Source organism: Tardiphaga sp. OK245, from assembly GCF_900108575.1.
Lineage (GTDB): Bacteria > Pseudomonadota > Alphaproteobacteria > Rhizobiales > Xanthobacteraceae > Tardiphaga > Tardiphaga robiniae.
In genome coordinates, this window is the sequence record NZ_FNWZ01000002.1 from 1,141,541 (window position 1) to 1,199,211 (window position 57,671).

The 57,671-nt window shown below is 61.6% G+C and carries 47 protein-coding genes, 1 tRNA gene and 1 riboswitch (1 of these 49 cut by a window edge); of the genes, 20 read left to right on the top strand and 28 right to left on the bottom strand.

Features of this window, described 5'->3' with window-relative positions; genetic code table 11:
• Window positions 1-856, top strand: the 3' portion of a protein-coding gene (locus BLW80_RS12050; protein ID WP_089266767.1) for an Hsp33 family molecular chaperone. Its footprint begins 143 nt before the window's first position; the window shows 856 of its 999 coding nt (coding positions 144-999); its start codon lies off the left edge, out of view; its stop codon occupies window positions 854-856.
• A gap of 970 nt (window positions 857-1,826) precedes the next feature.
• Here BLW80_RS12050 and apaG read toward each other — a convergent pair.
• Window positions 1,827-2,219, bottom strand: a complete 393-nt coding sequence (gene apaG, locus BLW80_RS12060) for a Co2+/Mg2+ efflux facilitator ApaG/CorD (RefSeq protein ID WP_089266768.1) — start codon at window positions 2,217-2,219, stop codon at window positions 1,827-1,829.
• Window positions 2,220-2,461: 242 nt separating this feature from the next.
• On the opposite strand from apaG, the gene BLW80_RS12065 reads away from it, so the two are divergent.
• The 3 genes from BLW80_RS12065 to BLW80_RS12075 are packed head-to-tail and all read left to right on the top strand — an operon-like array spanning window position 2,462 to window position 5,444.
• Window positions 2,462-3,718, top strand: a complete 1,257-nt coding sequence (locus tag BLW80_RS12065) for an OpgC domain-containing protein (RefSeq protein WP_093758059.1) — start codon at window positions 2,462-2,464, stop codon at window positions 3,716-3,718.
• Window positions 3,715-4,473 carry an SGNH/GDSL hydrolase family protein gene (locus BLW80_RS12070; protein ID WP_093758060.1) on the top strand — a complete coding sequence of 253 codons (759 nt, stop codon included), beginning with the start codon at window positions 3,715-3,717 and terminating at the stop codon, window positions 4,471-4,473. Before BLW80_RS12065 ends, BLW80_RS12070 begins: the two co-directional genes overlap by 4 nt.
• Complete coding sequence (locus BLW80_RS12075; RefSeq protein WP_093758061.1) at window positions 4,473-5,444, top strand: SGNH/GDSL hydrolase family protein; 972 nt, start codon at window positions 4,473-4,475, stop codon at window positions 5,442-5,444. Before BLW80_RS12070 ends, BLW80_RS12075 begins: the two co-directional genes overlap by 1 nt.
• A 155-nt stretch (window positions 5,445-5,599) precedes the next feature.
• On the opposite strand, the gene BLW80_RS12080 is transcribed toward BLW80_RS12075, so the two are convergent.
• The gene (locus BLW80_RS12080; RefSeq protein WP_093758062.1) at window positions 5,600-6,781 is read right to left on the bottom strand and encodes an O-succinylhomoserine sulfhydrylase; all 1,182 of its coding nucleotides are present in this window, start codon (window positions 6,779-6,781) and stop codon (window positions 5,600-5,602) included.
• A gap of 83 nt (window positions 6,782-6,864) precedes the next feature.
• Window positions 6,865-6,944: riboswitch (SAM riboswitch) on the bottom strand.
• Window positions 6,945-7,051: 107 nt separating this feature from the next.
• Between BLW80_RS12080 and BLW80_RS12085 the strand changes: the two genes are divergently transcribed.
• Window positions 7,052-8,158, top strand: a complete 1,107-nt coding sequence (locus BLW80_RS12085; protein ID WP_068737579.1) for a 2'-deoxycytidine 5'-triphosphate deaminase — start codon at window positions 7,052-7,054, stop codon at window positions 8,156-8,158.
• A gap of 93 nt (window positions 8,159-8,251) precedes the next feature.
• Here the strand turns inward: BLW80_RS12085 and BLW80_RS12090 are convergent, their stop codons facing one another.
• Both BLW80_RS12090 and BLW80_RS12095 read right to left on the bottom strand, forming a co-directional pair.
• Window positions 8,252-8,914, bottom strand: coding sequence for an outer membrane protein (locus BLW80_RS12090; RefSeq protein ID WP_093758063.1), 663 nt, complete (start codon window positions 8,912-8,914; stop codon window positions 8,252-8,254).
• A 229-nt stretch (window positions 8,915-9,143) separates the two neighbouring features.
• Window positions 9,144-10,037, bottom strand: coding sequence for a LysR family transcriptional regulator (locus BLW80_RS12095; RefSeq protein ID WP_089266774.1), 894 nt, complete (start codon window positions 10,035-10,037; stop codon window positions 9,144-9,146).
• 139 nt (window positions 10,038-10,176) lie between these two features.
• On the opposite strand from BLW80_RS12095, the gene BLW80_RS12100 reads away from it, so the two are divergent.
• Window positions 10,177-11,169 carry an aldo/keto reductase gene (locus BLW80_RS12100; protein ID WP_093758064.1) on the top strand — a complete coding sequence of 331 codons (993 nt, stop codon included), beginning with the start codon at window positions 10,177-10,179 and terminating at the stop codon, window positions 11,167-11,169.
• 19 nt (window positions 11,170-11,188) lie between these two features.
• Here BLW80_RS12100 and BLW80_RS12105 read toward each other — a convergent pair whose 3' ends face one another.
• Window positions 11,189-12,031, bottom strand: coding sequence for an SDR family oxidoreductase (locus BLW80_RS12105; protein ID WP_093758243.1), 843 nt, complete (start codon window positions 12,029-12,031; stop codon window positions 11,189-11,191).
• A gap of 162 nt (window positions 12,032-12,193) precedes the next feature.
• On the opposite strand from BLW80_RS12105, the gene garD reads away from it, so the two are divergent.
• A complete protein-coding gene (gene garD / locus BLW80_RS12110; protein WP_093758244.1) occupies window positions 12,194-13,738 on the top strand; it encodes a galactarate dehydratase in 1,545 nt (514 codons plus the stop codon).
• Between the two features lie 169 nt (window positions 13,739-13,907).
• Here the strand turns inward: garD and BLW80_RS12115 are convergent, their stop codons facing one another.
• Entirely contained in the window at window positions 13,908-15,248 is a 1,341-nt protein-coding gene (locus tag BLW80_RS12115; RefSeq protein ID WP_093758065.1) for a PQQ-dependent sugar dehydrogenase, read from the bottom strand.
• A gap of 127 nt (window positions 15,249-15,375) precedes the next feature.
• On the opposite strand from BLW80_RS12115, the gene BLW80_RS12120 reads away from it, so the two are divergent.
• Together BLW80_RS12120 and BLW80_RS12125 are read left to right on the top strand one after the other, a co-directional pair.
• Entirely contained in the window at window positions 15,376-16,428 is a 1,053-nt protein-coding gene (locus BLW80_RS12120; protein ID WP_093758066.1) for a hypothetical protein, read from the top strand.
• 129 nt (window positions 16,429-16,557) lie between these two features.
• On the top strand, window positions 16,558-18,003 hold the full coding sequence (locus BLW80_RS12125) for an MATE family efflux transporter (protein WP_093758067.1): 1,446 nt from the start codon (window positions 16,558-16,560) through the stop codon (window positions 18,001-18,003).
• 7 nt (window positions 18,004-18,010) lie between these two features.
• Here the strand turns inward: BLW80_RS12125 and BLW80_RS12130 are convergent, their stop codons facing one another.
• The 4 genes from BLW80_RS12130 to BLW80_RS12145 are packed head-to-tail and all read right to left on the bottom strand — an operon-like array spanning window position 18,011 to window position 20,403.
• A complete protein-coding gene (locus BLW80_RS12130; RefSeq protein WP_093758068.1) occupies window positions 18,011-18,538 on the bottom strand; it encodes a hypothetical protein in 528 nt (175 codons plus the stop codon).
• Window positions 18,535-18,936, bottom strand: a complete 402-nt coding sequence (locus BLW80_RS12135) for an SRPBCC family protein (RefSeq protein ID WP_093758069.1) — start codon at window positions 18,934-18,936, stop codon at window positions 18,535-18,537. The genes BLW80_RS12130 and BLW80_RS12135 overlap by 4 nt, the downstream gene beginning before the upstream one ends.
• Window positions 18,937-18,972: 36 nt before the next feature.
• Complete coding sequence (locus BLW80_RS12140) at window positions 18,973-19,815, bottom strand: AraC family transcriptional regulator (protein ID WP_093758070.1); 843 nt, start codon at window positions 19,813-19,815, stop codon at window positions 18,973-18,975.
• A 9-nt stretch (window positions 19,816-19,824) separates the two neighbouring features.
• Window positions 19,825-20,403, bottom strand: a complete 579-nt coding sequence (locus tag BLW80_RS12145) for a methylated-DNA--[protein]-cysteine S-methyltransferase (RefSeq protein WP_093758071.1) — start codon at window positions 20,401-20,403, stop codon at window positions 19,825-19,827.
• A gap of 165 nt (window positions 20,404-20,568) precedes the next feature.
• On the opposite strand from BLW80_RS12145, the gene BLW80_RS12150 reads away from it, so the two are divergent.
• Window positions 20,569-20,642: transfer RNA gene (locus BLW80_RS12150), tRNA-Gly, on the top strand.
• A gap of 260 nt (window positions 20,643-20,902) precedes the next feature.
• Here BLW80_RS12150 and BLW80_RS12155 read toward each other — a convergent pair.
• The 14 genes from BLW80_RS12155 to BLW80_RS12230 all read right to left on the bottom strand — a co-directional run bounded on the left by BLW80_RS12155 (window position 20,903) and on the right by BLW80_RS12230 (window position 44,731).
• Window positions 20,903-21,274: a hypothetical protein gene (locus BLW80_RS12155; RefSeq protein ID WP_093758072.1), complete on the bottom strand. Its 372-nt coding sequence runs from the start codon at window positions 21,272-21,274 to the stop codon at window positions 20,903-20,905.
• A gap of 14 nt (window positions 21,275-21,288) precedes the next feature.
• Window positions 21,289-22,185: a hypothetical protein gene (locus BLW80_RS12160; protein WP_093758073.1), complete on the bottom strand. Its 897-nt coding sequence runs from the start codon at window positions 22,183-22,185 to the stop codon at window positions 21,289-21,291.
• Window positions 22,186-23,563: 1,378 nt separating this feature from the next.
• The gene (locus BLW80_RS12175) at window positions 23,564-23,950 is read right to left on the bottom strand and encodes a hypothetical protein (RefSeq protein ID WP_093758075.1); all 387 of its coding nucleotides are present in this window, start codon (window positions 23,948-23,950) and stop codon (window positions 23,564-23,566) included.
• A gap of 287 nt (window positions 23,951-24,237) precedes the next feature.
• Entirely contained in the window at window positions 24,238-30,216 is a 5,979-nt protein-coding gene (gene proA, locus BLW80_RS12180; RefSeq protein ID WP_244528114.1) for an anti-phage protein ProA, read from the bottom strand.
• A gap of 320 nt (window positions 30,217-30,536) precedes the next feature.
• Window positions 30,537-34,055 (bottom strand): AAA family ATPase, encoded by a 3,519-nt coding sequence (locus tag BLW80_RS12185; RefSeq protein WP_093758076.1) that lies wholly within the window; start codon window positions 34,053-34,055, stop codon window positions 30,537-30,539.
• The gene (locus tag BLW80_RS12190; protein WP_093758077.1) at window positions 34,052-35,341 is read right to left on the bottom strand and encodes a metallophosphoesterase family protein; all 1,290 of its coding nucleotides are present in this window, start codon (window positions 35,339-35,341) and stop codon (window positions 34,052-34,054) included. The genes BLW80_RS12185 and BLW80_RS12190 overlap by 4 nt, the downstream gene beginning before the upstream one ends.
• 116 nt (window positions 35,342-35,457) lie before the next feature.
• Window positions 35,458-35,979 (bottom strand): ubiquitination-like system serine protease family protein, encoded by a 522-nt coding sequence (locus BLW80_RS12195; protein WP_139285810.1) that lies wholly within the window; start codon window positions 35,977-35,979, stop codon window positions 35,458-35,460.
• Window positions 35,972-37,450 carry a phosphotransferase gene (locus tag BLW80_RS12200; RefSeq protein ID WP_093758079.1) on the bottom strand — a complete coding sequence of 493 codons (1,479 nt, stop codon included), beginning with the start codon at window positions 37,448-37,450 and terminating at the stop codon, window positions 35,972-35,974. The genes BLW80_RS12195 and BLW80_RS12200 overlap by 8 nt, the downstream gene beginning before the upstream one ends.
• The gene (locus BLW80_RS12205) at window positions 37,443-38,771 is read right to left on the bottom strand and encodes a ThiF family adenylyltransferase (RefSeq protein ID WP_170849639.1); all 1,329 of its coding nucleotides are present in this window, start codon (window positions 38,769-38,771) and stop codon (window positions 37,443-37,445) included. The genes BLW80_RS12200 and BLW80_RS12205 overlap by 8 nt, the downstream gene beginning before the upstream one ends.
• Before the next feature lie 11 nt (window positions 38,772-38,782).
• Entirely contained in the window at window positions 38,783-39,169 is a 387-nt protein-coding gene (locus BLW80_RS12210; RefSeq protein WP_093758081.1) for an E2/UBC family protein, read from the bottom strand.
• Complete coding sequence (locus tag BLW80_RS12215) at window positions 39,169-39,879, bottom strand: multiubiquitin domain-containing protein (protein WP_093758082.1); 711 nt, start codon at window positions 39,877-39,879, stop codon at window positions 39,169-39,171. The genes BLW80_RS12210 and BLW80_RS12215 overlap by 1 nt, the downstream gene beginning before the upstream one ends.
• 85 nt (window positions 39,880-39,964) lie before the next feature.
• Window positions 39,965-43,420, bottom strand: coding sequence for an ATP-dependent helicase (locus BLW80_RS12220; protein WP_244528116.1), 3,456 nt, complete (start codon window positions 43,418-43,420; stop codon window positions 39,965-39,967).
• Window positions 43,371-43,937 carry a hypothetical protein gene (locus BLW80_RS12225; RefSeq protein WP_093758084.1) on the bottom strand — a complete coding sequence of 189 codons (567 nt, stop codon included), beginning with the start codon at window positions 43,935-43,937 and terminating at the stop codon, window positions 43,371-43,373. The genes BLW80_RS12220 and BLW80_RS12225 overlap by 50 nt, the downstream gene beginning before the upstream one ends.
• Window positions 43,934-44,731, bottom strand: a complete 798-nt coding sequence (locus tag BLW80_RS12230; RefSeq protein WP_093758085.1) for a hypothetical protein — start codon at window positions 44,729-44,731, stop codon at window positions 43,934-43,936. Before BLW80_RS12230 ends, BLW80_RS12225 begins: the two co-directional genes overlap by 4 nt.
• A 454-nt stretch (window positions 44,732-45,185) precedes the next feature.
• On the opposite strand from BLW80_RS12230, the gene BLW80_RS12235 reads away from it, so the two are divergent.
• From BLW80_RS12235 to hxsC, 3 genes are all read left to right on the top strand, one after another.
• Window positions 45,186-45,488, top strand: coding sequence for an HxsD-related protein (locus tag BLW80_RS12235; RefSeq protein ID WP_093758086.1), 303 nt, complete (start codon window positions 45,186-45,188; stop codon window positions 45,486-45,488).
• 23 nt (window positions 45,489-45,511) lie between these two features.
• On the top strand, window positions 45,512-46,936 hold the full coding sequence (hxsB, locus tag BLW80_RS12240; RefSeq protein WP_283805491.1) for a His-Xaa-Ser system radical SAM maturase HxsB: 1,425 nt from the start codon (window positions 45,512-45,514) through the stop codon (window positions 46,934-46,936).
• A 134-nt stretch (window positions 46,937-47,070) separates the two neighbouring features.
• A complete protein-coding gene (gene hxsC, locus BLW80_RS12245) occupies window positions 47,071-48,102 on the top strand; it encodes a His-Xaa-Ser system radical SAM maturase HxsC (protein ID WP_244528120.1) in 1,032 nt (343 codons plus the stop codon).
• 295 nt (window positions 48,103-48,397) lie between these two features.
• Here the strand turns inward: hxsC and BLW80_RS30250 are convergent, their stop codons facing one another.
• Window positions 48,398-48,733 carry a hypothetical protein gene (locus BLW80_RS30250; protein WP_170849640.1) on the bottom strand — a complete coding sequence of 112 codons (336 nt, stop codon included), beginning with the start codon at window positions 48,731-48,733 and terminating at the stop codon, window positions 48,398-48,400.
• Between BLW80_RS30250 and BLW80_RS30255 the strand changes: the two genes are divergently transcribed.
• Complete coding sequence (locus BLW80_RS30255) at window positions 48,726-48,902, top strand: peptidoglycan-binding domain-containing protein (protein WP_170849641.1); 177 nt, start codon at window positions 48,726-48,728, stop codon at window positions 48,900-48,902. The genes BLW80_RS30250 and BLW80_RS30255 overlap by 8 nt on opposite strands.
• 392 nt (window positions 48,903-49,294) lie before the next feature.
• Here the strand turns inward: BLW80_RS30255 and BLW80_RS12255 are convergent, their stop codons facing one another.
• Window positions 49,295-49,831 (bottom strand): hypothetical protein, encoded by a 537-nt coding sequence (locus tag BLW80_RS12255; RefSeq protein WP_093758088.1) that lies wholly within the window; start codon window positions 49,829-49,831, stop codon window positions 49,295-49,297.
• 151 nt (window positions 49,832-49,982) lie between these two features.
• On the opposite strand from BLW80_RS12255, the gene BLW80_RS12260 reads away from it, so the two are divergent.
• On the top strand, window positions 49,983-50,246 hold the full coding sequence (locus tag BLW80_RS12260; protein ID WP_158550466.1) for a helix-turn-helix transcriptional regulator: 264 nt from the start codon (window positions 49,983-49,985) through the stop codon (window positions 50,244-50,246).
• A gap of 312 nt (window positions 50,247-50,558) precedes the next feature.
• The gene (locus BLW80_RS12265) at window positions 50,559-51,059 is read left to right on the top strand and encodes a hypothetical protein (RefSeq protein ID WP_093758090.1); all 501 of its coding nucleotides are present in this window, start codon (window positions 50,559-50,561) and stop codon (window positions 51,057-51,059) included.
• 165 nt (window positions 51,060-51,224) lie between these two features.
• On the opposite strand, the gene BLW80_RS12270 is transcribed toward BLW80_RS12265, so the two are convergent.
• Together BLW80_RS12270 and BLW80_RS12275 are read right to left on the bottom strand one after the other, a co-directional pair.
• Window positions 51,225-51,752 carry an MbcA/ParS/Xre antitoxin family protein gene (locus tag BLW80_RS12270; protein ID WP_093758091.1) on the bottom strand — a complete coding sequence of 176 codons (528 nt, stop codon included), beginning with the start codon at window positions 51,750-51,752 and terminating at the stop codon, window positions 51,225-51,227.
• 153 nt (window positions 51,753-51,905) lie between these two features.
• Window positions 51,906-52,166 carry a helix-turn-helix domain-containing protein gene (locus BLW80_RS12275; protein ID WP_093758092.1) on the bottom strand — a complete coding sequence of 87 codons (261 nt, stop codon included), beginning with the start codon at window positions 52,164-52,166 and terminating at the stop codon, window positions 51,906-51,908.
• A gap of 1,073 nt (window positions 52,167-53,239) precedes the next feature.
• Between BLW80_RS12275 and BLW80_RS12280 the strand changes: the two genes are divergently transcribed.
• The 4 genes from BLW80_RS12280 (at window position 53,240) to BLW80_RS12295 (ending at window position 57,550) form a co-directional block, all read left to right on the top strand.
• The gene (locus BLW80_RS12280) at window positions 53,240-53,578 is read left to right on the top strand and encodes an HNH endonuclease (RefSeq protein WP_093758093.1); all 339 of its coding nucleotides are present in this window, start codon (window positions 53,240-53,242) and stop codon (window positions 53,576-53,578) included.
• Complete coding sequence (locus BLW80_RS12285; RefSeq protein WP_093758094.1) at window positions 53,575-54,150, top strand: hypothetical protein; 576 nt, start codon at window positions 53,575-53,577, stop codon at window positions 54,148-54,150. Before BLW80_RS12280 ends, BLW80_RS12285 begins: the two co-directional genes overlap by 4 nt.
• A 206-nt stretch (window positions 54,151-54,356) precedes the next feature.
• The gene (locus BLW80_RS12290) at window positions 54,357-55,130 is read left to right on the top strand and encodes a metallophosphoesterase (protein ID WP_093758095.1); all 774 of its coding nucleotides are present in this window, start codon (window positions 54,357-54,359) and stop codon (window positions 55,128-55,130) included.
• Window positions 55,127-57,550, top strand: a complete 2,424-nt coding sequence (locus tag BLW80_RS12295) for an AAA family ATPase (protein ID WP_093758096.1) — start codon at window positions 55,127-55,129, stop codon at window positions 57,548-57,550. The genes BLW80_RS12290 and BLW80_RS12295 overlap by 4 nt, the downstream gene beginning before the upstream one ends.
• Window positions 57,551-57,671 lie beyond the last annotated feature (121 nt).

Sequence of the window (57,671 nt, forward strand, 5' to 3'; positions counted from 1 at the left end):
CGAGCTGCTCGCCAAGCATGATTATCCCGCGCCGGTGGCCAAGCTGCTCGGCGAGGCCATCGTGCTGACCACGCTGCTCGGCTCCTCGCTGAAATTCGACGGCCGCTTCATCCTGCAGACCCAGACCGATGGTCCGGTGTCGCTGATGATCGTCGACTTCCGCGCGCCGGATAAAATGCGCGCCTATGCGCGGTTCGATGCCGAGCGCCTTTTGCCCGGTCTCGGCACCGCGGCGCTGCTCGGCAAGGGCCATCTGGCGATGACCGTCGATCAGGGGGCGGATATGAGCCGCTATCAGGGGCTCGTCGCGCTTGACGGCGGTACGCTGGAAGATGCCGCACATGAATACTTCCTGCGCTCCGAACAGATTCCGACCAAGGTGCGCCTCGCCGTGGGCGAGGAATGGCGCAGCGGCGAGGAAGGTGGCCCGACACATCGCTGGCGCGCCGGTGGCATGCTGCTGCAGTTCCTGCCAAAGGCGCCGGAGCGCGTGCAGCGCGACCTCCATGCCGGCGATGCGCCGGAGGGCGCGGAGGTGGATGCTGTGCCGGAAGATGACGCCTGGGTCGAGGGCCAGTCGCTGATTGGCACCGTCGAGGATGTCGAGCTGATCGATCCCGATCTGTCCGGCGAGCGGCTGCTGTATCGCCTGTTCCACGAGCGCGGCGTCCGCGTCTTCGCCTCATCGCCGCTGCGCGCGGAGTGTTCCTGCTCGCGCGATGCCGTGTCCGGCATGCTCAAGAGCTTCGAGCCGCAGGACCGCGCCGACATGGTCAAGGACGACAAGGTCGTCGTGACCTGCGAGTTCTGTTCGTCGGTGTATGAGTTCACACCGCAGGAAGCGGGCGTGGAATAGGCATTCGCCCGCGTCACGCCCCGCTGTCATTCCCCGGCACACCAATTGGTGCGGCGAGGAAACTCAATCCACACTCGTCATTCCGGGGCGCACGAAAGCGGCGAAGCCGCTGAAGTGCGAACCCGGAATCCCAGAGTGTTTTGCACTGACTAGAGACTCCCATGCCGAGATTCCGGGTTCGCGTCCGGCAAGTGCCGGCCGCGCCCCGGAATAACAGTTGAGGCGAGGAAACATCCTCAAACATTTTTTCCTATCCTCGGTTGACAGCATCCCCGTCTGGTTTATATTCCCATTCGTCCGGCCCCGATGAGAGGGGCGATCGCGATCGTCACGTTCGCGGGGCTGGATGCGGTGGACGCCGGAGATGCGGCGTCACGCGGTTCATGGGGGACGTCTGTCTTCGGGCAGGACGGATCTGCGCCAGCACTGCCACTGGCAAGGAGACGGCCGACCTTCGGATGGAAGACCCCCTGGACAGTGTGACGGACGACCAACTCGAAACGCGTTCGGCCAAGTGCTTTGCGGCTACCCTGTCCCTCCGCCCTGGGACATTAATTTTGGTGATGGGACCGTTCGCCATGGCAGATGTGCAAGCAACCGAAAACACACCGCAGGCGGAACGTCGGGCACTTGCTCGGCGCCTCCGAAAGTCCTGATGCACACTACTCTGCGGAAGACCGCATCGCATCAGGCCCAAGGGTGCAACGGGCACCCGGCGTTCCGCACGCCCTCTCACCAGAGGGTGGGAATGCAAAGGACGACGGCGCCCCCGCGCCGCAAACAACAGGGGCGATGTCGCATGTCTGAAGGACAGTGGCTGTTTGACAGTTGAATCTGCGATGAGGCCGTAGGATGGGTAGAGCGCAGGCGCATCTTGCGCCGGAGCGAAACCCATCACCAACATCAACATACGGTGGTGATGATGGGTTTCGCGAAGACGCTCTACCCATCCTACATTTCTACGGCTCGCCTAATTCAGCACGCGCTTGCCGTCCGGTCCGTCCAGCGAAAACAGCGGCACGTCGATCTCGAACGGCTCGCCGGTATCGGTCACCATCTGATAGGTGCCTTCCATGAAGCCGGACGTCGTCGGCAGTGGCACGCGCGATGTGTATTCGAAACGTTCGCCGGGACCGAGCACGGGCTGCTCGCCGACGACGCCTTCACCGCGCACTTCCTGCATGCGGCCGGATGCATCGGTGATGATCCAGTGCCGGGTCTTCAACTGCACGGTCTCTTTGCCGGCATTGGTGATGACGACCGTATAGGACCAGAAGAACTGTCGCTTCTCCTGCGACGAGCTTTCAGGCATGAAATTCGGTTCGACGGTGACTTCGATCTGTCGTGTGATGGCGCGGTACATGGCGGTGTCATCGTTCAAAATGCGTCGCAAGCATAGCGAAAAACACGTTACCGGCCAAATCCAGGGAAAATCGGCGTGGAGTGCTGCGCGGAACGGCGGCAACCCATCGCGGTTTCAACATAGTTACCGCATAATCGATCCCTGATTTGGCTATGACGTGACGGATCGCCCCATGCAGATGGCCTGCGTGGTGTGGGGCGGTCGATTTTCATCATGCGACGATTTCCGTTGAGCGGTGCTGAATGACCTATGTTGCCGACCCGATTGCCGGCCATCCCCACGCAGATGCGTCCTCCCACGTGTCCGCGTCGCGCGCCTCGACGCGTGCCGATGCCGTGTCGTTTCCCGTCGCAGGCACCGAACGCGAATTGCGCCTCGATCTGTTTCGCGGGCTGGCGCTGTGGCTGATCTTCATCGATCACCTGCCGCCGAATATCCTGACCTGGCTGACGATCCGTAATTACGGTTTCAGCGACGCCACCGAGATCTTCATCTTCATCTCCGGCTATACCGCCGCTTTCGTATATGGCCGCGCGATGCAGGAGCAGGGCACGCTGGTGGCCAGCGCGCGCATCTTCAAGCGAGTCTGGCAGATCTATGTCGCCCACGTCTTCCTGTTCACGATCTTCCTCGCGGAAATCTCCTATGTTGCGACGCGGTTCGAGAACCCGCTTTATTCCGAGGAAATGGGGATTCTCGATTTTCTCAAACAGCCTGACGTGACCATCGTTCAGGCGCTGTTGCTGAAATTTCGCCCGGTAAACATGGACGTGTTGCCGCTCTATATCGTCCTCATGCTGTTCCTGCCGCCGATCCTCTGGCTGATGCGCCGCCGCGCCGATCTCACGCTGGCGCTGTCGGTCGGTCTTTATGCGCTGACCTGGGAATTCGACCTGCATCTGACGGCCTATCCGAATGGCGTCTGGGCCTTCAATCCGTTCGCCTGGCAATTGCTGTTCGTGTTCGGTGCCTGGTGCGCGCTGGGCGGCGCCGTCAGGATGTCGCGGATACTGTCATCCAACATCACGCTCTGGCTCTGCGTGGCCTATCTTCTGGCGGCGTTCTGGGTGACGCTGACCTGGTACATTCCGCAGATCCACCATCTGCTGCCGAAGGTCATCGAGCAGTGGATGTATCCCATCAACAAGACCGATCTCGACGTGCTGCGCTTCGCCCACTTCCTGGCGCTGGCGGCGCTCACGGTCCGTTTCCTGCCCAAGGAGTGGCCGGGGCTGAAATCGGTCTGGCTGCGGCCGATGGTGCTGTGCGGCCAGCACTCGCTCGAAATCTTCTGTATCGGGGTGTTCCTGGCCTTTGCCGGCCATTTCGTGCTGGCTGAGGTCGCCGGCGGAGCCGGCATGCATGCCTTGATCAGCTTCCTCGGCATAGTTGTTATGTCAACCGCCGCCTGGGTGTTTTCGTGGTACAAGGGCGTCACTGTCAAAGGCGGATCCCGCGCCAAACGATCCGACGCGGATCTCGCAGGAGGGGAAGCATGAAGGCCGTTCTGCGGCTCACGATGCTGGCTGGCCTGCTGGTGGCGGCTCCTGTCCGGGCCGAACCGCCCGCGCATACCTGTGAGGTTCCCGCCTACCTCCTGACCTCCGAAAGCACCCTGCCCAAGGTCGAGGCTGCGGCGAAACCGGGCGGAAAGCTCGATATTCTGGTCATTGGCAGCCGATCCTCGGTGATCGGGGTCTCCGACCATTCCGCAGCCTATCCGAACCGCCTGCAGGCCTATCTGAAGGAGAAGCTGCCGGGCGTCGAGGTGAACGTGGCACTGGAGCTGCAGGTCAAGAAGACCGCCGAGGAAATGGCCCCGACCCTGGAACAGCTGGTGACGGACAAGAAGCCGAACCTGGTGATCTGGCAGACCGGAACCGTGGATGCCATGAAACAGGCCGACGCCGAGGACTTCCGGAACGCCCTGGATGAGGGCGTTGCCGCCATGCAAAAGGCCGGAACTGACGTCATTTTAATGAATCTGCAGTACAGTCCGCGCACGGAGACGATGATTTCCGGCTCCGCCTACCTAGATAATATGCGTGTGGTGGCGCAGCAGCACGACGTCCCGCTGTTCGACCGTTTCGCCATCATGCGGCACTGGAATGAGAGCGGTGATTTTGACCTGTTCAGCGCGTCGCCCGGCATGGAGCTGGCGAAGCGGGTGCATGATTGTCTTGGCCGGGCGCTTTCGACCTTTGTCGTCGATGCGGCCAAGATCAAAGCAGCGGATTTGAGGATTCAGCGTTAATGAGTTTCGTCGGCCATTTGTCTCGCTTTGCTGTCGTCGCTGCCTTTGCCGCTTCCACGACCTTCGCGCTCCCGATCTCATCGTCCATCGCGCACGCCGAAGCGGCGCAGGCCGCCCCGGCTGACAGCAAGGGCGCCGACCAGGGCGTTGCGGCGAATGACCCCGCGGACGCCGCGAAGAGGGGCGTCGCTGCGAAAGCCATCGACAAGGTCAAGGAAGTCGCAAAGACCGCGACCGATATCTTGAGCCGCGTCCCCTGCCGTACACCGAAAGGCGGCATGAAGGCGATGGGCGCGCTGCCGCATGTGGCCAGCAAGCTCGTGGCCGGCAAGCCCGTGGTCATCGTTGCGTTCGGTTCGTCCTCCACCGAAGGCTACGGTTCGACGGCGCCGGAATTCACCTATCCGAACCGCCTTGCCGCGCAGCTGCATCGTGCTTACCCGTCGGCCAATATCACCGTGCTCAACCGCGGCAAGGGCGGCGAAGATGCGCCGGAAATGATGGCGCGGCTGCAGAGCGAAGTGATCAATTCGAAGCCTGATCTCGTGATCTGGCAAGTCGGCACCAATGCGGTGCTGCGCAATCTCGATCCCGGCGAAACCAGCAAGATGGTGGAAGACGGCGTCGCCCGCATTCAGGCGGCGGGTGCCGATCTGGTGCTGGTCGATCCGCAATATTCCCCGCTGGTGAATACGCGGCCGGAAGGTACCAGCAAGATGGTCTCGCTGCTGCACAAGGTGGCCGAACTACGCAAGGTCGGCATCTTCCCGCGCTTCGAAGTGATGAAGGAATGGCACGAAGGCCAGCAGATGTCGTTCGACAGCTTCGTCATTGCCGACGGCCTGCACATGAACGACTGGGGCTATGCCTGCTTCGCGCAGTTGCTTGGCGACAACATCATCAAGTCGGTCGGCCAGGTGAAGCTCGGCATCAACGAGCCGCAGATTCAGCAGGCGCAGAAGCCGCTGTAAGTTCGAAGAGGGGCGAATGCCTCTCAGCCGTCATTGCGAGCCCGCGAAATTCGCCTTCGGCGATTTTCGCTGAGCGAAGCAATCCAGTCTTGCTTGAAAGAAAGTCTGGATTGCTTCGTCGCAAGTGCTCCTCGCAATGACGATGGAGAGATTGGCTACGCCTTCGCCAGTGCCGCCTGAAGATCCTCGATCAGATCGTCGCGATGCTCGAGGCCGGCCGAGAAGCGGATGAAGCCTTCGGTGATCCCGAGTTCGAGTCGCGCCTCCAGCGGCAGACGCTGATGCGTCGTCGTCGCCGGATGCGTGACGAGGCTCTTCGCGTCGCCGAGATTGTTGGAGATGCGGGCCACTTTCAGCTCGTTGAGGACGCGGAACGCCGCTGTCTTGCCTCCCTTTACCTCGAAGCCGATCAGCGTCGAACCCGCACGCATCTGCTTCTTCACCGTTGCCGCCTGCGGATGATCCTCGCGGCCCGGATAGATCAGCCGCGAAATCTTCGGATGCTGGGCGAGCACATCCGCGATCGCCGCCGCCGTCTGCGTCTGCCGCTCGACGCGGATCGCCAGCGTCTCCAGCCCCTTTACCAGCGTCCATGCATTGAACGGTGAGATCGAGGGGCCTGTCTGGCGCAGATAGTTATGAATATGCTCGTCGATGAAGTCCTTCGACGACAGGATGATGCCACCGAGGCAACGTCCCTGACCGTCGATGTGCTTGGTCGCCGAATACACGACGACATCGGCGCCGAGCGCCAGCGGGCTCTGCCAGAGCGGCGTCGCGAACACGTTATCGACGATCAGCCGCGCACCGCCGGCATGGGCGATGTCAGCGATGGCTGATATGTCGAGCACGTCGAGCGTGGGATTGGTCGGGCTTTCCAGGAACAGCGACTTGGTGTTCGGGCGCATCGCCTTCTGCCACTGGTCGAGGTCGAGGCCGTCGACCAGGGTGAATTCGATGCCGTAGCGCGGCAGCAGCTCTTCGATGACGTAGCGACAGGAGCCGAACAGCGCCTTGGCGGCGACGACGTGATCGCCCATGCGCAGCGGCGCGAGAATGGCGGTGGTCACGGCGGCCATGCCGGTGGCCGTCGAGCGTGCAGCCTCCGCACCTTCGAGGTCGATCATGCGGCTCTCGAACATCGACGTATTCGGATTCGAAAAGCGCGAATAGATGAAACCGGGATCTTCGCCCTTAAACCGCGCCTCGCAGGCTTCTGCGGTCTCGTAGATGAAGCCCTGCGTGAGGAAGAGGGCTTCGGACGTCTCGTTGAATTGCGAGCGCAGTGCGCCGGAATGAACGAGCCGGGTTTCGGGGCGATAGGACTTCGTAGACATGTGACCTCCAACGTACCCGCGTAACACGGGCACAAAAAAACCGGCCTGGACGGACGTCCTCAGGCCGGGATCGCATGCTGGAAGGACATGTGTCCCCGGCCTGTTTAGCGACTTATTTTACGTGGCTGCAAGCCGGCCGGCTCAAATCACCACGGGATAACGATGTGCATATTCCCGCTTGCCCTTTTCGTCAAGGCGGGGCTGAGATAACCGGTAAAGTCGCTATTTTTCAGTGTATTCTCGCTGAAGGACGACCGAAGGACGAGACCTGTGCCGTTTACGCTTGCCCCCGATGCCGATGGAATTCTGCCCGACCGCATGATTGCGGCGATGGCCGATGCCGGCCTGATCCTGCCGGAATATCCCTTCGTCGAGAGCCAGATCCAGCCTGCCAGCCTCGATCTGCGGCTTGGCTCCATCGCCTATCGCGTGCGCGCCAGCTTCCTGCCGGGGCCGAATTCGACGGTCGCCGAGCGCATCGACGAATTGAAGCTGCACGAGATCGATCTGTCCGATGGCGCGGTGCTCGAAACCAACTGCGTCTACATCGTGCCGTTGATCGAGAGCCTGGCGCTGCCGCCGAACATCTTCGCGGCTGCCAATCCGAAGAGCTCCACGGGGCGCCTCGATGTGTTCACGCGGGTGATTGCTGATGGCACCAGACGGTTCGATGTGATCGGTGCGGGCTATCACGGGCCGCTTTATGCCGAGATCAGCCCGAAGACATTTCCGGTATTGCTGCGCGAAGGCTCGCGCCTGTCGCAGGTCCGTTTCCGGGTCGGCGATGCGGTGCTCGACACCGAGGCGCTGGAAGAACTCCACGCGCAGGAGCCGCTGGTCGACAGCGACACTGCCGACCTCAACAATGGCCTCGCGCTGTCTGTCGATCTCTCCGGCGAGAATGCCTCGGGCTTCGTCGGCTACCGCGCCAAGCGTCATACCGGTGTGGTCGATATCGATCGCCGCGGTGGCTACAGCGTCAATGAATTCTGGGAGCCGATCTCGGCGCGCAAGGACGGCACGCTGATCCTCGATCCCGGCGAGTTCTACATTCTCGCCTCCAAGGAGGCGGTGCAGGTGCCGCCGGACTACGCCGCCGAGATGGTGCCATTCGATCCGCTGGTCGGCGAATTCCGCGTCCACTATGCCGGCTTCTTCGATCCGGGCTTCGGTCATGACGGCGCTGGCGGCAAAGGCTCGCGCGCGGTGCTGGAAGTGCGCTCGCGCGAAGTGCCGTTCATTCTCGAACATGGCCAGATCGTCGGCCGTCTCGTCTATGAGCGCATGCTGGATCGTCCGGATGCCCTCTACGGCCAGCGTATAGGCTCGAATTATCAGGGCCAGAGCCTGAAGCTGTCGAAGCACTTCAAAGTCTGATTGCTCACCGCTCCGAGCAAGCAAGAAAAAAGGCCCGCATTGCTGCGGGCCTAAGTTTTTTCTGGAGACGAAGTAGACGATAGATCGTCAGGCTTACTGAACGAAGCCTGCGCCGAAGTTGCCCAGGTTGAAGCGGTAGTTCAGGCCGGCCTTGATCGTGTGCTCGTCGTTCTTGAACCCGCCAACGGCGAGGGTCGGCGTGATGAAGTTGACGTTGCCGAAGTCGTAATACTGGTATTCGACCTTGCCCGACCAGTTCTGGGTGAACAGATATTCGAGACCGCCGCCAACCGTGTAGCCATCGCGGCCGCCGTCGCCGGCAAAGCCGTTGGTGAAGCGCGAGTCAGCCCAGGCGTAACCGCCCTTTACGTAAAGCAGTGCTGGACCCCAGGTGTAACCAACACGACCGGTGACCGAACCGAGGCCGCGATTGTCGAAGTTGCTGCTGGTGGAGAGGAAGCTGTAATTGGCTTCAAGACCGAACACCCAGTTCGGGGCGAACTGGTAGTCGTAACCACCCTGCACACCGCCCATGAACGTGCCGTCATTGCTGCCGCCGAGCAGGTTGTTGTCGTTGCCCGGGAACGCGCCGCCGATGTGCCCGCCGATGTAGAAACCGGTCCAGTTGTAGATCGGAGCAGCCGGAGCATAGGCCGGAGCCTTGGTGTAAGGGCGCGCAGCCAGGTCAGCAGCGGACGCCGGAGCGGCCAAAGCGACGAGGGCCAGAGCAGCGGTAGACAGTAGAAGCTTCTTCATCAGGTGTTCCTTCTCAATCCCGACGGGGGATGACGAAAGGCAACCTAGACTATTGCGCAGTGATTGCTGTCACACGCGTGCAACAGCGCCTCAAACGAAAAAGGCAGCTTTGGCGACCACGTCGCGCTTAGGACACAGCATTGCCCAAATTGATTCAGGAACTTTTCACAATGTGTGATTTCGCTTCAATCACGTTCGGATTGAGGCGCTGGAACACGACAACCGTTGATCAGCCACGGTAACGCAACGCTTCAACCAGCGCCGCGAATGCGGATGTCGGTTGTCGGCGGCTCGGATAATAAAGGTGATAACCCGAGAACGGTTGGCACCAATCGTCAAGCACTTGAACAAGCCGGCCTGAGGCAATGTGATCGCGCACGCGATCCTCCGGCAAATAGGCCAGCCCCAGTCCATTCAGCACCGCCTTGTGGCGCAGCGACATGTTGTTGAACACGATCTGGCCATCGACACGCACTTTCAAGGCGCGCCCGCGCTTCTCAAACTCCCACGCATAGAGGCCGCCCATGGTCGGCAGACGGATATTGATGCAGTCATGCGCGGTGAGGTCTTGCGGGCGTTTCGGCAGCGGTCGTTTGGCGAAATAGGACGGCGCGCCGACCACGACCATGCGAAAGTCCGGTCCGATACGGACGGCGATCATGTCTTTTGCGACCTGTTCGCCCAGGCGAACGCCCGCGTCGTAGCGTTCCGCAACGATATCGATGAGGCCGTAATCGACGACGAGTTCGGCCTTGATGTCGGGATAGCGTGGCAGCAGCTTCGCGAGGGCGGGCCAGATGATCGTCTCGGCGGAATGCTCACCGGTGGTGATGCGGATGGTGCCGGCCGGCTTCTCGCGCAGCTCCGTGACAGCCGCGAGTTCGGCGTCGATCTCTTCCAGCTTGGGGCCGATCGTCCGGATCAGGCGTTCGCCAGCCTCGGTCGGCGCGACGCTGCGGGTCGTTCGGGTCAGGAGGCGCAGTCCAAGCCGCTCCTCAAGACCGCGAATGGTGTGGCTGAGCGCGGATTGCGAGACGCCAAGCTTGGCGGCTGCGCGCGTGAAGCTCGCCTCCTTCGCGACGGCAAAGAAGGCGAGGAGGTCGTCGATTGTCTGGCGGGCCATTCATGAATCCGGCTGATAAGTGCGTGCAGATTATATCATCTAGTCTCATGGGCGCACGATCTCCAGATGTCGCTGGTCGGCGGCAAAATCCCACCAGCGCGGGAGCCGCTCATTGGCCGGATGGCACAGGAGATTTGACATGAAGACACGCATACTCGGACGCAATGGACTGGAAGTCTCGGCCATCGGGCTCGGCTGTATGGGGATGAGCTTCGGCTACGGGCCTCCGGCCGACACAACGGAAATGACCGCACTGATCCGCGCGGCGGTCGAACGCGGTGTCACCTTCTTCGATACGGCTGAAGTCTACGGTCCGTTCACCAATGAAGAACTCGTCGGCGCGGCGCTCGCGCCGCTCCGCGATCAGGTCGTCATCGCCACCAAATTCGGCTTCAAGCTCGATCCCGTGACCGGTCAGCAGGTCGGTCACGACAGCCGCCCCGCACATATTCGCGAGGTCGCCGAAGCATCGCTCACGCGCTTGAAGATCGATGCCATCGATCTGTTTTATCAACACCGCGTCGATCCCGACGTGCCGATCGAGGATGTCGCCGGCGCGGTGAAGGACCTGATCACTGAGGGCAAGGTCAAACATTTCGGCCTGTCCGAGCCGGGCGTGACGACAATTCGCCGCGCTCATGCCGTGCAGCCGATTACTGCGATCCAGAGCGAGTATTCGTTATGGACGCGCAGCCCCGAAAAGGAAGTGCTGCCGACGCTCGAAGAACTCGGGATTGGCTTTGTCCCTTACAGCCCGCTCGGCAAGGGCTTCCTCACCGGTGCCATGAACGAGAGCACAACACTCGACAGCGGCGATTTCCGCAACATCCTCCCGCGCTTCACGCCCGAAGCGCGCAAGGCAAATCAGGCCCTTGTCGATCTGCTTGGCGAGATCGCGGCACGGAAGCAGGCGACGCCCGCGCAGATCGCGCTGGCATGGCTGCTGGCCAAGAAGCCGTGGATCGTGCCGATCCCGGGCACCACGAAACTGCATCGGCTTGAGGAAAATCTCGGTGCGGCGGCTATAGAGCTGACATCAGACGATCTGCGGGACATCGACAGCGCTGCTGCAAAAATCACCGTGCAGGGCAACCGATATCCGGACAGGTTGGAAGCGATGACCGGCCGGTAGTCCGCAGGTCACTCGCTGCTTAGATCTCGCGCCGCTGCCACAGCGCCGTGAGGCCTTCGCGATAGGTCGGAAACGCGAGCTTCACGCCAAGCTCGCGTTTCAACCGTGCATTCGAGATGCGATTGTTGCTGGCATAGAAGCTGCGCGCCATCGCGCTCATCTCGGCGGTTGCGAAGTCCTGCTCGGGGGGCGGCGCGATTCCCATCAGTGCTGCGGCATAGGTGACGACGTCCTGCGGCGGCGCCGGCTCGTCGTCGCAGAGATTGAAGATGCCGGTCTGCGCGTGATCGAATGCTGCGGCGACAGATGTTGCGATGTCGTCCACATGGATGCGGTTGAACACCTGGCCCGGCTTGACGATGCGATGGGCCTTGCCGGTTTTGAGATTTTCCAGCGCATTGCGGCCGGGACCGTAGATGCCGGCGATGCGCAGGATCGTCGTGCGATCGCCGGCCACGGCGCGCCATGCGTCTTCGGCATCGATACGTGCCTTGCGTCGGCCCTCGCCGGAGACCGGGGCGGTTTCGTCGATCCAGGCGCCCTGATGATCGCCGTAAACCCCGACGCTGGAGAGATAGACGATGCGCCGGATGCCGCTGGCCGCGATCACAGAGCCGAAGGTCTGCAGCACGGGATCGCCATCTGCGCCGGGCGGGACCGAGACGAGCAGCGCATTGGCGCTCGTGAGGCGATCGGCAATGCCGGGATCGGTGACATCCGGGTTGAAGACCAGCGTCTCGATATCCCGAGCAGCCGACTTGCCGGCCGTGCGGACGGTGCCGGCAATCCCGGTGAATTGACCGCCGTGCCGGGCGATGAACCGGTTTGCGCTGTAGCCGAGCCCGAATACGAAAAGACGCACGTTCATCCCATTTCTGCATGAATTCGGGCGCGCCGGCCCATTTCTAGGTCATCATTCGGGCTGCAGAGCGCGTCGGTCAAGTGCGCGACACCGTCATCTTTTGTGCTACTGCTCTGCTACGAGACCGGCGCGAATGCCGGCAGATTTGGGAAGGACAAGGCGATGGCCACCACGCTGGCAGCAGACGCATATGCGCCGCGCTACATCAAACTGAATGCGCGCGACAACGTCGCCATCATCGTCAATGATTTCGGCCTGCCCGCGGGCACCATGATGACCGGCGGCCTGGAGCTGCGTAACTTCGTGCCGCAGGGGCACAAGGTGGCGCTGGAAGATATCGCAAAGGATGCGCCGATCATCCGCTACGGCGAGATCATCGGCTATGCACTGGATATGATTTCGGCCGGCGAATGGGTCGAGGAGGCGCGCATCCATATGCCCGATGCGCCGGATCTCGACAGCCTTGAGATTGCCAATGCGGTTCCGCAACCGCAGCCGCCGCTGAACGATTACACATTCGAAGGTTTTCGCAATCGCGACGGCTCCGTCGGCGTGAAGAACATTCTCGCCATCAGCACGTCGGTGCAATGCGTCGCCGGCACGCTGGAATTTGCGCTGAAGCGCATCAAGGCGGAATTGCTGCCGCGTTATCCCAATGTCGATGACGTTGTCGCTGTCACCCATGGCTATGGATGTGGCGTCGCCATCAATGCGCCGGATGCCTATATTCCGATCCGCACACTGCAGAACATCGCGCGCAATCCCAATTTTGGCGGCGAGGTGATGGTGGTCGGCCTCGGCTGCGAGAAGTTGGCACCGGAGCGTTTGCTGCCGAAGGACGATCCCGGCAGCATGATGCGCCTTCAGGATGAGGGCAATCACAGCTTTGGCGACATGGTGGATACGATCATCACCATGGCCGAGGCGCGGCTGAAAATCCTGAACCAGCGCAAGCGTGAGACCTGCCCGGCCTCCGACCTCGTGATTGGTCTGCAATGCGGCGGCAGCGACGCATTTTCCGGCGTGACCGCCAATCCGGCCCTCGGCTTCGCGAGCGATTTGCTGGTGCGCGCCGGCGCAACGGTGATGTTCTCCGAAGTCACCGAGGTGCGTGACGCCATCGAATTGTTGACGCGCCGTGCGGTCAACGAGGATGTCGGCCGCGCGCTGATACGCGAGATGGATTGGTACGATTCCTATCTGGCGCGCGGCGGCGCCGATCGCAGCGCCAATACGACGCCCGGAAACAAGAAGGGTGGTCTTGCCAATATCGTCGAGAAGTCATTGGGCTCCATCGTCAAGTCCGGTTCGAGCGCAATCAGCGGCGTGATTGGCCCCGGCGAACGCGCGACGACGAAGGGATTGCTGTTCGCGGCAACGCCGGCAAGCGATTTCGTCTGCGGTACGCTGCAGCTTGCCGCCGGCATGCAGATGCAGATCTTCACCACGGGGCGCGGCACGCCCTATGGGCTGGCGCAGGCGCCGGTCATCAAGGTCTCGACGCGGACTGAACTGGCGAAACGCTGGTCGGACCTGATCGATTTCGACGCCGGCCGCATTGCGTCAGGCGAGATGACCATCGAGGAGGCCGGCTGGGAGCTGTTTCAGCTGATCCTCGACGTTGCCAGCGGCCGCAAGCAGGTTTGGGCGGACAAATGGGGCTTGCACAACGATCTCGTGCTGTTCAACCCCGCACCGGTGACGTGAAGAATTTCAAGTCGGATAGGCGAAGTAATAAAAACTCGTCATGCCCGGCCTCGTGCCTGGCATCCACGTCTCGGCCATAAACTCAGGAAGACGTGGATGGCCGGGACATCAAGTGAAGCCCTCGCTTCGCGCTGCCCGGCCATGACTGAGCTTTGTCAGGTCTCTGGTATCACTTCAACGCTGCCGCCTTCGCGCCCGATGGCGTCACGCGCCAGATCGTATTGCCAACATCGTCGGCCACCAGCAATGCGCCCTTGCTGTCGATGCGGACGCCGACCGGACGCCCCTGCGCTTCACCACTGTCATTGAGGAAACCGGTGAGCACGTCCTGGGGCTTGCCCGAGGGCTTGCCGTCGGTGAAGGGCACGAAGATCACCTTGTAGCCGCTTTGCGGTCGCCTGTTCCAAGACCCGTGCTGGCCGATGAAAGCGCCGTTCTTCATGTTGGCGGGGAAGAGATCGCCGGTGTTGAAGGTCAGCCCGAGTGATGCGGTATGCGCACCGAGCGCGTAATCCGGCGCGATGGCTTTGGCCACCATGTCAGGGCGCGGCGGCTGCACGCGGACATCGACATGCTGGCCGTAATAGCTGTAGGGCCAGCCATAGAAGCCGCCATCCTTCACCGAGGTCATGTAATCTGGCACAAGGTCGCTGCCGATCTCGTCGCGCTCGTTGACGGTGACCCAGAGCGCGCCGCTTTGCGGCTGCCACGACGGGCCGTTGGGGTTGCGCAGGCCGGATGCGAAGACGCGTGAGGCGCCGGTCGCGCGGTCGATCTCGATCACCGCGGCGCGGTCTTTCTCGGCCTCCATGCCGTTCTCACCGACATTGCTGTTGGAGCCGACGGTTGCATAGAGTTTCGTGCCGTCGGGACTCGCCGTGAGATCCTTGGTCCAGTGGTGATTGATCGGGCCGCCGGGCAGGTCAGCCACCTTCACGGCAGGCGTTGTGATCCTGGTATCATTGGTCCTGTAGGGAAACTTCACCACGGCATCGGCATTGGCGACGAAGAATTCGTCGCCAACCAGCACCATGCCGAAGGGTGAGTTGAGCCCTTCGAGAAATGCTGTCCTGGTCTCGGCGACGCCGTCGCCGTCCGCGTCGCGCAGCAGCGAAACGCGATTTGCCGTCGGTGTGCCCGCGCCGGCATGGCCCATCACCAGTTTCATGACCCAGCCCTTGATGCCCTTGCCATCTTCCGGCTTCGGCGGCGCATTGCTTTCTGCCACCAGCACGTCGCCATTGGGCAACACATAGACCGTACGTGGATGATCGAGCCCGCGCGCAAAAGCGCTGACCGTCATGCCGTCCGCAGCCTTCGGCTTGGCACCCTCTGGCCAGCCGACCGCCTTGGAGACATTGACTGTTGGAATAAGCGACTTGTTGGGCTCGACAAGCTTCGGCGACGGTCCGAAATCCTCGCCTGATGCGATGGTGGATTGTTCGTTGCATCCGGCCAGTGGCAGCGCCAGGGCGACGAGACAGGCGGAAAGCAGGAATTTCTGGCGCATGGAATGTCCTTGTGGCTGAGAACATAAAATGCGCGCGATGCAGGAACGTTCGGCCTCCCTGCATGAATTTCATGTGAAGCCGGAGTGATGCACGGCTATGGTCCTCCCAACAAACAGGGAAGAAACGATGACCGGACCGACAAATACGAGCGACGAAGCCACCTGGACGCGCTGGCGTAGCGTCGCCGATCTTTATCACGCCTATTTCACCGGCCTGATTCTGAGCACGGTCACGCGCCGCGGCACGGCAGACGCCGCCGAGTTCATGTTTCGGATCTTCCGCCGGCAGCAGCAGGAGCGCTTTCTGCCGGGACTCGTGAAGCTCGGTCTGTCCGGCCTGCCGCCCGCGGTCGCTGCGGCCCAGTATCACTATCTCTCGAACTGGATCGGCGGCGTGTCGGTCGAGTACATGTATGAGAGCGACCGCAAGGCCTGGATCCGCTATCCGCCGCCGCGCTGGATCTGGCGCGGCACGGCAATCTGCGGTGTGCCCGGCGAAGTCTCGCGCGCGATGCTGCGTGGCTGGCACGCCAATAATGGCGTTTCGCTTGGTAATCCCCGCATGGGCTTCGTCTGCACCAAGCAGAGTGTCGATGGCCAGGACGGGCTCGAAGGCTATTACTGCGAATACGACCACGATCTCGATATCGATCAGCGTCTGGTGTTCGCGCGCCATCTGGAAGCGCCGTTGTTCGATCCCGCCAAGGCACCCGCGCTGCCGGTGGATAGCTGGCCGAAAGCCCGGCTGGAAAAGGCCTATCGCAACTACGCCATGGAATATGTACGGACCGCAGCGCCTGTAGCGGTTCAACTGTTCGGCCCGGTTGATGCCGGCTATTTGCTGCATTTGACCGGCAAGCTGATCGGCATGCAGTATTTCGACGAGGTCTCCGCAGGCTTCGGCTTGCAGCGCGGCGACGCCAGGGCCTTCGCGGAATTCCTCGGCGTTCTGTTCGCAGCGCAGGACGACATCGTGGAGATCAGCAAGTCCGAGGGCCAGTTCGAGATCCGGCAGCAGAGCTGGAAATTGATGGACGGCGTCGCCGACAACAATGCCGCCTGCGCGAGGGCCTTGCAGGGGTTGGTCGAGGGCCTCGCCGCCGGATGCGGTCGCAATATACCCATCGCGATGACGCCGGCACGAGGTGGTGCGCTCCCGTTCATCTGGTCGGTCGGCTAGCGCCTCGCTCCCTTGATACTGCAGTGCAAATCGAACATCCCCCATGCGTGTGTCGCGCATGGCATTGTCCGCGATCGGTGCTAGGAACGAGGTGTCCGGCAGGCAAGACCGGAAGCTCAGGGAGAATGCATGTCCGACGCTGTCGTCGCCGAACCCCGATTGGTCGATGCCGACAAGCAGCCGCTTCCGAGCCTGAAGGCTCCGGCCAAAAACCCCCTGCTGGATCATCCCATTCTGCCGACCATCCTGCGGCTGGCCTGGCCCAATGTCGTCGCGCTGACGGCAGGCGCCGTCGTCGTTATTTTCGAGACCACCTATGTCGGCCGGCTCGGCACCGAAGCCTTGGCGGCGATGGCGCTGGTGTTTCCCTTCGTGATGCTGACCATGACCATGTCCGGCGGCGCCATGGGCGGTGGCGTGTCCTCGGCCATCGCGCGCGCGCTCGGCGCCGGCGACCGCGCGCGCGCCGATACGCTGGCGGGCCATGCGCTGCTGATCGCCATCTGCTTCGGCCTCACCTTCACGGTCGGCATGCTGACCTTCGGCTCTATGCTGCTGCAACTGCTTGGTGGCCGCGGCAATGTGCTGAGCCAGGCGCAGGGCTACATCACCGTCTTCTTCGCTGGTGGCGCGATCCCCTGGCTGCTGAATACCTTCGCGGCGATCCTGCGCGGCACCGGCAACATGAAGATGCCCTCCGCCATGCAGATGGCGGGGGCTGCCTTGCAGGTGGTTCTCGGTGGCGTGCTGGGCCTCGGCTTCGGTCCGATCCCGCAATTCGGCATGCCCGGCGTCGCGGCGGGCACGCTGATTGCATTCACGATCGGCACAGGCGTCATGGGCTGGTATGTCTTTTCCGGTCGTGCGCGAGTCCAGCCTCAGATCAAGGGCTTCCGCATTCAGCGCGGGATGTTCTTCGATATTCTGAAAGTGGGTGCCATCGCCTGTTTCAATCCGCTACAGGGCGTTCTGACTCTCCTGATTTTCACCCATATGCTGGCGCAATACGGCACCGCGGTGCTGGCCGGCTACGGTATCGGTGCGCGGCTCGAATTCATGCTGAGCACGCTGGCTTTCGCGGTGGGTATCGCCTCGGTGCCGATCGTCGGCATGGCAATCGGCGCTGGCCGCATCGCGCGTGCGCGCCGCGTGACCTGGACTGGCAGCGTGATCGCCTTCGGTGTCGTCGGCCTGCTCGGCACACTGATCGCGATCTTCCCCGATGCCTGGGTCAATATGTTCACCAATGATGCCGGTGTGCGTGCGGCAAGCCGGACCTATCTGGCCACCTGTGCGCCAATGTATGCCTTTCTGGGGCTGTCCACGGTGGCCTATTTTGCCTCGCAGGGCGCCGCCAAGGTACTCGGCCCGGTGCTAGCGCAAACCGCGCGGCTGGTCTTCGTCAGCGTTGGAGGCTGGTGGCTGCTGTCTATCGATGCCTCGGCCACAAGCTTTTTCTGGCTCGCGGCGGCGTCCATGGTGCTGCTCGGCGTGCTGTCGGCACTCAGCGTGCTGCTGACGCCGTGGGGACCGAAGGCCGGTCCCGTGCCCGAGATCCGGCCGGAGCTCGTCTGAGCAGTCTCTAGCCGACGCGTGTCGCAGTAAATTCCACATCGCGCCGCCACGTCGCGCCGTCGTCATGCGAGGTCTCGCCGCGCCATAGAAACGAGCGCGGCGTAATCTGCGAGAAGCTCCAGCGGATCGGGCGTCCGTCATTGTCGCGGCCGAGTTGGATGATGTCGTCGCCCTGCTTGCGGCCGGTCATGGTGAGAAAATTCTGCATCACCGGATCGGTCCACTGGATCTGCCACGCATCGATGCGCGGATCGTAGATCCGCAGCGTGCTTCCATACGAGTAGGCATTCGTTGCGGCGTCGCCGTCGCGCAAACGGCCGCGCGGCGGCACGATCCAGACATCCTGGATGGCACGGCCTTCCAGCACCCAGCCGAAATGCCATTCGCCCTTGCGCCGGCGCTCTCCGCCGTCCGGCATATACCTGACCACATCGAGATCCCAGGCGCCGATCAGCCAGCCATAGAGATCCATCTGGCCGATGCGATCCGGGGCAGGACCGTCCGCTGCGAGCGCATCGAGAAACGATGCAGTCATCGCGCGGCTTTCCCGAACTGGGTCTGCATCGCCGCCAGGCCCAGATCCATCTGCTCGCTCATATAAGGCGCGATCTCATTCGGCAGCACGTCGGCCGTCCAGACAAACCGGCAGCGCGCATCGCCATCGGCAAATACCTGCGCCGATGCGCTGTGCTGGGTGATGCGCTCGTTGACGATGGCATAGACGAGGCGCCGTCGGTCGTGGTCGCAATCGACCAGTCTTTCGCGTGCGACGGACCCATTGGCGAACGTCACGATACGCGAGTCGCCGTCCAGCTTTGTGGCGGTGACGAAGCCCGGCACCAGCCTTGTGTGCAGCGCGCCGAAGTCGGCCAGTGCGGCCCAGACCTCGTCTGCCGGTGCGCCGAGGAAAATCTCTTTGTGAATCGATGCCATGCTGTGCCTCCCGGGTTGATCAGGACGGCAAGCTACTCAGTGCACGGCCAGCCGTTCTTGGAAAATCTTGCGGTCGCCGCGGGAAGCCTGTCGAAATGCGCGGGGCGAGACGCCGGCGGCGCGATGGAAGCTGCGCACGAAATTCGAGAGATCGCCGAAGCCGACATCGAAGGCGATGTCGGTGATGGCGCGGTCTTTCTCGACCAACAGGTTTGCAGCCCGCCGTAGCCGCGCGCGCACCAGATACTGGTGCGGTGTCACGCCGAGCACATTCCTGAACAGGCGCAGGAAATGAAACGGACTCAATCCGGCCTGACGGGCGGCCGCATCGAGATCGATCTCCTCGCTGGCATGGGCGTCGATCCACAGCGCGGCCTCGACCGCGCGCCGGCGATCCCGTGCATTGCCGTTCACACGCCTGCGCGGCTCGCCCGAGACGACGTCGACAAAACGCGCCGCAAAGGCATGACCGATCTCATCGAGCCCGAGATCGCTGTGCGCCTCTGCGCTGGCCTGCGCGAGCTCGCCCAGCACCATCAATTCGGCGCGTGGCGCGATGGCGCCCTGCTGCCAGATGTCCCTGGCGTCGCCGACGGTGTCGATCAGCTCAGGCGCGAAGGAGAATGAAAGGCACTCGTCGCCAGAGCCATGATGCTCGTGATGGCAGGTATATTCGTCGCCGGGGTGCCCGATCAGCAGCGCGCCGGCGATGAGTTCGTGCGATTGCCCGCGGCAGCGACAGCCGAAACTGCCCTTGCGAACATAAGAGAGCGAATGGCCGGCGTGCTGTTCGGAAAACGGCTCGTCGTCCGGACCCGCCGTACAGCGATAGTCCGTGACGGTGATCGCGTTGCTCTGGAACAGTGTTGTTGCCTGCATGGGCTGAATTTAGCCCTGCGGGCGTGACGGGGCAACCGACAGCAGGGCATCGAACAGGGTGGTCGTCCGGCCCGCCAGCGCGCCCTCGATCGAGAGCAGCCGCGACTTGGTGATGATGCCGCCATTGCCGGCAAAGCCGCTGGTCTGGCCCGCAACGGCCAGTGCACGGTGGCATGGCACGAGGATCGCAAACGGATTGCGCGCGATGGCTTGCCCGACCGAATAGACCGCACCGCTGGCGCCGAGCTTTGCTGCGATCTCCGCATGGGTGCGGGTTTCGCCACGCGGGATCATCCGGATCGCCTCGTAGACGCGGCAATTGAACAGCGGCAGGCCATGCATGTCGACGGGGATATCGCCGAGGTCGACGGCTTGGCCGCGCAGCAGCGCAACGATGCCCTCGATGGCGTAGTCGACATCGGCCGGCGGCCGGAATTCGCGCGCATCGGGAAATTGCTGCAGCAGGCGGCGCCGGGTCTCGATCTCGCGCGCTTCCGGCAATTGCACGCCAACAATGCCAGCATCGCCCCATGCGATACCGCATCGGCCCACCGACGTGTCGAAGGTTGTGTATCCGTGCCCAGCCATCCCGAAGGCGATGTTAGCAGGCGAATTGAAACCGTCATCTGGAATCTTTGAGCGGTGACCTTTCGGAGGGCGCGGCCGGGTGTGCGGCGCAAGGAACTGTAACCGGCTGCCATCAATCCGCTTGGCGGATCGGCCGGTCTCGGCTAGATCAGATGGCGCGACGATGCGGGCGTAGTTCAATGGTAGAACGGCAGCTTCCCAAGCTGCATACGAGGGTTCGATTCCCTCCGTCCGCTCCATTCAAATTATACCCGTCAGACAAGGCTTTACGACGTTTTCCAACGGCTATTTCGTATTTTTTTTGAAATCCCATACAACATTCGTACAAATCTTTCTCGGAATGCGACAGCAACGCGTCTCCAGGCGGCGCCGTCTCGTATTCCGCTTTCGAGCGCCTTTCGCGTTCTTGTTGCCCGTTGCTGAGCATCGGAGGGTATTTCGGCGTCAATGCGTAACGAGCTGAAGCTGTGATTGGCGGCTACGCGCGCTCAACTGACAATCAGCCACACGGCTTGATACCCTGTTGGTCAGCTTCGGACTTGAGCATCTTCTTCACGATTTCTCCTCCGCTCCAGACGGTCACCCATTTGGTATCGCCTGCCCAAGTGTAGCAACCTTGTGCCGAGGCTTGCTTCGCATCGGTCCTTTTCGCCGTAGACGGCTTCCGCCGCCGTAGGGCCGCCGCGCAATGATGAATGACTTCCGTGATCTCGTCATTGTTGAGCAGCGCGACATCGCTCAAAACCGTGGTCAACTTCCGCGCAGAAGTCGCCGCGAGATCGTCGGGCGAGGCCGTCTTGCCGACGGTGGCCTTCTTCGCGGTGCGGGTCTTGCGCGTCGTCGTCTGATGGTTCTTGCGGTCTTTCGCCATCGTTCTCTAGCTCCTCAACGATTGAATACGGAAGCGCGCAGCCCGGCTTTGAGTTGCTGATTGATATGGGTCAATTCGGGCAGCGGCTTTAGCCCTTGACGGCTGTCAGCCAACTCCCCGAAAGTGAAAACGATCTGATGCGTCCTTTCTCGGCTTCCGCTGAAAAGCGTGCCGGTGGAATTTATGGATCCTGTCGTGAACGCCCAAGTCGGATTCACGCCACCGGAAAATGTCTCTTTAATCGAAACCGTCTTCGTCAGAACGTTCTTTTGACCGGTGATGGTTTCTTTCTTCTTCGGTTCGTCGGTAATGCCCAATTCCACGGTCTGCATGCGGGAAATCAGCAAAGGTAAAATCTTCAGATCGATATCGACAAGCGGAGATCCCTGCTTGTCGCCGCTCAGCTTTCGGCAGGGGCGCTCCTGCGTGCCGACCGTGAAATATGCCGGTTTGTAGAGTGCGGACAGGGGATAGAACACATTGTTGTTGTCTTCGTTGGAGGATGTCGCGCCGACGCTGAAGCCTCCGGAAATGGATGCAAGCGCAGCAGGCGCCAGGAACGGTGACCAGCTTCCGGACGGATTGACCGTCGAACTCTCGGAGGCCGTGAGGTCAGTCGACACTTCGACGCCCCAATCGTTCAGGTAACTGCTGTAAGCGCGACCGTTGGGCCTCAACTTTGCGGATCCGCGGTCCTTCTCGATCGCGATCGTGACCGCGTAGCTCAACTCGCAAATAACGCTGGCAGCGAGGTACGTATTCATGTTCGCGACGTCGGTGGTATCGTCATTCGGCCAGTCGCGTTGGCTAGGAATGAACGTCCCGCAGCCGGCGGTGACCATGGTCAACAACAACGCGGTCGCCTTGCGCACGGGGGCGAAGCTCGTCGACAAGAATATGCTTTTGGCCATTTAGCGACCCAATATGGCTCGACTTTCGTCGGCGTCTTTGAAAACAGGAGAAAAGAGATCGGAGCGGAAAAGCGAAGTATCAAGCGAGTGCGGACTCAGTCTAATTATGATCTCCCGCAGGAGTCTGTATCCGGTAAGCAACACAACCGGTATGTTTCTCGGTGATCCTGATTTTCTGCGGACGGGTCCGTGAGAGCCCGCGAAGTGATAAGGCGCCTTTGGAGATCATCATCAACGAGCAGACGATATGCTTGACCTGACGACGATGCAGTCGAGGTCTTTCGCCGCGAGGTCGGGATCGCAGTCGACCATCCAGAGTTGCGGTTAGTGAGAAGCGTAAGTTTACCTGATCTCAAGTCGGGAAAGGCCCATGCCACTGGTATTCGTACACGGGGTCGGAAACAGACCGTCTGCCGAGCATGCCGCGGGAGCGGCCCAACGAGATGCGCTTTTCCGGACACTCTTCAAGCGATGTCAAGATCTTCAATCCCGACTGGGGAAGCTTGGCCGCCGATTTTTCTACTGACATGCCCTGGCTGCCGAATCCGCCCCGAATATAGCCGTTTGGTGTCGATGGTCTTTAGCCGTCCGGTCAATCGGGCCTGGGTGCGATTGCTTGCGGCAACGTGCCTAGATCCCATCGCGTAGTTAGACGGCGAAATGGGTCCGCAAACCGTTTTCGCCGCCAGAACGTTCACGATGCGAGCGACCCGACCACGCGTCAGCTGCTCGCCGATTCCCAGGCCGACGTTCAGCATTTTTCGCAACTAGGCGGGCTGCACCAAGAATGCGTAGCGATTGTAAGACGAGCTCGTGGCAGGAGCTTCGAGAACCTCGACGATGCGATCGATCTTGTCGCCCTGAAGCTTCGCAAGGCCGTTTATCACGGTGTACCTCGCACAAGGTCTGCGCCGATCGTTCCCCTGCATCGAGCGCGGGGATGGCCTGAGTTTCACGAAAAGAAGCCCGGGGCTATGCCGTATACGGTTCGCCCCGCAACCTCGGTCCTCTCCTTGATTGCGCGAACCTGCCAGCCCTGCGGTAGCTTGGCGGTCGTCGTCTCGTCGACGCCATCGATATAGTACCCGTGTGTATGGTGAAACTGGCTGTTCTCACCGAATAACCGTCGATGTGTTCGGATGCGTCAGACGGATCGCCGTCCGTCGTCCGCGCGGCTTCCCCCGGCTCCCAGATCTTCGCGTTCTCCGCGAAGGCGTTGATTTCGAGTGAACTCTCGCCGGCTCCGGAGCGTCGGGCATGGACGCCAAAATCGCTTGGCTGCCGACGATGAAGACGGTGTCGGTGTTAAATTCATAGGCCAGGGCCCGGACGACCCTGAGTAGGTCTTCCAGCGTGCGCAGCCGGCGGTCCTCGGCCATCAGGGGCCTCCAGGAACGGAAAGTTCGGGTTGCGCATCCAAACCGCGCTTGACCACCCTCCTCGCGGCCTTTCTCAGCCGGACGCGGGCATGGTAGTCGCCAAAGTCGACGCCCTCGGCGAGATAAAACGGCGAGGTGTTGCGCAGCCGGACCATCTCGCGATCTCGACTGATGAGCTTCGAAGCCAGTTCCTTCGGCGGTAGCGCAAGCAGCCCCTGCCATTCGCGTACGAAGGGCCAGTCGGCGAACTGGCTCGCCTGGCGCTCATGCGCCACCTTGGCCTTCTCCACCAACGACGGGTCGCGACGAAGCATCCGCACGATCAGCCGATGCATCATCAGCTTCGCGGTGTCGCCTACTACGCCCTCGTTCAGTCCGTCGCCCATGGCGGGGATCGCCTCACTCTCGGCAATACGAGCCTTCGTTTTGGCCCGTTTAGAAATATAAACAGCCGGACGGTAACACGAAAGAGCGCCGATCAGGCTCGGACGGCGATGGTTACTTCTTCAATTCAAAGTCGCCGGAAAGCCACGGGCGCGTTTTCGTGTAAATCGGTCGCTGCTCCGAAGAGCCAGGTTATCGATCTCCGCAGGTTTTCTAGGTCGATCGCGGGCTTCTTTTCGTGAACACCAGAGATGGGGCAGGATGCTGGTAGCGCATCCCGATCTTTAGCTCACTGTGCGTCCAAGTGAATTGTCCTGGCAGCCTCGAATCTTTCACGCGTAGAGGCCGCCAAACGTCCGAGAGCGAAGTGTGCCTGCATTCCCCGGACGATTTCTTCGTCCTCGAAGCCGGTTGCGCTCAACATCTGCGCAAGGCCGGCGAGCTCGCATAATGGAATCTCGCCGTGGACCCGCTCGCCGCCCGTACGATAGGCAACGATGTCTTTCACTCCGTTCCCGGCGTTCCAGACGATATCGCGATCGTCGTCTCGCGATAGCGGATAACGATCCCGACCCAGAGCGGATTTGACGACCTTCTGCACGGTTTCGCCGGATCTCTGTATCCCGTGCGCGCGCGCCAACCGGTCGACCAGTAGGTCGAAATACATGGGCCCTTCGACTGAAACCACGTGGTCGACCATTTTCCGCAAACTCGGACGGTAGTCCACGTCGTAGAACCGATCGCGTTCCGGCGTGCAGGCGGCGCTTGGATCCGCTTTGACGTATGGAACGGCGACCGGTATGGCCGCTGCTGGAACGGCCGCCGGTCCCTTGGCATAGAGCTTCGCGGGAGCTTCGCCGGCGTCCAGCTCATCGTGCGCTGGTGTTGGCGAGACACCCGAAGCGCCTCTGGCACTCCCGCTGTTCGCAGTCGCCGGCCTCGTGAACGGTATGACCCCTGGATCGTCGTCAGGTACCGGACCAGCGTCGATGTCGATCGGCTCGGTCACGGGCTCCGGCTCGACAACGGGATCGACGCGTGACGCCCGATCCTCCGCTAGATCCGCTTCGAGACGGGTCTGGATCTTGTCCAGCGCCGACCGAGGATCCAGCCACCATTCGGTGCTCCAGATGCGTCGGATCTTCCATCCCAGATCGGTCAGTACCATCTCGCGCAATCTGTCGCGATCCCGAGCGGTCGCGGAGCGGTGATAGGTGGCGCCGTCGCACTCCACGCCGGCCAGATATCGACCGGGAAAATCGGGATGCACGATGCCGAGATCAACCCGGAAGAACGAAACGCCGACCTGCGGATGCACCACCCAGCCATTGTTTTCGAGCGCCTTCATCACCGCATCCTCGAACGGAGAATCGGTGCCACGACCGGTCGGAGAGAAGGCTTCGGCGATCGCGCGTGCGCCATGTTCGGCGAATTCGAGGAAGTGCTTGAAGTCGGTCACACCGCGGGAGCCGGTACGTCCGAGATCGATCTGCTCCGGTCGCAACGTGGCGAAAACGAGGAGCTCACGACGTGCGCGAGTTACGGCGACGTTCAAGCGACGATGGCCTCCTTCGCCGTTGAGGGAGGAGATCTGCGCCGTCACACGACCGTTCTTGTCCGGCCCCGCGGCGACCGAGAAGATGATGACGTCGCGTTCGTCGCCCTGCACATTCTCGATGTTCTTGATCAGCAAAGGTTCGGGCGTCTGGGTCTTGTCGAAATGGCGCTCTAGATCCGGATCCGCCCGGCGCGCCTGATCGAGAAGGTTTTCGATGAGCTTCTGTTGCTCGCCATTGAACGTGACCACGCCGATCGAACTGCTGGACGTCTTCAATCGGCGGACGACCTCGGCCGCGACGGCTTCGGCCTCCTTGCGGTTCACCTTGGCTCCGCCTCGCTCGTAGATGCCACCCGGGACGTGAACATATCGAACCGCGGTGTCGCGCGTGACTGGGGAGGGAAATGTGACCAGTTCGCCGCGATAGTACTTCGCGTTCGAGAAAGCGATCAGGCTCTCGTGACGGCTCCGGTAATGCCAGGACAGGCGCATGCTCGGCAGGTTCGAGGCCAGGCATTCGTCCAGGATGCTCTGTTGGCTCTGAACCATCCCCGTGTCATCGTCGCCGTCGTCGCCACTACCGCGTTGTCCGACATTCGTCGGCGGAAGCTGCTCCGGATCACCGACGATGACCACCTGGGTCCCGCGGGCGATCGCGCCGACCGCATCCCAGACGGGGATCTGGGACGCCTCGTCGAAGATCACGATATCGAATGGCTTTGCATCGGCTGGCAGATATTGCGCTATCGAAAGCGGACTCATCATCACGCAAGGAGCGAGTTGCGTCAGAGCATTCGGAATGCGGCTGAACAACTGCCGCAACGGCATCTGCCGCGCCTTCTTTGTGATCTCGCGAGCCAACGTGCCCCATTCGGGGTCCTTGCCGAAATTCGTCTGGGTCGGAACGCCGACCCCGATCCTCGTCTTGACGATCTCCCGCGCAAGTTCGCTGATTTTCCGATCTGCCGCGATGAAAGCTTCGATCGCGGCTTCGTGGCGGACGGCGAGGAAGCTGCTCAGGACTTCGTCCTCGTTGACGATCGTCTCGGCAACCCACCGGGCGTAGGCGTATTCGAAAGCGCCGAGAAGCTTGTCCCCCTCTGTTTCTCCGGTTTCCGCCGACACGACCAAGGGGCCGAGTCCTGCCGCCCTGGCGGTCCGGGCAGCGGTCTGCCAGGCTGCCCATTTCGGCGCCTCGATGAGATTTGCTTTCCAGCGCGATATCCGTTCGAGGAGTGTTTCGATCCAGCCCGGCTCCAGCACGATGATGGATTCCGGCTTCTCCAGGCCCACGCACTCGCCAAGCTCCTTGGCGCTCGCGTGCATCTTCGGAAATACAGCGTGCATACGCTCAAACGCTAGACGAACGTTGCCGCCGGCATGGAAACGGTATGGATCGCGGCCGAGCAGGACCCCGATGTTGCGAAGGATAGTGGTGGAGCTTTCATCGTTCGCGGCGAACCCGTCGCCCGCGGCACGCGCGTTGATCGCCCAGACGATGAGGGCGTCGAAGCGGGAAGTATCGGTCGCCGCTCCCCGCCAGAGATGCTCCATCCCGGCAAAGGATGGTCTGAGGCCTTCGATGTCGCGCACAAGATCCGCGAGATCCGCGAGGACCGCGAGATCGTTGGCGATATCCGCCGGCACATCGCCCTTGCAGAACGGCTGCAACACCGCGCGCACCTTGTTCTTTCGACCCGCACGGACCACGAAGTTGGAGACGCACGCTTCCGCCCAATCCTTTTGCAGCGCCGGGATGTCGAGACCCGCCGCCTTCAAGCTGTATTGGGTCGTCAAGCTTGCCGCGCGATCGCGCATCCGAGCGATCACCTCGATCATCATTGTCAATGCGCGGATGCGGTCGGCTCCGTTGTCCGCCAGAAGCACGATCCCATCGGCGGCATCCGGCTGGATGAAGGCGCCGGCCAGACGGATCAATTGAGGGAGTTTCGAATCGTCCCAGTCGTCCTCATGCAAGTTGATCGACGAAGCGAGCCCTTCGGCGGCCAATCGCAATTCGCCGAGCGAAGCTTGCAGGCGATCGATGGCTTGCTGCAGGGTCGTAACCCAGGCCGGACTCCACTTTGTTTGTTCTATACCTCGGAGGGGGTGGGCGGACGGGTCTCCGACCGCCTGAAGTGCGGTCCGCATGTCCGCGCAGCATTCCCGCATCGCGGCGAGTTCCGCGGGCGAGTGGACGGTACCGACCGGCCAAGTCAGCCCGGCGTCGGCAAGCAGATCCCGGTCCGCCACGACGCGCCCGAACGCTTCATAGGCCGTCATGCCGTTCGCGCGGCGTCTGTGGAGCGATGAAACCAGTTTGTTGAGGAGCTCGCGCTTCTTCCCGAGTTCGCCAGCCGCGGCTTTCCAGTCGTCTTCGGTCGCGACATTGCGGTCGCGCCAGGCAGTTGCGAGCTGCTCGAGTACGCTCGACTTCTGCGCCTTGGTCGAGTGGACTTCGAGGCAGTAGTTGCCGAGCCCTATTGCCTGCATGCGATGGCGGACGACCTCCAGCGCAGCAGTTTTCTGCGAGACGAAGAGCACCGTCTTTCCGTGCGCGAGACAGTTGGTGATCGCATTCGCGATCGTCTGGCTCTTGCCGGTGCCGGGCGGGCCGAACAGGACGAAATCGGCGCCGCGCTGCGCGGCGATCACAGCTGCTAGTTGCGACGAGTCCGCCGATAACGGCGTGAAGAGATCACCCGGATCCACTACCTGGTCGATCGTATTGGGTGAGACGAAACCGCCACTTCCGCCTTCGTAAGTATGCGTCGGGGTATCGATCAGATGTCTCACCACGCGGTTACGCTTGAGCAGGTCCTCCCGATCGACTAGATCCTTCCACATCAGGTATTTCGTGAACGACAGGGTCGATAGTGCTACCTGTTCGGTCACCTCCCAACCCTTGATGTGCTTCACGTGGTGCTGGACCGATTTCCAGATCCCCTTAAGATCGATTCCGGCTCCATCCTGCGGCAGATCGCCCGCGAATTCAGACATCGACAGGTCGAAGTCCTGCTTGAGCATCTGGAGTAGGGTCGGATTGAACCGCGCCTCGTCCCCGTGCAAGGCGAGCTTGAATCCCGAGCGTACGCTCTTCCGTTCGAGCTGGACCGGGATGAGGACGAGAGGCGCACGGTATGGACCGGCGCCTTCCTGGGGTGTCCAATTGAGGAAGCCGAGGCAAAGGTAGAGCACGTTCGCTCCACCTTCCTCGAAGGCGAGGCGGGCCGCTCTGTAAAGATCGGTCAAACGCCCTTCGATATCCGTATCGACGACGGTGGTGTGGAGTTCTCCGCGCGCCATCGCATCCAAGAGGAAATCCTTACGGACTTCCGCGTTGCGCTGTGCGGTCAGCAGGGCGGCATCACGGCCGTCGCTGCCGTCGAGGACGGTGGTCTTGCCGATCAACTTGAAACGTCGGCCGTCAGCGAGAGCATCCTCCAGGGCTGCCGGGTCGGCGCACTCGATGGCGATGACCGCTTTCGAATCCTTGAAGTTCAGAAGACGGTTGCGGAGGCTCAGATCCAGCAGATTCCGTTTCCACGTCTCGAGCCGGTCGGTTGGGCGATCCGCCGCCGGCTCCCGTTTCCGGTCGAGTTCTTCTTCGAAATCCGGAACCTCGCCGACGTCCTGCGCGACCGCGACCGTATCCTGCGGCTTGACCGCTCCATCGCCCGCGGGGGCGACATCCAGGGGACGTATCTTGGTCGCGCGCGCGCGGCGGACATCGATCGCCAATTCGAATGCGGAATCCGCATCTTCCGCGATCAGCTTCTTCGCGGCGTCGACAGCCTGCTTGAAAAGGGCAGGGTTCGATCCCGTCATCAGCGTCGTCTCGATGAGGACGAGCTCCTCGAGCTGGACGCGTTTGCGCAGAGCCTGGGGATCGTCGACCACCACGCTGGAAAAATCGTCGTCGATCAGCCAGGCGCCCACGAAGGCATGCCCTTCGGTCAGGACCAGCAACGGATTGAGACCAGCCTGTTCGAGGCAGGAAGCGTAGAGCAACGTCAGGTCCAGACAGGTGCCGACTTGACGCGCCAGCACGTCGCCTGGACCGCGAATCTGCTGCCCGCTCTGCTCGAAGCTCTTCGGCGGCAGGACGTAGGAGATCGAGCGCGACACGAGTGCCGCCCATATCGCGTCGGCGATCTCCCAGGCGCGCGCCTTCCGTTTGTCGACGTAACCATCCATCGAATCCTTGCGCCCTGCTGCGGCTAGCTTGCCGGATGCATCGCGCAGGACGACGTCGACGCTGGGATCCGTGGGCCGCACGAACGCCGCAAGCAGTTCCGGCGCGGAATTTACGCCACCCCAGAAGGACGGCGGCAGTACATTCACCGTCACCGAATGTTCGGCAACCGTCTGATCGCCCGAACAGACCCGGATCCGGATCTCACCCTTTTGCGCCGCATTGACTCCCGAAAGGAACGCAGGGTCGAGCTTCAGGTCCACCAACCGAAGATGGTGCATCGATTGGGGTGCGATGCGATCGATTCGCCATACCCCGGGAGACATGAAGGGCGGTTCGGCCACCAGGTGCACCGAAACATCGCCGAGTTCCTCAAGCCTGTCGTTCTCGACCACCAGCTCCCGAACGATGGGGACGGCGTTCTGATAAAAGGCACTGTTCACATTGTCCGACGTCGAACATGCGATCTTCACCAGACCGGTGGGCAGGTTTTCGTCTGGACTTTTATCGAGCACTTGAAGCCTCGCGAAATGGTTCGTCTACGCCCCCGATCCCTCGGGTAGTCAGCAGCGGCACAGCTTTGGCCCGCTGCGGGTCATGATCGCGACGTTTCACGTATTTGCGGTGGTTTGCAACCCGGCGGACGTGCAGTTGAGAAAGTCACCATAATTCTGGCTTTCCCCAGCGCTACCTAGAATCTCGATTGTTCCGAGACCTCTCCGCCGGGGCTATTTTCGTAGTAGAATATCAGAGGATTCGACATCAGTAGATGGCTGATGTCTGCCGTAAGCCTTCCGCGACGGAGCATTTCGCCTCAGGTGCTTGGACATTAGGTCTACGCGAGCGACTGCGGAGCAGTCGATGTCCCCAATTCGTCAACTTCCGACGTCTCACGCCGAAGGTGGTGAATTTTCACGCGCGGCTCGACCGACCTCGCGATATCGCAAAGGTGCCGATGGTGCGTGAAATAGACGACCTGGCCCCTTGCGGCCATTCCCGTGAGCAACCTGAACGCCTCCTCGGCGCGGAAGTCGTCGAACGTCTCCATGATGTCGTCGGCAAGGAACGGGGCGGGAGAACGGGACTTCGCGAACTCATGATAGCCGGCCACCCGTAGAGCCAGATAAAGCTGAAAGCGCGTGCCCTTGGAGAGCTCCGAGGCGATCTTTGAACTTCCGTCTGAGCCGTTTGCGATGAGAAGCTCGCTGTCGCCGGCAGGCTGCGTGACCAGTTGCGTATAGGCGCCGCGGCTGATGAGCGAAAACGACTCCGAGGCGAGGGTCATCATCGAACTGCGATGACGATCTCGATAGGCGTGCAGTGCCTTGTCCGCCGCCGCCGAACCCAGACGCAGCCGCAGGTAGGCGAGTGCCCTGTCCTCGATCTCGAGCAGGGTCGTGTGGCGTTTCTCGTCCAGGGCCGCGACAGCCGCGTCGCCGCCGACGGCGCCGATCCGGTCTTCCGCCTTGCTCCGTGTCGAGAACAAATCCTGGGTCCGGCGGTCCTCGTCCTCCAGCCGCGCCTTCTGCTCCACCAGTTCGGCCTCTAGCGACAGCCGATCCAGTGCATCGAGTTCCGTCTCGGCCTCCACGATGTTCTCCGACCGCACGGCATCGGTGACTTCACGTTCCGCTTCGGACAATCGTTGCTGAAGTTCTGCTCTGCGTGCGGCCATGCGCAGACATCCTTCTAATTCGATCAGCGAGCCAACGCCGAAATATTGCGTCATCCTCGACGCCTGAGCGTCAGCTTCAGCAAGCTCGTCCGAAAGCGCGCGGAATTTGACTTTCGCGGACGCGAGCCTTTCCTCGAATATCCGCCGTTCGTCGCGCGTCTTCACTGCTCGCTTCATTCTGTCGGTCACCTCCTGCCAGCGTCCGAGCGGGTCGGTGGATCTGGTCTCGAGTCCCATGGCGTTGGCGTACCGGTCGACCTCGGTACGGAACAGAGACTGGTCGCGCTCCATCTTCGCCACGCGATCCGTCAGCTCCATCTTCTTATCGAGGGCCGACGTCAGTTCGGTCATCGCTTCCAACGTCTCCTTGACGGCAGCCACCGTTGGAATTTCAAGGTCCTCGCCGAGCCACGTCGTGGATACGAGGTTCTTCCACGAGGACGTCCAGTCGCTGTCGAAATGCCGGGCCGTATCGAGCTCCTTCTCCCGAGAAGCCAGATCGCGGCGTCGGTCGGCGACGACCTTGCGTCGCGCTCTGACGTCTGTCTCGCCGTCGAGAACGGTCTGTCCGGCGGCAATGAGCGTGGCCAGATCGTCCGTTTCGGCAAACGGCACGTCGACGGTACGCAATGCCTTTTCAAGTCCCATTCTCGTGGTTGCCGCCTCGCCGCGGGCTTGATCCAGTTCGCGTTGCGATGCCGCGAGTCGTGCCCGCACCTCGAGCGCCCGCCCCCTCTTCTGCAGCCAGAGTTTGAGATCGGTAGGCCGGACATCACCATTTGCACGGAGACCCATCAATGATGTAGCCGCGGCTATTTCCGCGTCCAACGCTTCGCGACGTCGGGCGACCTTCTCCTTCGACGCCTTCGCCTGACCGAGGGCAACCTTTCGTTCCACGTGATCCAGCGTGGCCCGGTTCATGTCGGCTATCGCCGCCGTATGGCCGAATCTCTGTTCGGAAACCCGGTCGAACTCGCGCATGGCGTTCTCGAAGATGCCTGCCGTGGCATCGTCGAGCGTTTTCCGGTGGGTCGCCCAGGCGGCTTCTCGGGCCGAACGCGCCGTTGTCGCTTGCAGGTCGCTGATTGGACCCATGCCCGCGTCGAGCGCTTCCAGCCGTGCCTCGAGCAAGGCGATCTCGGCCTCGAGCCGGTCGACTTCGTTCTGTCGGATGGACGCTTCATTCGCGATTTCGGACTCTTCGAATATCCAGGCCTCGAGCCGCTCGATGCTCGGGGTAGATAATGCAAGTAGCGCGTCGCCATCACCGGTCCACGGGCGCAATTCGAGAATCCGGTCTTCGAATTGCGCCGCATCTTCGGAAAGAGCACGCTCCACGGCACGCTGCCTTACCGTTGCATCGCTTTCGCGGGCGGTTCCGGTAGCGATTGCAAGCGCTCTCAGAGCCGCCTCGTCCCGCTCCGTCTCGCTCTCATTTATCTGAGCTTCGGCATCCGCCAGTGCGGCGTGCGCCTTGGCGACCTCGTGCTCTGCTTTGACCAGGGATGCTTCCACTCCGGAGCGACGTTCGACAAGGTCGCGCAATTGACCGCTTGTCGACGCGATCAGTATGAGGTCCCCAGGCTCCTTCTCGGTCGGTCGGCCGACTCTCGTCAGAATCGTCGCAACGGACTGGTCCGCCAATCCTATCCGAAGACGACGGTCGGGAAGATCTTTCTCCGCCGTCACGTATCGCGCCCGCAGGTCCGTCAGAACGTCCAATTGGCCGACGAGTCCAAGAGCTATGTCGTCGACCGTCAGATCATCCAGCAGTCCCTGCAGTTCGGATATCTCGATCGAGGCGGTCTGAACCTGTGTTGCCAATTTCAATTGCCGGTTTGCCAGTTCCGGAAGCTCGTTCAACCAGGCCTCCGGAGCGGTCGGCAACGTAACGAGCGGTTCGAGTTCGCTGCGGAGAGCGCGCAGCGTCACTACCCTCGGGAGGACACCGAGAAACCGCCGGATCTCGTCGATCCTCGCCTGCGTACGCCCACGGCTGGCAATCGCCAGGTCGTAATCCTTGGTCGCTTCGTCGCGCACAGCCAGCAGCCGGGCGAATTCGCCCGCCAACGTATCGATCTTCTCGCGTGCCTCCTTGAGCGTGACGAGATCCTTCTTGAACTCGATCAGGGCGCCCGAACGCTTTCCTGACTTGAAGAAGGCGTCCGCCTCGTTTCGCGTCGACTCCAATCGATGGCTGAGGCCCGCCAGCCCCGCGGTTGCGGAAAACAGAAGTTGTCCGAGTTCGCCCTTGCTGGCGAGGATGCTTTCACCGCCGGCTTCCAGCGTCTCGTCGTCCAGGCAGAACATGGTCTGGTAGGCACCACGGTCAAGACCACCCAGATCGCCGAGCAAAACGGTTTCCGGGATCGGTTGACCGTTGTGATCCAGAAGGCTGTTTTGAGGTCTTTTGATCCTTGAAACGGCGCGCATGCCGCTCGCCTGTTCGATTTCCGCCTCTATCAGCATGGTCGCGTAGGGGTGAAGGAAATTATAGCGGCTCTGCGCTTGGATCCCGAACAGCAGATCCACGCATGCCGACATCGCGGTGGATTTCCCCGCTTCGTTCGGCCCATAGACGATGTGGAGGTCGGGCTCACCGTCCGCTCCCACGCCGAAGTCGATCGTCGTGTCGGTGAAGCGCCCGTAGCGTCGCAGGCCGAGTGTCCGGATCCTCATCGTCGTGCGCCGTCGTCGTCGGTTGCCGCGAGTCGGGCGAGAACCTCCTCGGAGCCTTCCTCCGATAGTTGTCTCACCAAAGCCGCAAGACCGTCATCGTCCGGGATCAATGAACGCCGGCTTTCGGGTGGTAATTGATCGAGCAGCTTCTCCACGATGTCGCGGGCCTCGGCCTGGAATCCCTCGGAATCGATGATGTCGTCTGCGATGACTTTCTTTAGTTCTTCGACGGGATCCGCGCTTTCGCCCAGCATGACGGTCGTCGGTCGTCGACAGTCGATCTCGAGCTTATCGATCCAGACGTTGCCCAATGCCGCCGAACGACTTTCTGCTTCCGTCCGGAGAAGGTCGGCATCTCGTCGGATTGTCCATGCCAGCGGCGTAATGCCCGAAACGGACAGGCGCGCGACGAGATGTTCGGAGGCCGAATTCCCAAGAGCGTCGCCCAACGCTGCCTCGATTCCGGCTGCCAATTCCCTCCATGTGGTTATGCCGGAGGCGTCGACATGGACACGTTCGAACTGCGCCACGCTGACGATGCGCTCGTCCAGCGTTATGGCACCGTCATCCATCACGTTCACCAGCGTTACCGATTTCGGCCCACTTTCTCCTACATCGCGTCCCTGCGGAATGCCGGGCATGACTATGCTGCAGGCGCCCCGGCCGTGGATGGCCGAACGCTTGTGTATGTGGCCCAGAGCCCAATAACGGAAGCCGGAGTTTGTCAGGTCGCTGGCGCTGCAGGGCGCATACACGTCGTGGCCGGGCGAACCATCGAGACTGGTGTGCATAAGGCCGATGTTGATCGCGCCTTCGGTTGGGGGGCGGTATTTTTTTAGTAGGCTTTCCGGAGCCTGTGGCTTGGCGAAACTGAGGCCATGGACCACGACCTGTCTGTCCTTGGCGTCACGATCGACCGCGATGGCTTCCCCGCGGGCTTCAAACAGGTGCACGCTATCGGGCAGCACCAGTTGGCGGGTTATCTTCGAGAGCGCGTCATGATTGCCTCGAATCATGAAGACCTTGATGCTGGCGGTGTGCAATCGACGAAGCTGGTCGGCGAGGAACCGGGCCGTCTTCATCGAGGTTTGTTCGCCGTCGTATAGGTCGCCCGATAGAATGAGCGCCTGTACCTGTTCATCGAGGCACAGATCGATGATCCGCTCGAACACCTGGCGACTGGCGTTTCCGACGAGGGCGGCCAGCTCGGGGTTGCGCATCGCCAGTGAGCGCAAAGGCGAGTCCAAGTGGATATCGGCGGCATGGACAAAACGGTAGGCGGTCATTGAGGAGCTCGCTGGGCAAATCTCTATGGGGAGTATACGCCGTTATCTTCATGGAGAAGGAGTCCGCGCAACGAATAATGCCGCTTGGTCTACGATCCGACAGAAGTCGCGTGCAGTCACAGGCGCCGGAAATGTTGTTTCAGAGGACCTTGTCCTTCTTCGACGCGACCCGCCGACGCCAGCTTGCGGCAGCAATGCAGGACCTCCCACGGAATCTCACCCATGTGGTCGGCGACTTCGATGGCGTTCTTGAATGATCTGTCGTCCAGATGCTGCAGGACTCGCTCGGCCAAGCCGGCATCGTACGGCGGCTCCACGTTGTCTTCGTAGAAGCGGTCGCACCACAGGATCCGGTCGCGCCAGACGATGAAGTGGCTCTCGCAGCCGTTCTCGCGCCACACGGACGGAAACAACGTTGTCGCGCCTCCGCGATCGTCGATCTTCCAGGCCTTGCCCGCCCGTGGATCTAGATTGATGACCAACGTCTCTCCGCAGCCGTCCGGGCATTTCATGACCAATGAACGCGCCCGCCCGCGAAATACGGTCGCCGTATCGCCCGGTTCGGAAAGCAGTTCCTCGGCATCGTCTCGGTATGCACCGAGGCCACGGTGGCGCACTCGTCTTGCCGGATCAGTCATGCTTTTCTCCCACCAAATCTGCGACCAACGCGGTGGCCACCCGATATCCGTAGCCTCTTCTAAACCTGTCGGCGGACGGCCCGTCGTCCCATTCACAGCGATGGAGAAGTTGGACCGCCACGGCGCTCTGGTACTCCGTCGGACACGATTGCGTCGCGATTCCGAGCGTGCGGATCTGCCGTACTACACCTGCCATCCAAGCGAAGTCCGTCGCTGGACGGGGTGGTCCTGGCGGATGTCGGAATGCGGGGGGCCCGTAGAGCCTGTCGATCTCGGCACTCCACATGCAGTCTTCGAACTGGCTGGAATCCAACTCCGGCGGCACCTCGAACGCCAACCAGGTCTCGAGTGCGGCCAGATCCGCGACGATCGGGCCGCGGACGACAGAGGCGAGGTCGATCAGAATCGCGCTGCCGTTCCGGACACGAACGTTCTCGCCGTGCAGATCGCCATGGATGGGCGCCTCTCGATATGTCTGCGTCAGGGTCTTGAGGCGACGCAGCAGTTCGTCGGGTTCGATCCGCGCACCGAATTCCTCCGCGCGGTCCACGTAGCACGGCTTCACGCTTTCAGGTCTCCAGAGGTGCGCCCGGCACATCGCCTGCGCGACGGACCCTTCGATTGGATCGTTCGCGTAGGCTTGATCCCGCCAGCCTCCCAGCGTTTCGTCGACCAGCGCGGTGATCGCGTTGGAAGCGACGTTGCGGCGGGCGAGGTCCCACAGCGACTCCGAACGGTCGACGAAATCGCCGACCAGCAGGCTGCGCTCGCTTCCGGTGATCACGCAGTCCACGTTGGGCCTCAGCCCGAACGGTATGAAGCGTGCCGCGTATTCCCGGTAGTTCGCGTATTCGCGATCGATCTTGTGTTTCCCGTCCAACTTCGCGAATGCCGGTTGAGGCCAAATGCCAGCGTCGGAGCGATCGACCGTCATGTGGACCGCGAAGACGCGCGCACCGGACCGTCCGCCGGTCAGTTCGACCAGGGTTATCTCGCTGCAGCGGGCGAAGGCGCGTTGAAACAGCACCTCGTCGAGCTTCCTGATCGGCTCGCGATTGCCCGCCACCGTGATCTTCAGGTCCGATCGGGGTATTTCGCCCGCGTCGTGGCGGGCCGCGCCTTCGGCAAGGGTCGCCGCGTCTGGGGACGTGCGGACACCCGTTCCAGGCAGAGCGATCACCGATTGGAGTTGGGTCTGGACGCGCCCCAGCGTGGCGTCGTCGGGCGCGACGATCTCCAGACGGACGCCGAAATCGACGAAGCGGCGCGCGATCGACCGGAGGAGCCGGCAAAGCTCGGCTTCCGATCGATCGTCGAAGAAGGCCACGACGCTCGATACCTGCTGGATTCTGTCGAGCGGTCGACAGGCATCTCCCATCCGGATCGTGTGTCCACGCTGCTCGAACTCCCGCTTCGTGGCGGGCGTCGGAGGGGCGCCGAACCAGAGCACCTCGTTGCGGGCGTCAATCATGGCGCGCGGCCTTCGGTCTCACCGGCAGCGGCCATCGCAAGCCCTGGGTCAAGGCTCCCTCGCGGGAACAGACGATGCAGGCGGGCCGGCGGGTGGCAGTCGCATTGCGGACGCTGCCACGGATTCCGTCGTACATCTGGAAACGGGCCTGGGCGGGAACGGCGGTGACCGCTCCCATGAACATGGTCATGGCGAGAGACGCCATGGTCGAGTTCAAGGATACGACCGCTGGCTGCGGCTCGCGGTGGCCTTGCACGTATGGGTCGGCGTTGCGCTGCTCCGGAGTCAGCATCTCGCGGCGGATTTCCGAACCATCGAGGGCGCCGGTGCAGCTGAGGCAGGGAAGCCCGGGCGACAGCATCTGAACGCGGCCGGTGATGTGAGTGATCTTGCCATCCGAGACCGTGATGCTGACGCCCATGTCGATCGTCGGCACTAGGAACTGGTACGCGGCCTGGCCGGCCACGGCGCGGCTCGCATGCGAGTCCGTGCACAGGAACACGAAGTCGAAGCCGGCGATCATGTCCGCCATCGCCTCGTCAACGATGTCGCCGATAATCGTCTCCACTTTCGCGGAAGGATTCGCCAGGTGCACCGCGCGGCGGGCGATCTCGACCTTGGGCGAGCCGATGTCGTCGGGGCCTGCGCCGACCAGCCGGTTGAGATTGGTTTCTTCCACGTTGTCGGGATCGATGATCGTGATGTCGCAGGCGCCCAGATAGGCGAGCTGCTGGATCGTCACTGATCCGGTCCCGCCGGCACCGATCACCAGGATCCTGAGCGTCGATATGATCGTTTGGCCGGCGCGGCCGAAGGCGCGGATCTGTCGATCGTGCCGGTGAGCGACGACATCGTCGGACTCGGCGCCGTCGAAGCGTCGCAGTTCGGTCCCGACCTGCCAGATCGGAACGGAAGCGCCGGTACCGAGCTCCCTGGCGCTGCAACCTTCCGGTCCGACGACCATCGCCAAGGGGTGTATATCCGGAAGACGGCGATCGAGATAGGGCTTCATTTCGGCCTCGCCGGCATCGTCGACCGCCGAAAAGATCGGTAAGCCGACCGCCTGCGGATGACTGTGGATCACGACAGGCGTCAGGCCGTTACGCCGGGCGCGATTGACGACGTCGACGAGGACATGCGGCTTCAGGGAGACCGAAACCGCATCGCGGTGCAGGTAGGCGTCCGCGGGCACGGCCTCGAACTCCGACAGAAGCCATCTTTCGTTGGCCTGATCGTGGCTTGCGAAACCGATCGCGCAACTCTCAAGCCCGTCCGCATCGAGCAACGATGCGGAGAGAGCCGAATAAGTCTCACTACTCACCCGAAGACCGCTCATCTGGCTTGCCTCAGGCGCTCGATGATGACGTTCGTCCAGGTCGACAGCGTGTCTCGATTGGGATCCCAAGGTCCTTGCAGATGCCAGGAGAACCAGAGTGCGGAAATGTTCGTCTCCGGAATCACGTTGCCCGGGCCGGAATTCTGAGGAAGGGCGTTGCTGGCGAGCCTCAGTCCGTCATCGGCCCAGAAGCAGTCCGGCGCGCCGAACGGATATGCGGGCGGCACGAGGAAACGTACCGTGGCGGTGGCGGCCGACCAGCCCGGCGGGACGGGCAAGTCCGGGATCGTCACAAGGACGGTCCCGCTCGGCAGGCGGAGGGTTTCGGTTGCGCCGAAACGCTCCTTCAGTTCTGCAATTTGGCGATCGAGGATGATGGTCATCAGCCGAAGTTCGCCTTGGGGACGGACGAGAAGCGGCGGGCGCCATGCTCCACCTCGAGGTCGATGCTTTCCGCGTCGCCGACGATGCGGTCCGGCTCGTCGTCATGCCCCTCGAGCACCAGATCGTGCGTCGGGTCCCAGTTCGGAACGCGCGCCTTGATCTGCAGGCCGGTGAGACGGCGCTGGTCGGTTTCGTACTTCACGCCGTTGACGAAGAAGCGGTAGGTCCGCGGGCGTTCGGCGAGAACGAACCGCTCGACTCCCGGCGCGGTCAGATCGACGTTTTCGTTCTCCTTGATGAGACGGTCGGTTCCGCCCGGCACATCGAGATAGACCGCTTGCTTGTCGGTGGCGGATGCCAAGAAGCGCAGGGCGGCCTCCGGGATCGTCTCCGGGCCCCACATGATCTCGCGGCCTTCGACGACCACGCGGAAGACGCGATCGCCGGTGAATGCGATGAAGCGTTCGGCGCCCTTCGCACGGAGATCGAAAGGCTCGTCGAGCCGCACGTCCTCCAGGTCGCCGCTCCCGACGATGGCGTAGAGGCTGAACGCCTCGACCGGCCTGAGGCCTGCTGCGGCGAGCACTTGGCGGCCCAACGGCAGCGGGTCTTCGATGGAGATCGGCTTGAAATCGACGCCGTCGACGGCAAGTTCTGCCGCAAAAGAGCGACGGCCGTCCTGAGACGGCGAGACGGGTTCACGGGACATGGTTTCTTCGACCTTTCGGTGTGGCGCCCGCAAAATGCGGCGCCTTCAACCGGTTAATCCCGGCCCGAAAGGCAATCCGGAAAGGTCAGCGGAAAGTTTTTTCGAGGGCGCCCTTGGGAACGGGTCCGCAGGCGAAAAAGGCGGGACATTTGGGGCATGTCCGGATCGAGGCGTCAGGTTCGAATTGGCCCGCCGAGATGTCCGCGATATGCCCGGCCAGTTTTGCGAGGCGTGTTTCGAGCGGGGCCTTGCCGAAGGCGATCGGCACGTTAGCGTCGTCGCCTAGAAACGTGATTTCCGAACTGGAACCTGGAGCCGATGATTGCGCCGCGATCTGCAGGCAGGCAATCACGGCGCCGTCCATTTCGGTCGAACTGCTGTGACCGGTCCTGACCTGACGCAGGACGCCGGCGCCCGTCTTCACCACGTAGTCCGTCTTGACTCCGATCAGCGCGCCCGCAAGCGTGAATGTCAGGTCTGTTCCCGCAGCGATCCCTCCTGCCGGGACGCTGCGGACGAAGTTGGCGACGAGTTCGTCGGCGAGCGGCCGGTACATGCTCCCGATCGGGCGGGATGCGAGCGGCGATTGCATCCAATGCCGGTCGACGAGATCCGCGAGGGCGGCAGGATTCGCCACCGCTCCGAAGTCGGCCACCAGCGCTGCGGCGACCTTGCGAACGACATCGTGCATGTCCTCGTAGGCCGAAGTCGTACGACGGCCGCCGAGCTTGAGGATGTGCGTATAGAAAAAACGCCTCGGGCATCGTTCGAAAAGCGCGAGTTCGGTCTGCGCGAAAGCTGCGGTGCCGTGGAACTTCAACGCGACCGACGATTGCTCAGCCTCGACGGCATAGGCGTTCGGTCTAGGTTGTGTCCGTACGAGCCCGGCACCGAGCCTTTGGATGAAAGGCGAGGGCTGTCGCCGCGACGGCGCCCGTTTGCCGGTCCCGGCGGTCTGGTTCGGGGCGTAGAGAAACAGACGGTCTCTCGCCCGCGACAGCGCCACGTAGAACAAGCATTCCTGTTCTTCGGCATGTTCGCGGTCCGTGACGGCGCGCCCCCACTCCCGCGTGCCTGCTATCATGCCGTCCGGGGGCGGGCAGGGGGGCGCGCGGGGCGCGCGCGGAAGGGTGTTGAGGTTCATGCCCGGAATATGGACGACCGGGAATTCAAGCCCCTTGCTGCCGTGCATAGTCATGAGTCTCACCGCGTCGATCCCCTTCGCTGCCTCGGGAATAGACCGGAGATCGCGGTCATCCGACAGGAGAACCAGGCGACGGATACGATCGAGCGTCCGACCTATCGACCCAGGACCCGAGACGGGTTGGATGCGGAGAAAGTTCATGAGCTGCCAGATCGCGATGCCCTTGGCGCGCGCCGCCACATCGGTCGCCTGGGCGATCCCGGCGGCGATCCGCGTGCGATCGAGCAGCATCCGGGAAACTATCTCCCACGGACGGTCTGTTGCTTCGGATCCGTCGAACAACGCCGCATAGCGCGCGACCATGGCCACGCCGTCGGGAGATAAGGAGGTCGGAGGCGAGCTGATCCAAGCCAGGGGCTCCGTCGGCCGCTCGCCCAGCATCTCGCTGATCGCCGCCACGTCTCCGAGTTGGAAACCGAGGCCGGCGGTACCGGTGCCGCGTGCCAATGCCATCGCACGGCGATCAATCAGAAGCGACAGCCAGGAAAGCAGATCTTTCACCTCGGGTCTCTCGAACAGGCTCCCAAGATAGAGGATCGGTATGCCTCGCGCCTCGAGACCGGCGCCCAGTTTCGCCAGTCGGTCGTTGCCGCTGCACAGGAGCGCTTGGTCCCGAAACGCATGACCATGGTCGCGCATCCTTTTGATCGCGTCAGCGATGGCATCGATCTCCCGCTCGTTTTCTCCCTCCACGTGGCCGAATTCGACCGGATGCCCGGACCTGCCACGCTCGGCGGTCAAGGCGGCGGAGGTGGCGCCCGAGACTGGCATCTCGGCCGCGAAGCCGGAATACGCATCCACGATCTCCTCAGTAGACCGGTAGTTGACTTCCAGCCGGTCGCGCTTTCCTCCGGGAAAATCCTGCACATCGAAGAGCTGCAGGTTGTACGAGGAAGCGCCGCGGAAACGGTAGATCGATTGTCTGATGTCGCCGACGCACCACAGGTTTTTCCCGCTATGGGTTAGAAGCTGAAGCAGACGCACGCTTGCCCGGTTCACGTCCTGGTATTCGTCGACGAGGATGTGCTGCGTTTCGGCGCGGATTTTGGCAGCGATGTCGTCGCGACGCGCGAGAAGATCCACGGGCATTGCGACGAGATCGCCGAAGTCGACCCGGCCTGCGGCCTTCTTCACTTCGTCGTAGCGGACATAGACCTGCGCGATCTCCCGACACTTCAGAAGGTCGGCATCGTCCGAAGCGGGCTTCGTCTCCATCGCGTTCACGAACTGGGCGTACTGCGCCGGAAGAACGACCTCGTCCTGGGCCCGCGAGACGGCGCTCAGCAGATCCCGAAGCGTGTCGGTCGGATCGACGAACCGGCGGTAATGCTCGATATCGAGGCCGGCCACTTCATCGAGCATCATCTCGATGGCTTGCGTACGGTCGAGCAGACCTGGCTCCCGCCCATATCCCAGTTCGCGATGGAAACGCCGTATCAGGTTCAGACCGAAAGCGTGGAACGTTCCGATCCACATGGCTGCAGCCGCCTGCGGATGCTTTCTGGAGATCCTCTCGGCAAGTTCGCCCGCAGCCTTGTTGGAATAGGTGAGGACGACGATGGTCCGAGGATCGGCGCCCTCGTCGATCAACTGGCCTACTCTCTCGACGAGCGTCTTTGTCTTCCCCGTGCCTGGTCCGGCCTCCAGCAGGTATGGAGCTCCACGATGTGCGGCCGCCGTTTCCTGCTTGCGGTTGAGTGGACGGTCCTCCGTATCGTCGGCATTCAATTCCACGGACGGTAGCAGCAAAGCGTCCAGCAACTGCTGAGCGACCGCGTCGTATGGGGCGCTCGATCGATCGGCGATCGTGGACGCGCTCATGTCCTCTTCGAGATGAAGACGACGTACGAAGTAGCGCGGCAGCAGAAGCTCCCTGGCGAAAAGGTCCATCTGGACTTCACGCCGAGATTTCCTGCTGTAATCCACGACCCTTTCTTCGCCGACCGGGGACGCCTCGGCCGGGCGTGCCGGATCGACCTCCGCGACCCGGTCAGGAATGCGATCGTCGCCCAGGGTCGCGTGACCGAGCTCATGCGCGATCAGGAATGCATTCAGAAAGGCATTGTCCGTCTGTTCGTGCTGGATGCTGGATCCGACAGGGTCGTAGCTGGCGCGCGCCCCGGCGAGCAGAGGGCTTCCCGCCTTCACGGCCGTAATCTCTATCTGCCGCCGGGACGCCGCGGCGTTCACGATCGCCATGCTGTCCCACGGATCGACGCCCTCCTCGACGAGCCGGGCATGGACGCTTTCTGCAGTCTGGCGCCCGAGTTCTATCGCATCCACGGTGTCAGACCCCGTCGCGAAGCTGCCGTCGTCTCTCCTCGGAAACTCCGGCATCCTGGAGTATCCGATCGAAGCTCATCTTCTCCGAAGGTGGTTGAGGTGCTCCCTCCGACTTGTGGCTCGTCGTCGAGGCAAGTTTGGGAGGACCTTCAAGATACCGTACGAGATCCACAATTCCCGTACCGACTTCTCGCGCCATTTCTTCCAGGAATTCGATGGGCACGGTGGCCACGGCGACGAACCGATCGCGGAATGAATTGACGACTACGCCGGGAATCCCGAGAGCCTCTCGAATCCCTGCATAATTCCTGGATTTCATCGCAGCGAACGGATCCGGCGCGGCTTTCGCCTGGATCACGCACGCTTCGGCGATCCAAGCTTCGTCTTCCTCGCTCAACGGTGCGTCGTTCGAAAGAGACTTCTGCAGCGTGATCTCATGCGCGAGGCCCAAGAATTCTGATGCTTGGTCCGGATAATCGGCGCAGAACTTCGTCAATTGACCGGAGTCCGCACGGTAGGCCATGGCGAACTTCTCGAGTAGTCCTTCCTGACCGAGTTCGGAGGAACTCATCCTTCCGCTCCCAGACCGATCATGCGCCGGATCTCCGCGATCGCGCGCGTACGGCGATTCTGCACCGTTCGGGCGTCGCAACCCGTTATCCGGCTGATGGAAGGCACGTCCCGATCGTTAGATTGAATTTGGAAATTGTTCATCAGCATCGTCATGACCTCTCTTTGTTCTCGCGGTAGACTGTCAATCGCCGCCAAAACCCGAGACCGGAAACCTGGATCCGAAAGAAATGCGTCGTCGTCCTTCTGGAGACTACCTGCAGCGCGCTCGACTTCAACCGTAGGTTCGTTGGTCTCCTGGTCAAGTTCCATCGGAGTTTCCCGCGCCGCCCGGCGCCCGACGCGGGTTCTGGCCGTGAGGCGCAGAAGTGCCACCGCTTCGTCGAAATGGACCTCGTAGAAGTCGAGCCTGTCGCCGCCCTGCCGATCGATGGTCATCAGCGTCAAAAATCGCGATCGCGCTAGATCGTTGACGTCGCTCAGTCTGCCGTCGACGAGAACGACCTCCCCCTGCGTCCTCTCGCTGCGGGGGAGAGCATGCAGAAACCGGCGCAGGACTAGTGGGAATAGCCGGTCGAAACGACCGTCGCTGTTGTCGCCGCGAGTCTTCCGAAGAAGATGGATCAGGCATTCGGAGCGGAGATATTCGGGATCAGACCTGGTCGAGATCGCGCAGCGGCGGGCGATTTCGTCGCACTGCAGATCCGACACCGACGCGATCTGCGCCTCGACTGCTTCAGGTCGGGTGTAGCGATTCCCATCGCCGTCATGCTTGGTCAGGGGTGGTACACTCATGATGGTGTCCGTACGCTTCAAGGAGAGCCATCTCGCTAGGCCGGGCTCTCGATAGTCGACCGTCGCGCTAGAAAGTGACGGTCGACCCTATCCCCGTAGTTCGGCCGATTCGGGTCCCGATATCCAGCCTTGTTCCAATCGAGGAACTACAATTCTGCGCCGCGGATGATGGTGCGGTGCCACGTAAGCCGTGGCTGCGCGCCCGCTAAAATCGCGGCCACGAGCTGCCCGAATGCGGACCGCTCAATGGCGCCGAAGATCCCCAAGCGATCCGGTCGGTCCGAATGTCAGTCGTAGATGCGACGATGAGCGGCATCGGCCGGGACGGTTTCGGACAGGATCGACACCTCGTCGAATGTTGTTCTCCGCGTGCATGCCATTCCCGTCAGGCGTGCAACGAAGGTAGACTTTTCGGCGGGCGTGTTCTCGGCGATCATCGTCAGGGAGGGGCAGCATGGACAATCCGGAGTTTGAGGTAAGGATCGATTTCGATCCGGGGATCCATTCGCAGAGCTCTCTTCTGCGGGTCGCCTATGCCATGGCCGACCGGATAGCTCTCGATCTGCGCGGTTGTGAGGGGCGCTTCGTCCTCATCGGTACGGCGGCAGCCGGGCGCGACGTCACTGCACTGGCCGACGAGATCCGGATCAGCGCGGTGGACTTCGCTCTCCGCGAAGAGATAGAGGCGAAAACCGCCGGGATGCGGGATGCGATCTGGCGCACGGCGTTCGCTGAGACCGTAGGCGGCGGCAGATGACGACCCAGGCGGCCTATGGTCTCATGCCTATCCGGTTCTCACGCCTCCGCCGTTCGCCGGGACACTTCGTGGCGACGTCGGAAGCCGGCGAGGCGATGCTGCTCGACGAGGCCTCGTTGAGCGCGCTGGCCGCGGGGCGTCCGCTGCCGGAGCCGCTCGCGCGGGACCTGGAGGCGAGGCAGATGATCGTCCGGGACAACGGAGCCCTGGCGGCTCGGCTGCTGGCGACGAAGCTCAGGACGAGAAAGTCGTTCCTGCGCGGCGGCCCCGCGCTCCACATCTTCGTGGTCACGCTCTCCTGCGATCATTCCTGCAAGTACTGCCAGGTTTCGCGCACCTTCGGCGGCGCACGCATGTCGGCCGAGACGGCGTCGGCCGCGGTCGACCGGCTCTTCGAGTCGCCGGCGCGGGATCTGACGGTCGAATTCCAGGGCGGCGAGCCGCTCCTCGCTCTCGACGTGGTCGAAGACATCGTGCGGATGATCAGGCGGCGCAACGAAGACGAGCGGCGCACGATCCGCTTCACGATGACGTCGACGCTCCATCATCTGGACGACCACGCCCTCGAATTCCTGGCGCGCGAGAGCTTCCATCTTTCGACCTCGCTGGACGGGCCGGCCGACATACACGACGCCAACCGGCCGCTGCCGAGCAAGGATTCGCATGCCAGGACGGTCGCAGGCATCGACCGCGCACGCGCAGTGTTGGGCATCGACGCCGTCGCCGCCCTGACGACGATCACCCGTCGGTCCCTGGAAGCGCCCGAAGCCGTCGTCGACGAGTACGTGCGGCTCGGCTTCAAATCGATCTTTCTCCGCCCCCTCAGTCCGTTCGGTTTCGCGTCGAAGGGGGCGAAGCGGCAGTCTTACGATGCCGGGTCGTTCCTGACGTTCTACGAACGGGCGCTGCAGCGCATCCTCGAGCTGAACGCGCAAGGAATCGAGATCGAAGAGGTCTACGCCTCCCTCCTGCTGCGCGGCATTCTCACGCCCTATCCCTCCGGCTACGTGGATTTGCGTTCCCCGGTCGGCGCAGGCTTCGGAACGCTCGTCTACAACTACGACGGCGGTGTCTACGCCTCCGACGAAGGACGCATGCTCGCGGAGATGGGCGACCACGCCCTCCGCCTCGGTCATGTCGACGAATCCTATGCGACGCTGATGACGTCGGATGCGATGCAGCTCCTGGCCGCCAGCGGGCTGGCGGAATCCCTGCCGGGATGCTCCGACTGTGCCTTCGTGCACTACTGCGGTCCGGATCCGGCCAGAGCGCTCTCCACGACGGGCGTCCCCGTCGACCACAAGGCGAGCAGCGACCACTGCATCCGGCACACCGGCCTATTCGAACTCATGTTCGACCTATTGCACCATGACGACGACCGGACCATCGCGACCCTTTACCGTTGGGCGCACGGCAGGCCGTCGCTCCGCGACCGGGCGGCGGTCTGATGGCGCTTCCGCTGCATGCTCGAGCGCGAGTGGAAGGACCGCGGCGACAAGGCCTGTTCAAGGTGTTGCCTCCGGAAGATGCCTTGGCCTGCGTATATCCGACCGACAGGACCCTTGTGGATCTGCGGAGTGGCGTGAACGTCGACGGGGAAGCGCTCGTCGACGTGGGTTACGCAGGCGTCGTCGGCGGGCCGCAATGCGGGGACCGGGTAAGCCGCATCCATTCTATCTCCAATGACGTGGTGGTGGGGGCTGGCGATGTGATCCGGCTGCGCGCAGACGGCAAGATCGATGTCCTCTTCAGGCGTGGCGCCAACGCCAATTCGCTGTTCGTCACGGAAGCCTGCAACTCGATCTGCGTGATGTGCAGCCAGCCGCCGCGCGACGTGGACGATGCGTGGCGCGTGGCGGAATTGATCGAGCTCGTCTCCCTCGTCGATCGGGACGTCGCGGTTCTGGGCGTGACCGGCGGGGAGCCGACCCTGCTGGGCGATCGGCTCGTCGATCTCCTGACCGTCGCTTCGAAGTCGCTTCCCGGCGCGGGTTTTCACGTGCTCTCGAACGGGCGTCTCTTCGCCGCAGCAAAGACGGCTTCAAGCTTCGACGGGCTGCGGGGGCGGATCGTATGGGCGGTGCCGGTCTACGGCGACAATGCCGCCGACCACGACACGGTGGTCGGCGTCCCGGGCGCGTTCGCGGAGACGATGCACGGGCTCTACAATCTCGCTGAGCGTGGCCATCGCCTCGAGATCCGGATGGTGATCAGCGCATTGACGCTGCCTCGTCTCGCGGAGACCGCGGGTTTCTACGCGCGCAACCTGCCGTTCGCCGAACATGTCGCGCTCATGGGCATGGAGCCGATGGGCTTCGCGAAGGTCAACGCGGCGATGCTTGCCTACGATCCGGCGGCCTGCGGGAAAGCCCTGATGGATGCTGTATCGATCCTCGACCAGGCGGGCATGGCGGTCTCGGTCTACAACGTGCCGCTGTGCATGATCGAGGAGCCCCTGCGCCGCTTTGCCCGGCGAAGCATCTCCGACTGGAAGAACGAATTCGCTCCCGCCTGCGACGGTTGCTCGTCGAAGCCGGCCTGTTGCGGTTTCTTCCGTTCCGCAGGCGACGCGTGGCGTAGGGCGATCAGACCGATCCTCGGAGCCCGGGCATGACGCGGGACTGGAAGAACTTTTTGAGGAACGTGCTGGCCTGGACGGCACCGGCCGCGGCGTCGTTGACGGTCTGGTCGCAGGCCGATGCGATGGTGCCGTTGGAGCCGGGGCAGCCGGATATGAAGGCTGGGGGATCGGGATCACCGCTGACCTTCGAACGGCCGAATTATATCTCCGGCGCGGACATCTATGCCGCCCACCGCAGCCATTCTTCCCACCGCAGCCATTCGTCGCATTCCTCCCACAGCAGCCACTACTCAGGAAGCGGCGGGGGCGGGGGATACTACTCGCCGAGCTATTCGCCGCCGGCGACATACTTGCCACCGGCTGCATCGACCACGATGCCACCGGTAACCGCCGTTCCGGCTCCGCCCGCCAATGCGATGCCAGCCACGGCTGCACGGCCGCCAACGGTCACGAGCTCGCCGCTGCCGCCGGTGCAGAACGCGCCGGCGCAGGCAGTGCCGGCGCCTTCAACTGCCACCCTGCCGCCAGCGGCAACGACACCGCCATCATCGGCCAACGCGCCCCTCCAACTGGTCCCGCATCGGGCCGTACCCGCGCAATCCCGCCAGGCGCCGATCAGCGCCGTACCGGCACCCCGGCCGGAGAGACCGGAGATCATGGTCATGCGGGTACAGCTCGAATTGAAGACGCGCGGCTTCTACAACGGACCGGTCGATGGGAAGCTGACGCAGGACGTGCGCGATGCCCTGCGGGGATTCCAGATCGTGAACAAGCTGCCGGACACGGGGACGATGGATAACTCCACCTTGGCGAAGCTAGGGATCGTCTACTAAGGGGCGTAGTGAGCGAGGGAGGTCGAATGCCTTGCAGCGACTCTGGTCAGCTTGAGCTAGTCTCATCAAGCTTGAACAACCCCGCATGAAACAGGATCGCGAAATGAATCGGCTCCTACCAGAAAACAGCGCGCGGCGAAAATTGCATCCAGCATTTATGGTATGATTTCTCAGCTTCGAAGTTTGGTGCCTTGGAAATATGCGGAATACCGCGCTCGACAGCCTGACTGCAGTCGTGACGATGATCAACACGCCGATGCCTTTCCGCATCGACGAAGAAACTTTGATCGCATGTCTGAAGGGAGACACTTCGGCCCAGGTCGACGCATGAGCCGTCGCCGAACGCCGCCGCAAGCCCAGCCGAAGGTACGTGGGCCTCTCCTCCGGCCTGCTCAGCGTGGCTGCGATTTCGAGATGGCTTCCTTCAAGGCGCCACGTAAGACGTAGCCAACTCGCTCCGGCATTGGAACATCCAAATCAGGCTTAGGAAGCGGCGATGGCGTTCGTTGGAAAAACCTGCCGCGGTTGGCGGACTGGTTAACAAGGGACCATGCCTGTCCTATTCCAGCCAGCAACTCCGGGAAGCCCACGAACAGCAGTGGGGTATACAGGATACCCCTTCTGAGATTGACGAAGGCAAGTGCCTTACGCATGTTGACGCTATCGATTACCAAGCGCTGGTTAGTCTTGAGTCCCCAAAACTGCGCCAGGAAGCAACGTCCCGAGACGAACAAGTCGTCGAAGAAAAACTCGCCTTCCGTGCCCACGTCCATCGCGGCTTGCACGTCCACGCAGACCAGAATTTTCTTGAGAAGTCGTCTCCCCCCATCCGGGGTTGCGACTTCAATGAAGGCATAGATGCAAAAGTCGTTGTTGAACGTACATTGACCGAGTTGCGAGATCGTCCCTCGCACCGAATACAAAGCCATTATAGCCCTCCTGTTTTCTGTAAAATATCAACGGGACGTAAATATGTGATTACTCACATGGAAAGATTCGCGCCGAATTCCGAGGGTCGCCGTCATGGCGAGCTCACGATTCGGCGAGCGTTTTCCCAAACGAGAGGCGAGGGCAACCAAGTTGCTCGCTGCCAATGTGCGTCGGCTGCGCAAGGCGAAGAAAATGACGCAGGAAAACCTCGCCGCTGCGGTCCAGGTCGACCAGCAGGCGATCTCCTTGATCGAAAATGCGCGATCCAACCCTGCGATCCTGTTGTTGGATGCCATCGCCTCCGTGCTCGGCGCCGAGATGGTCGACCTTTTCGACCCAAAGACGCGCGTGGGTCGCTCAAGCCAAAATGACGAGGCAAGTCGAAGCGCGCGAAAACGCCGAACTAAGGTGTAAATGGCCACATCATTGGCCGCGGTCATTTTTCGTAGCCTACCCTAGCTCCCTGAATCTTTCGAGGAGCGAGCTGGTGAACGGTTGCGATAAGGAGCGCTGAGGGCGACCCTACGATCCGCTTTCTGCCGTCGCTGAGGCGAGCACGGTGTCAACGATTTCAGAAACAAAATCGAGGAAAAGCCCGTCATAGGGAAGCTAACCGCACTTAGCTTCCCTATCGCATTTGAGGCGTACCGCTTTCAGGAGATATCGTTCTCTTAGAGGCTAGAGCTGCGATACGTGAGTTGAGCCAGATCGAAAGGTGCGAAGATAATGACCAAGACACCAATACTCCAAGAAATCAAAGATTTTCTGAAGCGATTGTCGATTACGATCGAGCTCGATCAGCGTCGCGTTGACGGGTTGCCGCTGGAAAGATTTTCGCCCGAATACAGCCAGATGATGTGGCGCGACTGGCGGTGCCATCATCGCGATTTCATTGACAAGAAATTGCTCCCGACAGCAGATGCTATCTCGCCAGCTGTGCTGAACGAATTGACAGAGATCGCACTCGCTTGTGAACCCGCACGTATCGGAGACGTTATGCTTGGGCTCTTTGCGGAGGTCGCAAGTGGCAGCTGCTCTGACGGCGAACTTGAAAGCGCGGAGCAATTCTTTGCTCGGCTGATCAAGCAACTGCGGGATGCGCCTGTGAGCAACTTCCGTCACGTGGGCTCTCAAACTGCGATTATGCAGTGGCTACCTATCGTCGACCCGCTGCTGATTTCACGGGATCCCGAATGTGGCTATCGCCAAGGTGTTGGTCGGGGGTAATAGCTGCTCATAGTGCCGCTCGTGAATTGGATATTGACGGTGTCGTCCATCTGGATAGTCAGTCGCAGTTGACTACGTTCGTTCAACAGTTGGTTGAGTCCGGCTTCGTGCAGAAAACTGGGGCGTGCTTCACGCTATGGGCAGGCCGCGGCGAGGGTGCGTCCATCACCGGAGGACGATCTCCGTGTCGTCGTACGGCGTGAAGGCCTCGTCTATCGTGTTAGGTTGCATGTAGAGACCACCATGCGCGCCTTCGAGGAAACGACGCACCGAGAGCAACCCATCTTGAGAGCCGTTAGTGATGAGGTCGAGCGGCGGATGTCCGCCGAAGACGATCTCGTTATGTGGACTTCTCAGCCAGTCAACGCCGAGCCGTTCTTGTGGAAAGAGAATCCGCAGCGCTTTGTGAATACCGAATACCGCTGAAATGCGCGTGAGAACGTCCACATCAAGCACGAATGCGCCGTGCTCACGCGCCTGCTTGCACCAGTTATGGTAGGTGGACCGTGATGGATATCCGAGGACCAGAAGACGCTGCTCTTCCGTCAATCCCCACAGATCCACAATAGCGAGGAAGGTCCGCAACGCTGGAGCGCTGAGCCGCCTTCGATTGGCGGGAGCAAATCGTGAGTTATCAATACGCTGAGGGCTGTTTACCGTCTCAGCTGGGGTCGGTTCGCTGTCATTCGACATGGGCCGCTCCTTTGTCGAATATGATAGTAGTCCAAGTTCGGACGAGTTGTAATGTCGTCGGCGCACGCACTTACCCAAGCGCTCAACTCCCGCCGTCTCTCGCGCTGGTCCCCTTGGAAACTCCCCTTCGTGTGGACCAAACGCGCAGATCGATCAATCAAACTCAGCGGCTGGTCGCTCGATCCTGATACCTGTGCCCTTCATCCCGCAGAACTCAAAGTGAATGCCTGCTTGCTCGAATGTCGTTCTGAGGATTGCCAATGTCTCAGCGCGTGGAACAGAACGGCCCTGCTCATATCTGGCGATCGCGCGTTGTGACACGCCGGATCTCTCTGAAAGCTCGTCTTGCTTCCAGTTCAACCAGGCCCTGGCTGCTCGGACCTGCGCGCTGGTAATTAAGGGATCATTAGGCATAAGCGAACATGGGAGAGGACAATCGCGTCACTCCGTGCTAAACTTTATGAATGATTAACTATCACCTCAGTGTGGAAACTGAGATTCGTCCCAAGACAGAGAGCGACTCCAGCTCTCCCCAGTGTGCCAGCGAATCCTTCCAAAGGCTTTAGCTGCAGCAGACGTCAAAAAGAATCAGGTGTAGTTCGGCGCAGCTTGAAGTAAGCCGAATCCTTGATCCCCATCGGGGCTGACCGTCGAAAGATCCTTAAAATCCGTGCCCTCGCGCCGAGCCACCTAGGTGCCTTCGGCTGTCCAACTGAAATCCTGATCGCACCCTGACTGCAATCGTTGCGGAGCCGCGGCCGCCACGCCGCCCTTCTTATGTGACTTATCACATGACGGAGTTTGCATCATGAGCCTGATAGACGTTTCGTCCGACGCCAATAGGTCCAAGACCCGACGGCCTCCACGGCCGCCCCACCGACGATCCGATTTTATCGAACGCGCGAAAAGGAACGTGCCGGTCCGAATTGAGTATCCGCACCCACTGTGTTGGTGGCGGACGCGCGCGGCGCATTCATTCAAGAGCAGCGATATTGCCATCGCCCGTTGCTTTCTGCGGAAGTCAGCAATCATTGGTGAGCCTCGCTGGCATCTGGCCGCGCAAGGAAACGCAGCGATAGCCATCGGAGTTGCTCTGCGCATCCGAAAGCAAACGACGAACTTCATATCTGTCGACCTGGCAATGACGGCTGTCCTTTGCGTTGCACTGGAAGGCGCCTCAGCTGCAGCATTCCTGCTCGCTTCGGTGCTCGAGAGTCGCACCGCCATCGATCCGCAGGGTGCCGCTCTCTCGAAGGGTTGGCGGAGCCACGGGCAAAGCCAATGCCGCAGCCGGAACGGTGCCGGACCGCCCAAAACGCGCAAGTAGGGCCCGCGGCTTCATCGATATCCGTCGCAGATTCAGCGACGCATGAGCTCGCCCGTCAACTCCCGACAATGACACCGGCCGGGCAATCCGAATCTGCGGTCAACAAGCTGCCGAGCGTCGACGTTGCACCAGAAGATCCCTGCTGGAGGACACACGCGAGATGACTTCGTATCAAGCGTATCTGCAAAGCTGGGCCTGGCGCTCCAACCCAGTGAAACTGCGAGAACTGGAAGCGTCTGGATTTCGATGCCGGCTCTGTACCCATTCGGCCGCAGACGGCTATTCGCTCGAGGTCCACCATAGAACTTATGAACGTCTCGGTCGTGAAGTGGACGGCGATCTCACGACGTTATGCAGCGAGTGCCACGAGGGCGTGACGTCAATGCTGCGCGCCCGTCGATACGCCGCCTTGCCTCCGACGCGGCCATCGGACTTCGTCCCGGCTGTCATCGATCCACAACCGCTGTTCGATCAAGCAAACCAAAGAGGGAAGCTGTGAGTGCTGAACAGATAGCCATAAGACTTGTCGGTGTCGGGCCAATGCTGATGCATTCAGCCAGGCTGGCCGATCCCCTCGATCCGTTGGCGAAAGCGCTGGCCGCGGTCACATCCAAACGGATGAAAACCGAGGCCGACTACATGCGAATCGCCGAGCTGGAATGGCACGGAGGGCTCTGGCTGCATCAGGGGCGCCCTTGCCTGCCACCTCATTGCATTAAGGCCGTACTGGTCGCCGGAGCAAAAAGGAGGAATAAGGGCTTAGTCGCCAAGGCGGCCTTTCTCCCCGATGGGCCCGCCATGATCGAGTTCGATGGTCCAGATACGATTGCTGAACTTTGGGCGGATCCGAACTTTCGTCACCGCGAGACAGTGCGGGTGCAAGGCTCCCGAACCGTGCGGACGCGACCTTGCTTTCCGCGGTGGCGCGCACAGGTGGCGGCCACCTTTCTGCCATCGATGGTCAACCGAACCGAGCTAGTCGAATTCTTCAAACTTGCTGGACCGCATGGCGTCGGCGACTACCGTCCAGAGTTTGGGCGCTTTCTCGTTGAGGAGCTGCAACCGACGTAACTCCATTATTTTGGCCCGGCGCGGTGCGGCAGGACGTGGCTAGGCGTGGCTAGGCAGGGACCTTCCACAAGGTGATCGCATTGCCAGTCCTGCGAAAGGTACCAGAGCAGCGCCCCCGGGCACGAACGAGTAGTCCGCGACCCTCGTGATCGAAGCTAGTGCGTTCAATTGATGCAGTCGTCTTTGCGCAAGGACAACAAGGTGCCATGAAAATTCAGATCTTCTCAGACGCACACATTGATTATCCTGGCTCCCGCGGATTGCCTCCGCTGATTCCCGGCGTGCAGGCCGTTCTTGTTGCAGGGGACGTCTGCGAGGGGCTCATCCGCTCACTTACCGAGCTGCGGGAAGCCTATCCGAAGCCGGTCGAGATCGTCGTTGTCGCCGGCAATCATGAGTTCTACAGGTCGGTATGGCCGGATGAAGTGCGGAATGGACAAGGTGCCGCCGCCGTTCTGGGAGTTCATTTCCTGGAAGATGAGGCGATTGCCATCGGGAAGCTGCGGATCATCGGCGCCACCCTTTGGACTGACTACGAACTCTTCGGACCGGTATTGCGCGAGCCTGCAATGCGCACAGCCTACAACACCATGAGCGACCACAAGCGAATCACGTGGCAGAAATCGCCTTGGCTGCGTTTTCGTCCGCACGAAGCGCGAATGTTGCATCAGAGCTCGCGCGCCTTCATCCAAGCCCAGCTTGCAACGGCTCACAATGGACCAACTCTGGTGCTGAGCCATCACGCATGCTGCATCGAGGCCATCGACCCGAATTTTCGCGAGGACATGATCTCCGCTGCTTACGCCTCGGATCTTCGAGAACTGGTTGATGATTACCAACCGGAGTTCTGGGTTTCTGGCCACACACATTATTCGATGGATCTTCAACGTGGCCGGACTCGGCTGATCTCAAATCCGATTGGGTACGCCCATAATAACCAGCACTTTGACCCGCTCTTCACTGTGGAGATCGATGCATGACGAACATCAGGGACCAATCCCATCTCGAAAGCAATACGGTCACGACGGTAGAGCATCCGCCCCCCGGAGAACGTGACGTAGTGGGGATCGGGCTCTCGGCGGCCATGAACTCTGCCTTTGATGCCTCATCGCAAAGCATGGGCGACCTTGAGCTTGCATCGTACAAGGCGGACTGGCGGGAATCGTATCGCTTTCGATGTCACACGGCCGAGATCGATCGCAAGAGAGAACGTCAGAAAATTTTGAAGAGCCTCGAGGTTGAGACACGTAAGGCCGCTATGCAGGCGATGCGCGAGAGAGGATTGACACCTCCAGCCGATGGCAAGGGTGTGACGGCAGGGCGCGACTGGTCGGCAAACAATAACTCGAGCGAAACGCAGGGTAAGGACGTTAGTTATACCTCGTCGCGTTACGCTTCGAGCGTGAATCCGGCTACAGCGTGCCGAGTTGCAGCGCGTTTAATGTTAGCGCGTCTGTTTGATAGCAATCCTTCACTTCTTGAAGCGATCCGGTCGGCAGCGCCGGTCGTCGTCATCGACATCGCCGATGACGAGTTGATGCGAAGAGTGGCCGATGTCTGGCAAGAAGTATTGTTCGACGACGAATCCAAACTGCTGGATGCGACTAGTTGGAGCGGCCTGCGCGAGAACTATGACGCAGTCTACCTCGTTGCCTACGCACCCCCGGCAGCAAAAAACAAGTCGGCTGCAGAGACACGAGCACAGTGGGCGTTGTCCTTAGCCCTGCCGTTTATCGCGATTTCTCCTCTCGCTATTACGCACCTTCCCGAAGCCGTTTCGAAGGCGGCCACGGATCGTATTGAGTTTCCGCGGATGGACACGACCACGATCGTCCGGACAATTCGCATCGTAACTGGGAAGACGTGCCGAGAGCGCATCGACACCGAACTGGCTGCGCAGATTACCGTTACCGACTTGGCTCTTGCTGTGCGCTTCGACCGGACCCCAGCGCAATGCGTTGCTGAGCTGCAGCGGTTGGCTGCACTCAAGGACTCAAAGAGGAAGTCCCGTGATCTGACATTGACTGAACTTCATGGCCTCGGAGAGGCGCGTGCTTGGGCTGACGGCGCCATCGCTGATATTGCTGCTTGGAAATGCGGAGAAATTTCTTGGGATGCGGTTGGCTCGGCTGTGGCGCTCACTGGGCCGCCTGGCACGGGAAAGACCCTCTTTGCTAAGGTGTTCGCATCTGAGGCCAATCTCAACTTGATCGCATGTTCATTTGCCAAATGGCAGTCCTCGGGCGATGCCCACCTGGGTCTCCTCCTTCGCGCAATGCGTGCGGACTTCGATGCTGCCCGCGCTCAGGCACCGTGCGTGCTGTTCATCGATGAGATCGATTCCTTTCCGGATCGCGCTGGCGTAGCTCATGCGCACAGGGACTACGTCATCGAAGTCGTCAACGCGCTGCTGGAGCAGATTGACGGCATCGCGGGACGTGAAGGTGTGATCCTCGTAGGAGCCAGTAACGACGTCACCCGCTGTGATCCGGCACTGTTGCGGGCAGGTCGTTTCGACAAGGTCGTCAAGATCGGGTTTCCGACCATCGATGAAATCGAACAGATGTTTCGCGTGAGATTGGGCAATGCGCTTTGCACCGAAATCATCCGACCAATCGCCGAACTTGCGGCTGGAATGACCGGAGCGGATGTCGAGAGAATGGTTAAGGACGCTAGGCGCGCCGCGCGGCAGGCCGCACGCGACGTGACACTGGAGGATCTCCGGCAGGCTGTCGCCCCGGAGGACGATCGCCCGGAGGAATTACGTTGGCGCATCTGCGTCCACGAAGCCTCACATATCGTCATCGACGTCATTCATTTCGGGCCAAACGATGTGTTCGCGACGACGGCATCGATTGCAGGCCGAGCAGGCTCCTCCATCCGCACCCGAATCGAGCTCTCTTCGGGCACTTATGCAGAATACCGCAAGCGGCTCGAGGTGAGGCTAGCTGGACGGGTAGGCGAGGAAATACTGCTGGGCGCCCCATCGCACGGATCTGGGGGCGTCACCGGTTCTGACCTCCATATCGCCACAACTCTCGCCGCGGACATGGTCGGTAGTGTCGGTCTCGCCGGACCCGCACCACTCCTCTATCTCGGCCCTCGGGGAAGCGCCGGCGCGATCCTCGTGTTTGCCGAGTCACGCGCAGCGGTCGGCCATGAACTGTCGGAAGCAGCGAAATCGTGCCGCGCGTTGCTTGAAGACAACCAAGCGGCCCTTGAGGCGGTAGCCAGACGGCTCTTCGAAAGCGGAAGGATCGATGGTGCCGAGGTCGCGGAAATGATTGCGGGACGGGCCAAATCTGAAACGCTGATGCTGAATGTCCCTCGTCCGCCGGAGGCGCGTTGTGATGGGCGCCAGAAATTGCGAAAAGGAAATCGCTCCATCATCGACAATTGAGTTTTCGGCGGCGAGGAAAGGATTCGCAACGATTTCACAGCCGCCCGCAGAAATGATCTGCTACGCGCCCGATTAATCGACGCTCTACGCAGATCTGAAAGATACACGGTTCGGCGAGATG

Excerpts from the sequence above, each read along its gene's own strand:
- BLW80_RS12130 (WP_093758068.1), bottom strand. The coding sequence starts at position 18,538 with ATGACTGCATCGTTTCTCGATGCGCTCGCAGCGGACGGTCCTGCCCCG.
- BLW80_RS30255 (WP_170849641.1), top strand. The coding sequence starts at position 48,726 with ATGGTCATGCGGGTACAGCTCGAATTGAAGACGCGCGGCTTCTACAAC.
- BLW80_RS12255 (WP_093758088.1), bottom strand. The coding sequence starts at position 49,831 with ATGGCTTTGTATTCGGTGCGAGGGACGATCTCGCAACTCGGTCAATGT.
- hxsB (WP_283805491.1), top strand. The coding sequence starts at position 45,512 with ATGCCTATCCGGTTCTCACGCCTCCGCCGTTCGCCGGGACACTTCGTG.
- BLW80_RS12290 (WP_093758095.1), top strand. The coding sequence starts at position 54,357 with ATGAAAATTCAGATCTTCTCAGACGCACACATTGATTATCCTGGCTCC.
- BLW80_RS12115 (WP_093758065.1), bottom strand. The coding sequence starts at position 15,248 with ATGCGCCAGAAATTCCTGCTTTCCGCCTGTCTCGTCGCCCTGGCGCTG.
- BLW80_RS12295 (WP_093758096.1), top strand. The coding sequence starts at position 55,127 with ATGACGAACATCAGGGACCAATCCCATCTCGAAAGCAATACGGTCACG.
- BLW80_RS12065 (WP_093758059.1), top strand. The coding sequence starts at position 2,462 with ATGACCTATGTTGCCGACCCGATTGCCGGCCATCCCCACGCAGATGCG.
- BLW80_RS12095 (WP_089266774.1), bottom strand. The coding sequence starts at position 10,037 with ATGGCCCGCCAGACAATCGACGACCTCCTCGCCTTCTTTGCCGTCGCG.
- BLW80_RS30250 (WP_170849640.1), bottom strand. The coding sequence starts at position 48,733 with ATGACCATGATCTCCGGTCTCTCCGGCCGGGGTGCCGGTACGGCGCTG.
- BLW80_RS12175 (WP_093758075.1), bottom strand. The coding sequence starts at position 23,950 with ATGGGCGACGGACTGAACGAGGGCGTAGTAGGCGACACCGCGAAGCTG.
- BLW80_RS12270 (WP_093758091.1), bottom strand. The coding sequence starts at position 51,752 with ATGTCGAATGACAGCGAACCGACCCCAGCTGAGACGGTAAACAGCCCT.
- BLW80_RS12185 (WP_093758076.1), bottom strand. The coding sequence starts at position 34,055 with ATGAGGATCCGGACACTCGGCCTGCGACGCTACGGGCGCTTCACCGAC.
- BLW80_RS12125 (WP_093758067.1), top strand. The coding sequence starts at position 16,558 with ATGTCCGACGCTGTCGTCGCCGAACCCCGATTGGTCGATGCCGACAAG.
- BLW80_RS12075 (WP_093758061.1), top strand. The coding sequence starts at position 4,473 with ATGAGTTTCGTCGGCCATTTGTCTCGCTTTGCTGTCGTCGCTGCCTTT.
- BLW80_RS12275 (WP_093758092.1), bottom strand. The coding sequence starts at position 52,166 with ATGCCTAATGATCCCTTAATTACCAGCGCGCAGGTCCGAGCAGCCAGG.
- BLW80_RS12200 (WP_093758079.1), bottom strand. The coding sequence starts at position 37,450 with ATGATTGACGCCCGCAACGAGGTGCTCTGGTTCGGCGCCCCTCCGACG.
- BLW80_RS12090 (WP_093758063.1), bottom strand. The coding sequence starts at position 8,914 with ATGAAGAAGCTTCTACTGTCTACCGCTGCTCTGGCCCTCGTCGCTTTG.
- BLW80_RS12225 (WP_093758084.1), bottom strand. The coding sequence starts at position 43,937 with ATGAGTTCCTCCGAACTCGGTCAGGAAGGACTACTCGAGAAGTTCGCC.
- BLW80_RS12215 (WP_093758082.1), bottom strand. The coding sequence starts at position 39,879 with ATGTCCCGTGAACCCGTCTCGCCGTCTCAGGACGGCCGTCGCTCTTTT.
- BLW80_RS12210 (WP_093758081.1), bottom strand. The coding sequence starts at position 39,169 with ATGACCATCATCCTCGATCGCCAAATTGCAGAACTGAAGGAGCGTTTC.
- BLW80_RS12080 (WP_093758062.1), bottom strand. The coding sequence starts at position 6,781 with ATGTCTACGAAGTCCTATCGCCCCGAAACCCGGCTCGTTCATTCCGGC.
- BLW80_RS12235 (WP_093758086.1), top strand. The coding sequence starts at position 45,186 with ATGGACAATCCGGAGTTTGAGGTAAGGATCGATTTCGATCCGGGGATC.
- BLW80_RS12265 (WP_093758090.1), top strand. The coding sequence starts at position 50,559 with ATGACCAAGACACCAATACTCCAAGAAATCAAAGATTTTCTGAAGCGA.
- BLW80_RS12140 (WP_093758070.1), bottom strand. The coding sequence starts at position 19,815 with ATGCAGGCAACAACACTGTTCCAGAGCAACGCGATCACCGTCACGGAC.
- BLW80_RS12155 (WP_093758072.1), bottom strand. The coding sequence starts at position 21,274 with ATGGCGAAAGACCGCAAGAACCATCAGACGACGACGCGCAAGACCCGC.
- BLW80_RS12190 (WP_093758077.1), bottom strand. The coding sequence starts at position 35,341 with ATGACCGCCTACCGTTTTGTCCATGCCGCCGATATCCACTTGGACTCG.
- garD (WP_093758244.1), top strand. The coding sequence starts at position 12,194 with ATGGCCACCACGCTGGCAGCAGACGCATATGCGCCGCGCTACATCAAA.
- BLW80_RS12100 (WP_093758064.1), top strand. The coding sequence starts at position 10,177 with ATGAAGACACGCATACTCGGACGCAATGGACTGGAAGTCTCGGCCATC.
- apaG (WP_089266768.1), bottom strand. The coding sequence starts at position 2,219 with ATGTACCGCGCCATCACACGACAGATCGAAGTCACCGTCGAACCGAAT.
- BLW80_RS12280 (WP_093758093.1), top strand. The coding sequence starts at position 53,240 with ATGACTTCGTATCAAGCGTATCTGCAAAGCTGGGCCTGGCGCTCCAAC.
- BLW80_RS12195 (WP_139285810.1), bottom strand. The coding sequence starts at position 35,979 with ATGACTGATCCGGCAAGACGAGTGCGCCACCGTGGCCTCGGTGCATAC.
- BLW80_RS12230 (WP_093758085.1), bottom strand. The coding sequence starts at position 44,731 with ATGAGTGTACCACCCCTGACCAAGCATGACGGCGATGGGAATCGCTAC.
- BLW80_RS12160 (WP_093758073.1), bottom strand. The coding sequence starts at position 22,185 with ATGGCCAAAAGCATATTCTTGTCGACGAGCTTCGCCCCCGTGCGCAAG.
- BLW80_RS12220 (WP_244528116.1), bottom strand. The coding sequence starts at position 43,420 with ATGCCGGAGTTTCCGAGGAGAGACGACGGCAGCTTCGCGACGGGGTCT.
- BLW80_RS12145 (WP_093758071.1), bottom strand. The coding sequence starts at position 20,403 with ATGGCTGGGCACGGATACACAACCTTCGACACGTCGGTGGGCCGATGC.
- BLW80_RS12135 (WP_093758069.1), bottom strand. The coding sequence starts at position 18,936 with ATGGCATCGATTCACAAAGAGATTTTCCTCGGCGCACCGGCAGACGAG.
- BLW80_RS12070 (WP_093758060.1), top strand. The coding sequence starts at position 3,715 with ATGAAGGCCGTTCTGCGGCTCACGATGCTGGCTGGCCTGCTGGTGGCG.
- BLW80_RS12120 (WP_093758066.1), top strand. The coding sequence starts at position 15,376 with ATGACCGGACCGACAAATACGAGCGACGAAGCCACCTGGACGCGCTGG.